Source organism: Bradyrhizobium retamae (assembly GCF_001440415.1).
In the GTDB taxonomy this organism is placed as follows: domain Bacteria; phylum Pseudomonadota; class Alphaproteobacteria; order Rhizobiales; family Xanthobacteraceae; genus Bradyrhizobium; species Bradyrhizobium retamae.
In genome coordinates this window covers 1-55,341 of the sequence record NZ_LLYA01000167.1, presented here as the reverse complement: position 1 = coordinate 55,341, position 55,341 = coordinate 1, and the positions used below count along the sequence as shown (strand labels likewise).

Sequence of the window (55,341 nt, the reverse complement as noted above, 5' to 3'; positions counted from 1 at the left end):
AGACCACGTTTACCGTCGGCACCGTGACCGGCGGCACCTCGGTCAACGCCATCGCCGCGGAAGCGCGGATGGCCGTCGACATGCGCTCGAATTCGACCGAGGAACTGCTCAAGCTCGAGGCCCGGCTGATCGAACTCGTGAAGGAAGCGGTGGCGGATGAGAACGCGCGCTGGAAGTCCGACAAGATGACGGTCGAGGTAAAACTGATCGGCGACCGGCCGGCGGGCATTGTCGCGATGGATTCGCCGATCGTGCAGGCGACCCAGCGCGCGGTCTCTGCCGTTACCAAGGGGCCGCGGCCGACCTTTGCCGGCTCATCCACCGATTCCAACATCGCGATGTCGCTCGGCATCCCTGCCGTCACCATTGGCGGCGGCGGCGAGGGCGGCAACTGGCACTCGCGCAACGAATGGTACAAGCCAACCAACGCCTGGTACGGACCGCAGAACGCCCTGTTGACGGTGCTGATCCTGACCGGGCTCGACGGCGTGACCAAACCGGCGCTTGCGGTGCGAAGCGCCGCGAAATAGGGGCTAAACTGTCCCCAGCGCCGTTAACCATGCCCCCGATTGGACAAATTGTCGGCCAATTGCGGCCAAAGCGGTAACGGAACATCGTTCCCCAGTAGTTCTACGTGCGTAGGGGATGTGGCATGGCGTACAGGATCGTGGCGGAACGCAAGGACGAGACCGTCAGGATGGACCGAAGCAGCATGCTGGTGGCGGTTGCCAAAGCGCGGGTCTGGGCCAGCGAGGGATGGAAGGTCACCATCATCGTCGGCGACGAAAACGAGGTCGCACCGGCCGACGCGCGCCGGCTTTCCTTCGTCTGATCGAAGATTCGTGCGCCGCCTTTTCGGCGGCCTCCAAATAGAGTGGAACCGGGAACCCGGGCCGACGTTACACTCGCGGGCAGGCTTTTTGGAGCAATGCCATGCAGTGGCGGTCTGCAACCACAGACGCCGACGAAATGCGCGGCGCCGGCGACGACGACACCTCCTATGCAACCGGATGGACCATCAGTGGCCTAGCGACGCTCGGCACCATCGTGGCGATCTGGGTGCTTGGGATCTGATGTAACCCTATCTTTGCGCGACCCGCTTGCCACCGGTCATGAGCAGCGTCGTTCGCCACGACAGCCACTGGACGTTCGCCGCTATGCGGCGGATTTTACAGGCTCGCACGCCGTGAGCCGAATTTTGCCGGGTCGCGTGAAGCGGAAATGCGTTCTCATGATCCTTCCGTCGTAACCACGATAATCCAGTGAAATGCCGTCCTCCTCCGGCGTCAATGCGTCGATGGCGAACGCGTCGTTTCCCGCCCTGGCGAGCCGTGGCCGCCAATATCGTTCCATCTCTGATCGACCGTTGAAGCTGCCGCTCTCGCAGCATTCCACGGTGGCCGCATCGTCATACAGATCCAATAATGCGTCGAGGCGCCGCTGCTTACAGGCATCGATCCAATCGACGACAACACCTACAGCATCGAAACGGTTGTTCGTGTTTGCCATGTCCGGTCCTCCCGCGGATTACTAACGGCAAAGCGAATGAACACGTTCTAAACCAAGCGTTCAGACGCTGTTAGCTGGGTTCCCACATATGGAACTGCCGGGCGCTCCAAACGCATTTTCGCCAAACTGTTATTGGCTTCTGACTGCGGGGCAGGACCGTTTAAATCGGAGTCCTGCATGCTCAAACAAATTTTTGTTGCGTCTGTCCTTGTTGTAACCGGGTCGATCGCTTCGGAAGCCCGTCCTTCCCGTACCGCTCAAATACCCGAATGCAATGTGACCATGCCCTGCGACTTCTCGTTTTCGCAGCCTCGTCGTGAGCGGATTAATTCTTACACACATCAAGCGACCGCACAGAGTTACCGGCGCGAACTGGCGGACGTGAGTGTCGATCGCGGTCAAACGGTCGGCGGTCGTCCAGCCGGTTGTCCCCGCTCGTTCTGCGGCTGCGGTGCGTCTATACGTGTTTTCGGCCGGATCGTGCCTGGTCTAAATCTCGCATCCAACTGGCTGCGCTTTCCACGGACATCGCCAGCACCCGGAATGGTCGCTGCGCGGCGTGGGCACGTTTTCGTTCTAGAGCGACATGTCGAAGGCGATACGTGGATAGCATACGATGCGAACTCGGGCGGCCGCGCAACGAGAATTCATGCGCGCTCGTTACGCGGATACACGGTTGTTAACCCGCATGCTGCTTGACCATTAGTTCAGCCGCCGATGTAAATTCGAAGGTTGTGCCAGAATTGGCGCAGCCGCGTTGGCTGAAAAGAAAAGGCCGCCATTGCGCAACCTCTTTTCCTGAAACAGGAGTAGATTCAATTTAGATGATAATCTCGATCGGCGAGCATTTAATTCATTAGGATTGGCATTTGGCCGAACTTGATATCGAGGCGATCGTCACCGCGCTAATGCGGCTGCACTTGATCCCGCGGCTGCCATCGCGCGATAGGAACGAAAATCTGCGACCGCATTGGACCGCGTGTCACATATCCCCGATGCGACATTGACTGAAAGGACCTTAGCGCCGCCGCTGGGGCCTTTCTGCTGATGGCCTGCAACAAGGGCCCCGCTGCGAGCGCGGGACGCGCCTTTAAAACGCCCGGCGCCGCGGCGGCGGATCGGCTTGTGGGTGGCGCGCACGGGTGAGTTCGAAAACAGCGATCAGCGCGGCGCCCGCGATGATGGTGATGGCCGCCATCACAAGAAGGGTTGTAAGCATTGTTCGCTCCCGGAAAGTGCCGCCACTACGACGCTCCGAGAATCGTGTTCCGGCAAGACGGGCAAACTACGGGCCGCGACTTATTGGCGAAAGGAAGCAGCCTGCCCCGATGAGTCTGGTGCCGGACAGACGGCGACCCGGCCCGGGATTTCAATGGCCCTCGTGAACGAGGATCACGGGCATGCCAACACGACGGCGCATCAAGCATGAGAAGACGTTCGAAGAGCGGCTGGCGGGAGAGGCCAAGCGCTTCAGAGAGGCGGCAAGAGAGGCACAGCCCGGCATGGCCCGGGAACTGCTCTTGCGGCGGGCGCGACAGATGGAAGCCGCATCTCGGCTAAACGAATGGCTCCGCTCGCCCGGCATGAGGGCGCCGGAGTGAGCCGCCTCGGCTTCGCCTCTCTCTTCCTGCGACGGCCGCAACGAACTTCTCAAGGGGAACACGACGTTCTTGACACGGTTGCCCCGTCAGAGGAGGTGCCCATGACCGAAAAACCCACGCATGAACAGCTTGAGGAATTGAAGAGGCTCAGCCGAGAGGCCCGCGTCCCCGACGCGTCCGAAATCGTGACCTCGAAAGAAGAGGCCGAAATTCGCATCCGCGACCTGAAGGAAAAAGCCCGCATGGAATAGGTAGGCCGATTTCGATGCGCCGTGCGCGATGCGCCGGAGCCGTGTTCCTATTCAAAAAATTTCGAGGCGCCGGTGAGCCATGCGGTCAGCGGCGCCAATCTCATGGCGCCGCGTGATTGGCAAACAGGATCGCAGGGGAGCCTAGGCTGGAAAGCAACTTTCCTTGCAGCCTCCAGGGAAATGTCCAGCCCGGCTTGACAAGCATCCACGCAAGTTCTCATTATGTTCTCATGAGGACTTCAGTCAGATCTCGCGGGTGAACGGTCGGGATGGCTACGACAGCCACGATCCTTCATGCAGACCTGGACGCCTTTTATGCCTCGGTTGAGCAGCTGCTCGACCCTTCGTTACGCGGTAGACCCATCGCGGTCGGTGGCGGGGTTGTGCTTGCCGCTTCTTACGAAGCCAAGGCCTTCGGGGTCCGTAGCGGCATGCCGGGACGGCAGGCACGTGAGCTATGTCCACAACTCATCTTTGTTAGCGGCCATTTCAAGCACTACCAACGGCTGGGCGACGCCGCCATCAGGGTGATCGGCGATTTCACACCTCTCGTCGAGCGGATTTCCATCGACGAGGCCTTTGCCGACGTTGCGGGCTGCACCCATCTTTTCGGTGCACCTGCTGAAATTGCGGCCGCAATCCGCCAGCGCGTACGCACCGAGCTTGGCCTGCCGATCTCAGTGGGTGTCGCGCGCACCAAGCATCTGGCGAAAATCGCTTCGCAGGTAGCCAAGCCAGACGGGCTTGTGGTTGTCGATCCCGACACCGAACTGGAATTCCTTCACGAACTAACCGTCGAGCTGATGTGGGGAGTGGGTCCGGTCACGAAGGCGCGGCTTGCCGAAATCGGCGTGTTGACCATCGGGCAGTTGGCCAAGACACCGGGATGGTCGCTCGAACGGTTGCTTGGTCCCGCGACAGGCGAGAAACTCGCGGCGCTGGCGTGGAATCGCGATCCGCGGCAACTCAAGCCTCATCGCCGGGCCCGGTCGGCCGGGGCGCAGTCAGCGATTGGCAGGAAGCCGGCCGACGAGCAGATTATTCGACCCGCCCTGCTTCACCTTGCGGACCGCATCGCCGCGCGGCTCCGGGCAAAGTCCAGGCCCGGCCGAACCGTGACGGTCCGCGTTCGCTTCGCTGACCTGAACTCGGTCACGCGCTCGGTAACGCTCGGTGCGCCGATCTCCGCGACCGTGATTCTCGCTGAACTTGCCGAGGAACTGGTGCGCGCGGTCCTCGCAGATCACCCGGACGAGAAGGTCATCTCGCTGTTGGCGATCTCCGTATCGCATCTCGAGGAGAACTGGGATTTGGAGCTGGAGCTCCCGCTCGGACTTGAAGATGAAGCGCGCCGTCCCGGCAGCAGGCTAGGCATGGCCCGTTGGACGGCAGACTGTGCTGTCGACAAGATCCGCGATCGCTTCGGATGGGATGCGATCGGATACGGCGCGGCGACGCTGGGTGTTTCGCGTTCGGTGCCTGACGAGTTTCGAAAACTCGCCGAAAAGGATTTGTAACCGCCGGTCACTAGCAATCGCACGACTGAAGAAGGTAGCGCAGGCTGCTCGTCGGGTGTGGTTTTATGGTGGACGCACAAGGGATCGAACCTTGGACCTCTCCCGTGTGAAGGGAACGCTCTCCCGCTGAGCTATGCGTCCGGTCTCAAGCAATAACAACGGCTTAGTAGGGTATCGGCGGCGATCACGCAAGCCCGAAAGCGGCACGGATCGGCAACGTTTGGCACCCAAATCCGTGCAAAATCCGTGCAGTGATTTCCCTCCCTATTAGGACATCAGAACGGTTCTAGGGGCGAACTGTCCACAACCATACAGACGCATAATCGACTCTGTATTAGAATCCGTACTAAGATGCGTTCCGTAGATCGTTGTATTCAACAATCTACAGAGCGTATGGCTCTCTGTGAGCAACCGCTCATAGACATCAGTTAGCTATGGGAGAATGTATCGGGTGGTGAAGAAGACTAAGCCTGCGGCGAAACCTGTGGCTAAGCCAAGGACTAAGGATAAGAGCAGAGTGAACAGTGACGACCCTTTGGCCGACTTGGGCCTCGATGATACTGCCGCTGTAACGAAGCCGGTGACGAAGCCGGGAACGAAGCCTGCCACCAAACCGGCAGTCGAAGCTCCCGTCGAAGCCGCCGTCGAAGCTACTAACGGTGATGCGACCGAAGACAACGGACGTGACGAGGTTGAAGTCGGGGAGATCGAGTTCGGTTTCTCCGAGTACATCCCGACCGCGAAGCGCAAGGCTGAAGGATCGAAGTACAAGTTCGATGCACTTCAGGCTCCGCAGAAGAAGGGCGACAAGACGCTGTATGCACACTTCCGAGTGAAGTTGCAGCCCGGCGTTGATCCCGACAAACTACGACGCTCGGTACAGAGCGCGACTACACAAGCGAACCGGCAGGGTGCTGAAGCTGGAAAATACTTCGTGTCACGTACTGAGACGAAGGACGGAGTGTTCGTCGGTATGATCGTGTATCGTACTGACGATAAGCCGACGAAGTAATTCTCACTGCCTACTAAAATTTTTTCCAGAGTGTACAGGGCGGTCCAGAACGGGCCGCCCTTTTTCATGACGTAGAGGCCAACAGTAACAGCGTGAGGACAGGAACCATGAACAAATCATCCCTCGGCACACTGACAGTGCTAACGAAAGTGCGGCTTTCAAATGCAAGCTCTCGATCAGAACTTCAATGCCTTCATCTCGTCCCTGTACGACAACGGTATAGTACCGCCTGTCATGGTCCTACAGGACTGTGACGACGACCGCGAGCACTACAAACGCACTGGCTGCGTAGCTGTTCTCTCGGCGGACGAGGACGCAGACTGCGCCGTGTTTGGTGACTGGGGCAACTACTACGCCTTCGAGGGCTGGCTGGCCTTCAGATCGTTATCAAGGGCTGGGGACGAATTTCAGTTGATGGTGTCTGACGTTGTGAACAACGTTGAATGGTCTCCTGAGACTGCGGAGTGGATCAGCATCATTAGTGGCCTTGTGAACGTACAGGAAGAGTACGCAGACAAGTTCGGCCATTACCCCGTTGATCTTAACAAGTTCATCAAATCGTACATCCGTTACGGCGTGAACACTGTTCTGCGCGCTGACGTGTACTGAAGGAAACAATGGCAAAATGGACATACGAGGCGACCAAGAAAGGGTACGCCAAACTATGGGATAGCATCGAGATCAAATCGACCGATGCTAAGAATGCGGATCGTTTCGCCAAGCTGATTATCAAAGGCGAGACGAAGTACAGAGAAGTCGAAGCTGTTACAGGCGTACCGTGGTTCTTCCTCGGTGCGCTGCACATGCGAGAGAGTAGCTGCAACTTCGCTGGCGTGCTTCACAACGGCGAACACATCATCGGTACGAGGAAGAAGACCAAGCTCGTACCGGCTGGACGTGGACCGTTCAAGACGTGGGCAGAAGCAGCAATCGATGCCTTGGACCTGAAGAACCTTCGGGGCATTGCATGGTGTCCCTCTCGCATGGGCTACGAGGGCGAACGATTCAACGGCCTCGGCTACACCGGCAAAGGCATCAACTCGCCCTACGTTTGGGCCGGTAGCAACCACGAGCAAACCGGCAAGTACGTTGCGGACCATGTGTGGGACAAGAACTTCGATGACCCGCAGATCGGTACGCTGACGGTACTCAAGGCTCTGTGTGCGCTTCGTCCCGACATAGACGAGGCGATGCACGAGAACCATGTATCGCCGCCGCCTCCAATGACCACCAAGAACAAGGTTGTTGTCGGCGGCACCATCGCCACTACGACGGGCGGTGCCGTGGCTGGCGGTGCCAGCTACTTCGATCAGATACAGCCGTTCCTCGAAGTGTTCTCCAAGTACGGTACGACTATAGCGACCACGCTTACCGTGGCTGCTGTCGTCGGCTGTGTCGGCTGGTGGCTCTACGAGAAGTACGAAGCGAAGCAGGCCAATGTTTCTGCTTAAACTCGGTTGGAGCTATCTAACTAGCGGTGGACTGAACGGTGTGCTCTCGACGCTGACCGGCGTGTACAACAAGTACAAGGACAGTGCGAACGAGAGCGAACGCACTCAAGCAGCTTGGGCGAAGAACCAACTCGACGCCATGTCGGAGAACCGGCGCAACACGGCGGGCTTTTGGGAAATGCGGTTGCTCACGTTCTTGATCGCACTCCCGTTCGTCATCCATGTGAACCTCGTCGGCCTCGATACCAACTTCAAGATGGGTATCGGCGTGCTGAAGTTTCCTCCCCCGTTCAACGACTGGGAAGGTCAGATACTGCTGTCGTTCTTCGGACTGACGGCAGGACTACTTGGCATTAAAGCCATCACCAACGCATTTAGGCGTTAACACAGGGGACTACTATGGGAATACAGAACAAGGGTCATCAGTACGATCCGTGCATCCATTGCCACATACCGCACGATGAAGTCCCGCCCGGTGAATGCAAAGGCCGTGCTGGCGAAGACGTGTTCGATCTTCCTGACGAGGATCGTGTGAGCCTCGACGAACTGCACGCACAGGAACGTCGCGCCAAAGGCTGGTAATGGCTGACGATCCTGTATGGCTCACCACTGCCAAGACACTAGCAGCCGGGCGGCGCATACGGATCGAATGCTGCGCACAAGATAAGTCTCTCATGGTGAGTAACGAGGAACGAGGATACCGCGCCTATTGTTTTAGGTGCGGGCCTCGCGGCTTCGTTGCTCACGGCGACTTCAGCATAGATCAGTTGCGTCGTCGTCGGGAAGAGTTCGCTTTGTTGCAAGAAGCGCACGTCCGACTACCGAAAGACTTCACACTCGACATCCCAACCAGTGAAGCCGTCTGGCTTTATAAGGCGGGAATCAACGCGACCATAGCTAGGCACTACGGCTTTGGTTACAGCGCATCACTGCGCCGCGTAGTGATACCCGTGTATAGAGATGGCGCACTGGTTGGCTTCACAGCACGGAGCACGATCAATGCTAAGCCTAAGTATATTGAGCGTATGGCATCGCCTGCCCACGCTGTATTCACTGCTGACCCTGCTATTGCATTGCCTGCCACGGAAGACTGGCCTGAAGGTAGTGGACCGGATTTGGTCATCACAGAGGACATTCTGTCGGCAGTACGTGTGGGCCGTATCGCGAAGCGATGCGTGGCCCTCTTGGGTACAAGCGCGAATGAATACCAACTGGCGTGCGCAGAGGGTGCCAGAACCATTGCCATTTGGCTTGATCCTGATCGAGCAGGAAAGAAGGCGGCGTTCAAGCGCGAACGTACCCTCGCATTGCAGGGATACACGACCAAGCGCATCCGAACCGAACAAGACCCGAAATACTACAGCAACCGGGAGATAAGGAGACTGCTATCATAGATGTTATCCTACTGCGGATAATGCGCAGGAGGTCAGACTTCTTTAAGCTGAAGGACATGATACCCGGAGCGAACCTCGATCCACAAGCTGTGGCTATCATCGAGGACTTCGGAAAATACTTCGAGAAGTTTCCTACGCATACTTCCGTGGACATGACTACGTTCCTGCCTCGCTTCAAAGCGTGGCATCCAAAGATGAGCGACGAGAAGTTCAACGGCTATAAGGCAATGCTGTTGAACACTGTGCCTGAACCTGACGAAGATCAGCGGCGCAACATCCTCGCAGAACTATCTGAACTCGAACTGATGACGAAGCTGGCGAACCTTGCGGAGCAATTCCAGCAGGGCGATCTAGCCGATGCCTACGACGCTGTGAACCGGACAATGGACGGCTTCAGAGATCGTACAGGCAGACGAGCGATTAGCTACATCGACACGCCAATCGGAGAACTGTTGCAAGACGAGTTCGACGACAGCGGCGTAGAGTGGCGGATCGATTGTCTGAACCGCTCAATGCGCAAGCTGCGACCCGGAGACTTCGGCATCATTGCCGGACGCCCGGACAAAGGGAAGACTTCGTTCATATCGAGCGAGGTCACATACTTCGCCCCGCAGCTACCGCCAGATCGTAACATCGTCTGGCTGAACAACGAAGGACCGGGCAAGCGCATCATTCCGCGCCTGTACCAATCTGCACTGAACCTGTCCATGAGCGACATGAAGGAGCAGCACTCGCAAGGCGTACTAGTCGAGCAATACAAACAGTCCATCGGTGGACGCCTCGACAAGATACGAATCGTTGACGTGCATGGCTTCGCTACAGGACAGATCGAAAGCATACTAGAAGAGAGCAACCCCGGTGTCATCGTGTACGACATGATCGACAACATCAGGGGCTTCGGCGATATGGCACGTACAGACCTCATGCTTGAGGAAATGTACAAGTGGGCGAGAGAGCGCAGCGTCAAGTACGACTGCATCGGCCTCGCTACCAGCCAGATCAGTAACGATGGCGACGGGATGCAATTCCCTACTCTCGGAATGCTCAAAGACAGCAAGACCGGCAAGCAAGGTGCTTGCGACTTCCAACTCATGATCGGCGCATCCAATGACATTGGCCTAGCCGGTTCACGCTTCATCGGCCTGCCCAAGAACAAGTTGAGACGACCGGACGGCGCTAGCGATCCGCGCGCTGAAGTCATCTTCGACGGTACAAGGGCGCGCTACAGAGACATACCAGTAGGATCATAGTGACGGCAAAGAAGACTGTCCGCCCGGTTAAGGTGGACGAAGCGAAGCGCATCCTCGCGCTACAAGACCAAGTGAACCGTTTGACTAAGGACTTACGTAAGGCACTGCGCGACGGTAACTCGAACGACATCGTTAGTGATGTCCTCGGAGGCATCGTCAACACTCCGAAGCAAATCCCTGCTTGGGTACGCAAGGCTGAGCCGCGTGAACGCTTCAAGGCCACTCCCGAAGTCCCTGTGACAATGTGGGCTGACTGGCATCTAGGCGAGCGCGTGACGAAGGCTGAAGTCAACGGCGTGAACGAATACAACATGACGGTAGCGCGAGAGCGCGTCGAGCGACTGTATTCAGTGACAGACAAGCTCTGCACTGAGAACCATACCGGCGTGTATCCCGGCATCGTCATCAACCTTACAGGAGATATGGTCAGTGGGGGTCTTCACCCTGAACTGGTGGCAACCGACGAACTCGAAGCAATCCCGGCTTCGATTAAAGCATTCGAGTGGATTGCGGGCGGCATTGCGCGATTTGCTGACAGGTTCGGCAGAGTGTACGTGCCCTGCGTGCCGGGCAACCACGGACGCACCACGCATCGTCCTGAGTTCAAGCGATACTACCGCAAGAACTACGACTGGCTTATCTACCAGATGCTCATTCGGCACTTCGCAGACGATCCGCGAGTACAGTTTGATGTCCGACCATCCAACGAAGTCCTCTACCGAGTGTTCAATATTCGGTATCTCTTGCTCCACGGCGACATGCTTGGCGTGGGTGGCGGTGATGGGATCATTGGCGCGATTGGTCCGATCAGGCGCGGCGAAGTAAAGAAGTCAGGAGCTTATAGCTCGCAGGGCACTCCCTTCGACATGATGCTGCACGGTCATTACCATCAGCGTCTCTGGCTACCCAATTCTACGGGAGCAGGTTCGATCAAGGGTTACTGCGAGTACGTCAAGAACGCACTGAATGCGAAACCGGATCGTCCGACGCAGCCTCTGTGGTTCGTGCACGAGAAGCACGGACAGACGGCGCACTGGGACATCTACGTAGACAAAGCACCGAAGAAGTCATCCGAGTGGATGTCTGTTCTCGGCGCAGACGCTGCGTGAAGCAATACATCTTTCCATCCATGATGATCGTTATGTCACTTGGCTCTGCTGCGGTCTACGCAGTGGAGGGTGACGTTCGGCGTGTCATCTATTGGATTGGCGCAGCGGTGCTAACCGCGAGCGTAACCTTCTAGGACACAATGGCACAAGCCATCATACGCATGTACGATGGTCGCATGGTTGACGTGCTGAACCTTCAGCCGGAAGACGTGCGGCCACACAACTTCATTCACAGCATCTGCAATCTGAACCGCTACACCGGACATCTTCCATTCCCCATCTCGGTAGGTCTGCACTCGCTACGCATGGCCGAACGAGTGCCGCCGCATCTTCGTCAGGCCGCTCTGATCCATGACTGGTCAGAGGCTTGTTTCAACGACATAGCGTCACCGATCAAGGCGACACTAGGTAATTACAAGAAGCACGAGAAGGCAGCAGGACGCGTCATCTTCGACGCAATGCACGTACCCTACGAGTTGCTTGCCGAGATCAAGCAGTACGATGTGAAAATCCGACAGGACGAACGCATTGCTACGTGGGGATATGAGAACTGGAAGTCCGATAAGTGGACGCACGATGGCGATGCACAGCCAATCGGGATCACGTTCGTAGAGCAGCACTGGCGCGACGTTCGCGCTGAGTACACTGACTACTTCGTTCGATACTTCCCTGAACAGGATTTGATTACGTGGCGAACCTAAGCACTATGAAACTGGATACTGGTAAGGCTCCTATCGCTAGGGGCTTCGCCAGATACTTTCCCCGCGCCATCGAAGGCGTCGCACTTATCTCTCAGTTCGGCTACGAGAAGTACAAAGAATGGGGCGGCTGGAAGAAAGTCGAGGATGCGTTCAATCGGTACGATGACGCGCACGGTCGTCATGACAATGCACTTCAGCGTGGCGAGACGCATTGCCCCGAGAGCCACAAACTGCATCTGGCGCACCGAGCATGGAATGCACTGGCTACGCTTGAACTCTATCTGATCGAGGAAGAGGCTAAGCGAGGCGAGGCTACTCTTACGCAGGAGCGTAAGGATCAGTCATGGGCTGATGCTGCTAACGCTGATCGTGTGCTCGATGAAATAGAGTGGCGACAGTCAAAGTTCAATCTTCTGCACAGGGACGCTCTGGCTCGTCAACGCGGCGAGAACATCGGCGGCTCGCCTCGGCGCGAGACCATAGAGTGCACTACAGACTGGGCCACATGGGCTACACCAAACGACGCTGGCGGTGATGCTCCGGTGGACGCTACGGTAGTGCCAGGTACTGAAGGCGTGTTCACGTCGTGCGGTCGATGTAAGAGCGACAGGGAATGTGAACTGCGAGGATACTGTCTCGCATGAGTATCCGCAGAGGCTACTGGTACAAGGCCGGTGAAGCTGTCGGTGGGCCGTACAAGTCCATCGGTGAAGCCAAGGAAGCCGCATCAGAAACGAAGGCTACCGACATCAACATACGCGCGGTCGTCGAGATCGAGAAGCGTGTCGATGGTGAATGGCATACCGTTCACTGAAGCCGCGTAGGCGCTCGAAGCGCATCACACGCACACGTCGTCGAGAACGTCCGCACGACATATGGAGCGAGAACGACCTCGACTTTGATAGCGAAACAGAACTTGAGGACTGGATGATTGGTCCTCACGAACAAGGAACATCATGAAGAAGAAGATTTATATCACGCTGGCTGTCATCGTGGCGCTGGTGTGGGCTACTGCATGGGCGTGCAGCAAGAAGGCTGCGCCGGTAGCCAAGGCTCCTGTAGCTGTCACACAGCCGGTTGCCAAGGTGGAAGCACCGTACACCGTCACCAAGACGGACCCGGCTGTACCCGCTGCGAAGCCTGTACCGAAGCCCAAGCCTAAGCCGGTTGCAAAGCCTGCTGCACAGCCTGTCGAGAAGGCGAAGCCATCAGCGAAGTATCACAGCGCATTCGGTAACGATGCGTTCCCGGTTCTGCTGCCGAACTAATGGATCAAGCGCGAGTTACATCCGCGCTAGCTCTGCTGAAGAAGATAAACCAAGAAGGCTACAAGTCGGTGATCTGCGGTGGCTACGTTCGCGATACTATTTGCGACAAGCCAATCCGCGACATCGACTTGTATGTCTCCGGTGGAGACTTCAGACGAGTACGCGAGTTCCTGACAGACGAGGACTGCAACGCGGTATCGTTCGACGACAGCACTCCTGAGTATCGGCATCAGTCGATCACTAGACAGGAAGAGTTCTGTATGCGTCCTGAATTGCAGGATGATCTTCCAACTGACATCGTGAACCTGATCGGTCTTCACGATCACGACGACCAAGACCTGAATGTCAAGTCGATCATCAGCCGCTTCAACCTCGGTATCTGCAAAGCCGGTATCGAGTTGAGTGCCGGGCGATGCGTTATCGAGTACGAGTTCAGGCGCGACTACAAAGACAAGCAGATCACGCTGTACCGAACAGACTGGGGCTACGAAGCTACGATGAAGCAGTTCATCAAGCTGCAAGCGAAGTATCCGTGGCCGCTCCGTATTCCACCCAAGACAGAAGAGGATGTGTTCTGATGCTGTTGCAAGACGAGATCATTGAGCCGCAAGTAGAGTGCATGCGCTGCACAGAGATTGTCGGCGAATGTGATACCGAGAACGGTATCTGCAACTGGTGCCACGAAGAAGATCATCAGGCGACTGAACGCTATCGCTGATGTACAAGGTCTTCGACTTAGAGACGGAGACGCACAGCAGCTTCAAACGCAAAGCGTCTCCGTTCGACGAGCGCAACTGGATCGTGGCGCGCGGTTGGAAGAACCAAGGCGACACGACGTGTCAGTGGGAATACTTCCCATCCCACAATCGGACCTCGACATTAAAGATCGAGAAATCCGTGACGCTATTAGTTGGGTTCAATATCAAGTTCGACTTGCTATGGGAAATGGCGCAGGGCAACGAAAGCCTACGCGAGTTCTATAAGCGAGGGGGTAAAGTATGGTGCTGCCAGTACGCAGAGTATCTGCTGCGAGCGCAGCACCCCGACGCACACATGGCGTCACTGAACGACACTGCACCGAAGTACGGTGGCACTACCAAGATCGACGAAGTGAAGGCGCTATGGGATGCAGGCGTGCTTACGTCTGCGATCCCCGAAGACTTGCTGATCGACTACTTAGTTGGCACGCCGGAAGAACAGCGCAACGGCGGTGACATCCGCAACACGGAGATCGTGTTCCTCGGTCAGATCAAGAAGGCGGTGGAGCAGGGTCAAGTCAAGATGATCCAAGACCGCATGGACGGTCTCTGCGCCACTACGGAGATGGAGTTCAATGGGCTCAAGGTTGACGTAGCCGAAGCCGGTAGACGGCTGAAGGTACTACAGGCTGACCTTGCTGCACAGGACGACGAGCTTAACAGCTACGTCCCGACTGACTGCCCGTTCGAGTTCAACTGGGCGAGCCGCATTCACACTAGCTGCCTGATATTCGGCGGCACCGTGAAGTACCAGATACAGACTACGTACATCGACGAAGCGACCGGCGAGCTAGCCCGTAAGAAGGCTACGGAAGCGCACTGGTTGTTAGATGACGGTACAACTACAGCATTATCGCCTGACGAGTTTGCAGCGGCGTATGGTGATGTTGAAGTGTACGTAAAGTACCTGTCCGGTAAGAAGAAGGGCGAGTACAAGACCAAGCAAGTTGAAGTGCCCGGCGAACTGAAGGTGAAGTATCAGGACTTCCTGTACAGCTTCCCGCAGATCACGGCACCGAACGAGAAGTGGGCGACCAAGAACGAAGACGGTCTCGGCGCTCCGATCTACAGCACGAGCGGCGACATCATCGTTGAACTCGCGCTGCGTAACATTCCGTTCCTGAAGGCGCTGCGCACTAAGCAGAAGCTGGATAAGGAGATCGGGACTTACTACGCACGCAAGGACAACAAGGGCGAGTGGTCGGGAATGCTGACGTGCGTGCAGACGCGCGATCACATGATCCACCACAAGCTGAACCACACGAGCACGGTAACGTCGCGTCTGTCGTCGTCTGATCCGAACGGTCAGAACTTCCCTCGCGGTGATAAGTCCGAAGTCAAGCAGATGTTCGTCAGTCGCTTCGGTGACGATGGCGAAATGATCGAGGCTGACTACAGCCAGCTTGAAGTCGTGGTGCAAGGCGTGCTCACGAAAGACGAGCAGCTTTGCCAAGACCTTCGAGACAGGATCGACTTCCACTGCAAGCGAGTGGAGGCGAAGTTCAAGTCTACTGCTTCGCACATAACATATGAGTACGCACTCGATTGGTGCAAGAACGAGAACCATCCCGACTACAAGGCCGGGAAGACAGAACGAACGAAGTGCAAAATCTTCTCGTTCCAACGAGCCTATGGCGCAGGCGCTGCGACCATCGCAGAAGAAACGGGGATGTCGCTTGAAGAAACGCAGGCACTTATGCAGGCAGAGGATGAACTATATCCCGGTGTCGTTACTTTCAACGCCGATGTCGAAACCGCTGTCATCAAATCAGCAGAACCTTTTCAGGCTCTTGGAGATGATGGGAAGTGGAAAACTTACAGACGAGGATATTGGCAAGCTCCAACAGGCACTCTGTATACGTGGCGCAGCTATGATGCACCTGAGTATGCAAGACGACGTGGTAAGACTGACACTTTCAATCCACCCGAGATGAAGAACTACCCGGTGCAAGGCACTGGCGGTGAGTTCGTTCAGGCAATGTGCGGACGATTGTGGAGACGCTTCGTCGAGACTGACAACTACGGAGGCTTAGCCTTCCTGTGCAACACGGTTCACGATTGTATCTGGACCGACGCACACAAGTCGGTGCGCGATCAAGTCGCCGCCGACAAGAAGATGATCATGGAAAGCATTCCTGAATACTACAACGAGCGATACGGCATGGACATCACTGTACCGTTCCCGGTGGAAGTGGAGTGCGGGCCGAACATGAATAAACTAACGCATTGGCACGCGGAGTGATTACACAAGAAGAACTAAAGATACGGTTCGAGTATCGAGACGGTGAACTGTATTGGAAGAAGCCTACAGTATGGGGCGTAAAGGTTGGAGATAAGGCGGGTACGCTTCGCAAGGACGGATACGTTCAAGTGTCAATCCACAAGCAACTGTACTTACTGCACACACTGGTTTGGTTGTGGTTTACAGGAGAATACGTTCTCGACTTGGATCACGCGGATACTAACAAGAGCAATAACCGCTACGAAAATCTGAGAGAGGCTGGCAAGAGCCGCAACATGTTCAACGTTGCGCGCACTAAACGAAACACAAGTGGATACAAAGGTGTCTCGTACTGCAAGCAGACAGGTAAGTGGTTAGCGGCCATCTGCGCATACAAGAAGCGAAAGAACCTAGGACGGTTCGATACGGCGCTGTTAGCGGCACAAGCCTATGCCGTAGCGGCTGCTGAACTGCATCTTGAATACGCTCGGACAATATGAAGCTGCATCACTGGCAGCAAGCAGCATAGGACAACATGACAAAGTTTGACGGGGTTACGTATGACGAAGCCGCTGACGGTGATCGTCTTACTAGCCAACTAGATCGCGTGCATCAGCACATGCTGGATGGCAATTATCACAGCCTCGAAGCAATCGTCGTCAAGTGCGGCGGTACAGTCGCATCGGTGTCGGCTCGCTTGCGTGATCTACGCAAAGATAAGTTCGGCAAGCACACTGTGGAGCGTCGTCGAGTTGCCGGTGGTCTGCACGAGTACCGCCTTGCATGACAACGATGTGGGGACTGATCGTGGCCGGTGTCTTCATAAGCATCGGTCTTCATCGCGTCGGTAACGCTATCGACGGGCTGACCCAAGTTCTGAAGGAGGACGCATGATCTTACTGACCATCTACGACATCAACGAGTGGCATGTGATCGGATTTCTATCCTTCCTCGCTGCACTCGGTATCTACGGTATCTACTACATCGGCCGCACACTGTGTGCGCTCTATCGGTGGATCACTTCCACTTAACCGGCATTAAGCCACAAGGAGACTACATGACCAAAGCATTGAGCATCGCAGAACTCGCAGCGATTGCCGCTGAGCAGGAAGATCAGACCGTCGAGCAGACGGTATCGTTCGACAATGAACCGCCGCCTGCTGGCGCTACCGTCGGCCGCTTCATCGAGTACATCGAGATCGGCAAGCAGAAGCAGCCCGACTACAACGGCAAGCCCAAGCCCGACGCAGAGTGCGTCCGACTGACGTTCGAGTTGCTACATCCGAAGAAGAACATTCACGAGTACGAGGTCGAAGGTGAGAAGCGCGTCCGCGCCGACCGCGTGTCGATCCGTATCTCGAAGAAGATGTCGGACAAGGCCAAGTTCAAGAAGCTGTTCAACGCTATGACCTACGGTCGCGACAGCATCAAGCACATGGCTCAGATGTTGGGCGAGGCTTTCATCATCACGATCTATCACAACGTCGTCGAGGCTGAAGGCAAGAAGCGGACCTATGTGAACCTCGATCAGGATGGTCAGTACGGTATCCGCGCTCCGTTCATCATCGACCCGTTGGAAGAGACGAAGAAGGACGTGCCGGTTGGCGATCCGATCAGCCCGCTCCGTCTGTTCCTGTTCAACAATCCGACCAAGGAAACTTGGGACAGCCTGTTCATCGACGGCACCCGCGAAGTCAAGAAGGACGGCGGCGCAGTCGAGCACGTCAGCAAGAACTGGTTGCAGGAACTGATCCTCGACGCATCGAACTATTCCGGCTCGGCGCTGGAAGCGTTGCTCGGTGGTGTCGCTGAGTTGCCGACCTCCGAAGAGGAAGTCGCGGAGCAGCCGGAAGAGAAGCCGGTCGAGAAGAAGACCGTCGCCACGGTCGCCAAGGCCGCAGCGAAGCCTGCTGGTAAGCCTGCCGCTGCGAAGCCATCAGCGCCCGCCGCTAAGAAGGCAGCGCCTGCTGACGACGCGCTGGCCGCGCTGGGCCTCGTCTAAGTGAAGGTCAACGGCATCGAGCTAGGAGACCTCGACGGTCTAGCGCACGACGCTGAGACTGTAGAGTTCCCACCGCAAGTACACGGACGTACGGTACATATCGACGCAGACTTTCTCGCGTACCAAGTCACGGCAGAGAAGGTCGATGGTACGGACGACAAGACCTACGAAGACATGCAGCACAATGCTGAAGTCGCAGTGGAGACCCTACGGGGTCTCGCTGCTGCACAGCATGTGCATCTTCATGTCACTCCGTCAACCTCGAACAAGGGCGGTCGCTATGACCTCGCCTTGCTCAAAGAGTACCAAGGGAACCGCATTGAAAAACCCAAACCGCGCTACCTCGGGATCATGCGGGAATGGCTCGTCAAGCGATACCCCGGCACCCTTCATCAGTTCTGTGAAGCAGACGATGGCATGGCGTCGGCTCAGTATGCAGCAATTGATCGCGGAGATCGCAACCTCAGTGTCATCGCGTCCAAGGACAAAGACCTTCGTATGGTTCCCGGTTTGCAGCTCGACTGGGACACTGGACAACTTCGAGATACTAGCGATGACTTTGGATACGTCGAACTCGTAGAGCGTACAACGACAAGCGGCACTGTGAAGCAATTGAAGGGATTTGGTCACAAATTCTTTTGGGCACAAATGCTAATCGGGGATACGGCAGACAACATCAGTGGACTACCGGCGATCCCCGGTTACGTCATGAACTTCATCAAGCCGACACAGGCCGTTACAAAAGCGAAGGCTGTGCTGGAAGATGAACACGCGACGGATGCCAAGAAGGAGAAGGCGCAGAAGGTAATCGACGAACGCAAGGACGGTTTGTGCGGACCTGCTACGGCAATCTTGATACTTGACTTGATCGAGAACGCGGCGGTTGCGTTCGCTACGATCAAAGGACTGTACAAGAGGTACGGTGAAACTACGGGGTTCGTTCATCACAAGACTGGTGATCCTGTACCGTGGGGCAAAGCCTTTGCATCAGAAGGTCAACTACTGTGGATGCGAAAGCACAGCACTGATCCAAACTGCGTCTTAAACTATTGGCGACGGTGCGCAACGCAATGAGGTATAGACACGGCATAGTTGTGTTGATACCGTGGTTGGACAGTGACAACAACAGAAACCATTCAAGGTTCTCGTTCAGGGGCAACGTAGACAGAAGGCGCGTGCGGCGACAGATACGCCGCGCACTGAATAGTATTGGTATCAGTGCGCCTAAGTGGTGGCTCAACCACTATCTAAAACATCGATCCTATGTCGGAACCCCGTCGTAGGATCAAGACTGCGGAAATACCTATAGTCAAACAGGCTCTGTTGCAGAGACAGCATCACAAGTGCTGTCTCTGCCCGGAACCCTTAACTATGGCCTCTGCATGTCTGGATCATAACCACAAGACCGGATTAATCCGGGGGATTCTTTGTCGTAACTGCAATGGTATCGAGGGGAAAATATACAACCTAGCGAACAGAGCGAAGAGAACACTCACGCCTAAAGATTTCTTGGGGCAAGTCATCCTGTATTGGATCAAACACGAGACCGATCAGACTGGTCTCTATCATCCGCTACATAAGACAGCAGATGAGAAGCGCGAGCGCACTAACCGGAAGGCAAGACAGCGGCGCGCTAAAGCAAAAGAAACGGTTCAATAGGAAATGCAGACGATTGATGCTCAGTTAGAGCTTGAACGCACGATGGTATTCAAGGGCGCGGAGACGTTCGAGAGGACCACCAAGGAAGCAGAAGAAGCTGGGCGCGGTGCAGAGACTGCCTACGCACAGAGACTACTACAGGAGTTCATGCTGCCTCTGATCGAGGCGCTGACTTCTTTCGTCGAGACCAATAGGCCGGGTAAGCACGGCAAGATCAGAACGCTGTTGCAGCGTTGCTCGCCAGACAAGGCGATGTATCTTGCAATGCAGGCTGTGTTCAATTCGTTCACTCACGAGGCACCGCTGGCGGGCCTCGCTACTCGCATCGGAAGAATGGTCGAGGACGAAGTTCGTTTCTCCCGCTTCCAAGAACTGCACGGCGACTACTACGCTGCGATCAAGAAAGACTTTAAGCGTAAGGGCACGAAGGACTACCGCTTCATGCACCGGGTTCTGACGCACAAGGCGAACGAGCTAGCAGACGAGTGGATCGAGTGGACGGTAGCAGAGCGTGCTGAAGTCGGCATGAAGCTGGTGGACGTGATCCTGACGAACACAGACCTCATAGAGAAGCGACAGTTCAATCAGCACGGTAAGACACGGACGCTGATCGTGCCGACCGAGAGTGCTAAGAAGTGGATCGACGAGCACAAGGAGTTCAGCAAGTTTCTGTTCCCCGACAAGATGCCTTGCATCATCCCACCGGACGATTGGACAGGGCTGAACCAAGGTGGCTACTACAGTCCTGAACTTCGTCACGCAACGCCGATGATTAAGACGAGCGGTAAGAAACACAGGCTGCACGTACAGGGCGGTGACTTGACGGCGACGATGGAGGCGCTGAACGCGCTTCAGGAAGTGCCGTGGGAAGTGAACACGGAAGTCCTTGCTGTCGTCGTGGCGTGCTGGAATGCGAACCTCCGCATAGGCATGCCGCAGAAAGACCCGCTAGAAATTCCACCAAGCCCGGTGGCGAAAGGCACTGAGCTTACGGAGGCTCAGCAGGAAGCACTGACGGACTGGAAACATGAAGCCGCAGAGATACACACACAGGAGAAGGAGCGGCGAAGTAAGTCGTTCCAAATTTCTCGCATCATCCGCCTTGCCAGCGAGTACACCAAGTACGACAAGTTCTGGTACGTCTGGTACGCGGATAGTCGTGGGAGGTTCTATCCAACGACATCGGGCTTCAATCCCCAAGGTGCCGACATTTCTAAGGGACTTCTACGACCTAATCAGTCGAAGCCATTAGGTAAGAGCGGATGGTACTGGCTACGTGTCAACGGAGCGAACCGCTTCGGACACGACAAGGTTAGCTACGACGACCGAGTGAAGTGGGTGGACGAGCAGCAGGAGTTCTTCCTGCGGGCGGCTAACGATCCGATGTCTCATACGGAAGTGTGGGGCAACGCAGATAAGCCGTGGCAATTCCTAGCGTGGCTGTTCGAGTACAGAGACGCACTAGCATTGGAAGCACTGGGACATGATATCGGAAGCTACAGATCACGCATTCCTGTTGGCCGCGATGGCACATGCAACGGACTGCAACACTTCAGCGCCATGCTGCGAGACGAAACGGGTGGTACTTACACCAACCTTGTACCGATGGCTGTACCAGCAGACATCTACTCCGCAGTGGCAAGAGTATGTACGAAAGCACTTCGTAATGAACAGGCCGATCCCTTTGGATGGTTGCCGTACATCGACGCGCACGGCGAAGGCACTGTACCGCGTAAGCTAGCCAAGCGTCCGGTGATGACGCTGCCCTATGGATCGACGCGGCAGTCCTGCACGAAGTACATCTTCGAGTACGTGATGGCGACTGACCGCGAGCACTTCGAGGGCAACTTCAAAGCCGCGTGTTGGCTCACTCCGTATATGTGGACCTCTATTGGAGAGGTTGTCGTAGCCGCTAGGGACGCCATGCGCTGGCTTCAGAAAGCAGCCGGTGTACTGAGCAAGGCGAACGAACCGATCACATGGACGGCTTACGATGGCTTCCCGGTGTACATGGGCACTCGCGTAATCAACTCGACGAAGATCGAGACGCAACTAGGCGGACGCTTCCAACTCCGCGTCGGTACATTCACGGAAGACATCGACCGCAATCGGCAACGCAACGGCGTGGCCCCTAACTTCGTTCACTCACAAGACGCAGCGCACATGCGCGCGGTAGTACGACAATGCAAGGCGGAAGGTATCGCACCGTTAGCGTTCATTCATGATGACTTCGGCACACACGCCGCAGACACTGAACGACTGGGCGAGATCATCCGAGAGACCTTCGTGGCGCTGTACGCGGACCATGATCCACTGCAAGCATTAGCTGCGCAGTACCAAGACACAGAGTACGAGCTTGAGCCGATCCCGCCATACGGCACGCTCGATATTCAGGATGTAAGGAAGTCGCTGTACTTCTTCGGATAGTTCCCTCCCTATTAGGTAAAAGACTAATAGGAAAGAAATTGAGCTACCAAGAATTGTCCGACGAGGACAAACTAGAGGAAGCGATCAAGTTCGTCGCTGTAGGCCAGCCTCTGCCGGAAACACTGGATACGTTTCTGCGCGAGGCTGGTCTACACGAGGCGATCACGCTTCCGGTGCGGTCCTAATGGCCGCTTACATCAGTGCAGTATCCGTTCCTCCTGTATCACAGGAGTTCATCAAGGCACTCTGTAACGCCTTCCGACCTTTCGAGGTTAAACCGGGCTTCGACCGCGACGAGCTTATGCAAGCGGCGGGCGAACAGAAGGTCATTGAGTGGATCAAGCATCACGCTGCGCAAGGACGCACCGTAACAGGTGAGCCTTCAGCGTTGCGCGACACTCAAACCAACACCGGAGCCATCGTTAAACTAGGAGAGTGATGCTTCGACCGATCAGGGCCGATGATGTCGGGCTGATTATTGAAATGCTTCTCGCGTTGCATGTCGAAAGCCCGCACTACTCTCAAGTAAGGCCCGACCCCGACTACGTTCGTACTACACTCACGTCCATGATCGAGCAGCCCGCATTCATCGGGTTCATCGACGTTGATCTTCGAGGCTTCATGTTCGGCATTGCGAACCGAACTTGGTTCGACAGTGAACTGAACGCCTACGAACTCTTGCTCTACATCCTCCCCGAATACAGAGGCGGTCTACTGGCCGCACGACTAATCAAACAGTTCGAGTTCGACGCTAAGCGTCTGAATTGTATTCATGTACGCGCGGGAACAAGCACGCGCATCAACACAGAGGAAGTTCTGAGACTGTACGAGCGGCTTGGCTACACGCGCGAGGCCAACACCGTATCTAAAAGGATAAACTAATTTGTGCGATCCAATCACCGCCATTATTGGCGCTGTGACTGCTGCTACCTCGCTATTCGGTGGCAGTAACGACGCTCCCGCGCCGCCTCCACCCGTTATCCCGCCCGCTCGTGAGCCGACAACTGCTCGCGCTCCTGGCGCAGAAGTCCGTGTAGGCGACGGAGCTACAAAGAACACGAACTCCGCAACGCCGCTGTACGAAGGCTTCACTGAGAAGCGCGTCACCGGCAAGCCGCTCGGCGGTCTCGGTCGCGGTGGTCTAGGTCTGTAATGACTGCATCCACTGCGCCGAAGGGCACACTGCAAAACAGGTGGGACCACCTAGACGGCAAGAAGAGTTCGTTCAAAACTCGTAGTGAGCAGTACGCGAAGTGGACACTGCCGTACCTATTCCCTGAGAACACAGGGACTGCTGACACTAGCGAAAGACAACTGAGCAACGACAGCATCGGCGCACGCGCTGTGAACCATCTGTCGAACAAGATTGTCACCACACTGTTCAGACCGCAGGGTCCATTCTTCCGTCTCTCGCTTAGTGCGAAGCAGATGAAGCAGATCAAGACGCTAGCGCAGGGTTCCGATCCGGCAGAACTGGCTACGTTGACTACCAAGATCGAAGAAGAGCTTAACGGCACTGAACGTGAGTCTATGGAGTACCTCGATATGGTCGCGTATCGACCGTCAGCTACTTACGCTGCACAGTTGATCGTCGTTACCGGCAACGCGCTCGTGTATCATCCAAAGGACAAGCCTGCACAAGTCTTCAATCTTCGCGACTACTGCGTGGTGCGTGACTTGAGCGGCGCTGTCATCGAGATCATGACGCGCGAGTGCAAAGCATTCGAGACGTTCCATCCTGACGTACAAGAGAAGCTACGCGCCAAGAAGCAGACGAACACTCCCGAGTACGAAGATAACTCGGACGTAATTGTCTTCACGCGCATCCGGCTGATGGAAGACGGTAAGTTTCATGCAACGCAGGAAGCTGGCTTCGTTGCACTCGACACGGCAGGCGCAAGCTGGCCGAAGGAAGTTCTGCCGTGGATACCTCTGACGTGGACACTCGTTCGCGGCGAGGACTACGGACGAGGGCTCGTCGAAGACTACTCCGGTGCGTTCCACGCTACTGAAGTTCTCACGCAGTCACTTATTAATCTCGCCGGTATCATGGGAGATATCAAGTTCCTCGTGAACCCGGCGTCACTCGTTGACGTACAGGCGCTGAACAACAGCGAAGCTGGCTCTTACCATAGCGGTAAGGAAGGCGATGTTGTCGCGGTGAAGACCGACAAGAACAACGACGCTAACTTCATCGTTACGATGATCCAGCGATACGAGAAGCAGATCGCGCAAGCGTTCCTACTGAACTCGTCCGTCACTCGTGATGCTGAGCGCGTCACCGCTGAAGAAATCCGCATCCAAGCGAACGAGCTTGAGATGTCGGTGGGCGGTATCTACTCGCGTATGGCTTTGCAGTGGCAGGGGCCGACAGCGTACATCACGCTCGATCATATCGGGTTCACTGGCGTACAGAACGGCATCCGGCCGCAGATCATCACAGGCATGGACAGTCTCTCTCGTCAGGGAGAACTGGACAACGTGCGCATGTGGGTAGGTGACATGGCTATTCTCGATGCTGTGCCCGAAGAAATCCGTGCCGCGATCAACCCACTGAAGTTCGCGGCGTACCTCGGTACACAGCGACAGGTTGACCACAACAAGTTCTTATACACGCAGGCTGAAATGCAGGCTAACCAGCAGCGTGCTCTACAGCAGCAAGCTCAACTCGAACAACAGAAAGCTGCCGGGACCGTTGCCGCAGAGGCCGGTAAAGCAGCCGTACAAGGATCACAGACTGCATGACCACTGAACCTACCGTAGCAGAGAAGGCGTTGGCCGCACAGGGCGCTACGGTTGAGAACCTCGACGAAGGTGCTCTCGACAACAAGGGCGCTCCCAAGGCTCCCGCTGCCCCGGCAAACGCGCCTCCTGAGAAGAAGGGTGACGACGAAGAGAACTCCGTTGTCATCGTTGATCCGGCTAAGGCTGCTGAAGAGAAAGCCGCTGCCGAAAAGGCGGCTGCGGAGAAGGCTGCTGCCGATAAGGAAGCCGCTGGTCCGCTCAAGGACTACACGAGCTTCCCCGAAAGCCCGGCTGCTAACGCTGCCATCGAACTGCTTAAGGAAGCGGGCGTTGGACCGAACGCGGCGAACGAGTTCTTCGCCAAGGCTCTGAAGTCTGGCGACCTGAACGACGTTGACGTTGCAGGACTTGAAGCCAAGCTCGGTAAGGCCAAGGCCACGCTGGTCATGGCTGGCGTCACTGCACACTACGAAGGGTTGGCTGCTAAGGTTACGGAGACCGTCACTCAGGTTCACGGCATCTTCGGCGGTAAGGAGAACTGGGACACGGTTAAGACGTGGGCTCAGAAGACCGAGAAGGCTGATCCTGCATTCAAAGCTAAGGTGGATGAAATCCGCTCCATGCTTAACGAAGGTGGTATCCGTGCTGACCTCGGCGCTAAGGAGCTTCTCCGTCTGTACAACTCTGCGCCAGATCAAAAGGGTCTCGGTACGAACAAGCTGGCTGTCGGTGATAGCACTGGTACGGTCATCGGTACGGCTCTAAGCCGCGCGCAGTACCTCGCTGAACTCAAGACTGCGCATGCACGCAATGCAAAGCCTGCGGAAATCAAAGCGTTAGACGCTCGGCGTCTGGCTGGCAAGAAAGCAGGCATCTGACTACGGACCCGCTGTACCTCCCTATTAGGAGATACAGCGGACTAGTCCGCATACATTCCCTATAGGAGAAACTTTGTCTTACGAAATTCCCGGTCCCGACCTCTCAGATGTGAGTGTGGACCTTCTGCTCGAACAGTACGGTGGCGAAGTCGAAAGCCAGTTCGCGAAGTCCGCTATCATGCGGCAGTACGCGAAAATCCGTCCGGTTCGTGGCACTGATACTATCTCGAATAACCGCGTTGGTCGTACCACGCTGAAGGCGCTGGTTCCCGGCGTCCGCCCCGCTGGCGAAGTCACCCCGTTCGGTAAGGTCTCGCTGACCGTCGATACCGTCGTGCTCGCTCGCGACAACCGTTCTATGCTGAACGATCTTCAGACGCACTTCGACGCGCGTATGGAGCTTGCACAGGATCACGGTAAGGAGCTTGGCAAGTTCTTCGATCAGGCGTTCATCATCATGGGCATCAAGGGCTCGGTGGCTACGGCTCCCGTCCTCGGTGACGGTACTGCTGCGAAGCAGTCGATTGGCGCTGGCAAGAATACCGTGCTGGCCTTGGCTGGTGACGAACTCGATCCCGACAAGCTGGCTACTGCGATCAGCGGCATCATCGTCGAAATGGAAGAGGAAGAGATTGATTCGACTGAACTCGTGATCTTCGTCCGTCCTACCCAGTTCGACGTTCTGCTCGATCACGACAAGCTTATCTCGCGTGACTTCGCGGCCGGTAACGGCGACTACGCGAAGGGTATCATCTACGAGATCAAGGGCGTTCGCATCGTCAAGACTGCGCGCATCCCGACTGCTGCTATCACTGGTCACTTCCTGTCGAACGCTGGCAACAGCAACGCTTACGACGTGTCGGCTGCGCAGGCGAAGGCCGTTGCGGTCATCCTGCATCCGAAGTCGTTCCTCGCTGGTGAAACCATTCCGCTTCAGAGCGACATCTGGTTCAACCGCGAAGAGAAGCAGTGGTTCATCGACAGCTTCCTCGCATTCGGCGTCTCGATCAACCGTCCCGACGTTTGCGGCGCGGTGTTCAAAGCCTAATCTATACTACACGCAAAGCCCGGTCCCGTATGGGACCGGGCATTTTGCATTGGAGAATACAAAGTGGACCGCGCTACCATTATCAATTCTATGCTCTCCGTAGTCGGAGAGAGCGGTGTGAGTTCTACCACGTCCACGCACCCATCTGTACAGACTGCTTCGCGCATTCTCGACACAGAGGACATTGACTTTCAGCAGACTGGCTGGTGGTTCAATCGCGAATACAGAAGTAAGCTGGTCCCGAATAGTGAGGGACGCGTGGCCGTCCCGGCTGCGGCGCTCGACATGCAAGTATCGGACGTGGAGTACCAAACTCCTGCTGAGAAATTGCGCTACGCTCGACGTGGCAATTTCATTTACGACGCCTATAAGCACACCGATGTTATCAACACGAGCGTCACTGTTGACCTTGTTACTAGATTGGACATCGGCAGTCTTCCGTCCGTAGCCGCTAGCTACGTATTGCACAAAGCCCGCGAGGCTATGTACATCGACGATGACGGCGACAGCTTCAAGACGAACGAACTGAAGCAGCAGACAGCTATCGCATGGGCGAAGCTGAAGGCTAAAGAGCTTACGATGCTGGCTGTTAATGCACTCGACAATCCGACTGCTATTCGGTTGCAGTCCGGTATCACCGGCACGACCGGCTCTCGCAATCCTAATCTGGTCGGTGGACGTATCCGATGAAGGTAGATGGATCGCTCGGCTCTCTGCTACAGGGAGTGTCGCAGCAAGCACCGAGAGATCGGTTCGACGGACAGTCTACACTACAAGAGAACATGACTTCGGATGCCGTGAACGGATTGGGACGCAGGCCGCCTACCGATCTAGTCGGCTATCTCGGCTCTGTCTCCAATGTGCTTGGCTGGTACAATTTCGAGACGCGGGACGGAAACAAGTTCTTGGCGATGTTCAAGAACGGTGACGTTGACGTGTTCGACCTGAACGCAAATGCACAGACGGTCACTGTAGCCGCAGACGCGGTTGCGTACCTCGCAGGTACTGACAACATGAAGTGCAGTACGGATGACGAAGACAATACAATCGTCGTTAATCCTAGCGTGACTGTCGCGATTACAACATCGAAAACCGTTTACTTCAACACATCGGGCAACAGTGCAGCCGTTATGCAGGTTCTCGGTGGAGCATATGGAAGAACATACGCCATATACATCGACGGTGTGCTGGCAGCCAGTTACAGAACACCGGATGGTAGCGTTGCCTCTGACTCGTCCTATGTCGCTACTCAGTTCATAGCCGCCGTACTGCTAGGCTGCTTGACCGACGCTAGCTATACAACACCGGCTGGTAATGGGTCTATCATCGTTCCAAGTGGTCTTTGTGCTGGATGGAGTGTCGGAATACAGGAGGACATATTCTGGATTAAGAAGCCTTCTGGCGCGTTCACTTTAACGTCGTCTGACGGCACCGGCGGTGTAAACCTAAAGACATGCACAGACACGGTAACTACAATTGCCGATCTTCCTCGATTAGCCCCGCACTACTACGCGGTACGTATCGCAGAGAACTCCGATACGGCTAAAGACCTGTGGTTCAAGTTCATCGTATCTTCGCTTGATGGTAGCGTGACGCCCGGTGGCGGGTTCGGTCTATCGGGATACTGGAAGGAAGCTGCATCGCCCTATACGAACACGGCGTTCGATCAGGCAACAATGCCGCACAAGCTAACGTACAACTCGCCGGGATTTGCATTCTCTCGTGAGGCATACGAGCCTCGTGCAGTAGGTACAGATGTTTCTAATCCTGATCCATCTTTCGTCGGAAATACGATCAATGACGTATCAGCCTTTCAGGGCAGGACAGTGTTCCTCTCTGGATCGAACGCCATCATGTCACGTACCCATCGGTATACGAATTTCTGGCAAGGGTCGGCTTCTGCGTTAGCCGATACTGATCCTATCGACATCAACTCGACTGTCGAAAGCTCTCAGATGCTGGCTGCTGTGCCATTCAACAAAGACCTCGCGGTGTTCTCACCCAAGGGTCAGTTCGTTGTGTTCGGTCGCACTGCGCTTACTCCCGCGAATGCTAAGCTGGTCTTGACCACGAGCTTTGAGAGCGAGTTGGCTGCGAAGCCTGCGGCTGCGGGTAAGAACGTTTTCTTCGCTTCGAACTTCGGGCGCTTCACTGGCCTCCGAGAGTTCTTCACGGAGAGCACAGGCGACAACAACGACAGCCGACCGATCACGCAGCACGTTAACAAGTACATCGTGGGTAAGTCTAAGCTGCTTACAGCCTCAGCGAACTACGAGACGCTGCTCGTACATACAAACAACACACAGACCGACGTTTATATCTACCAATACATATGGGCGGACGATAAGAAAATCCAGTCTGCTCTGCATACGTGGAAGTTCGAACATGAGATCGTGTACAGCTTCTTCGACGAAGACGTTGTGTACTTCGTGCAGCGCATCGGTACTGACCATTACCTTCTACGTATGCCGTTCGACGTAGAAGACAGTAGCGAAGTTGGATACCCGGTGTTCCTCGATCAGAGGTTCGACGTGTTAGATTGCTACCACAGCTTCGTGCTGCCGTTCGCCTATCTGGCGGATGAAGAACTCGTATGCGTACAGAGCGACAATTGCCCGACGCCGGGTTTGATCGTGTCCATAGACAGCATCGTGGATGTTCCCGGCACTGGTAAGGTCGTTACGCTTAAGAAGAGTATGCTTGGTGGTGACTTGATTGTCGGCACACGGTTCATGTCTCGGTACATACCAACCATGCCGTCTGTTAAGGACGAGAATGGAGTTGTCATCGGTTCAGCTAAGGTCCGTGCGAAATCGTTCAGCGTGGTGTTGGACGAGACCGGCGAAATCATTGGACGAGTTCGATCCAAGTACGGCGATGGTCCTGAAGTCAGGTTCAATGCTCGTATCGTAGGTAGCGTGGATAACCTTGTCGGCGTGCAGTCGCTCAGCAGTGAGACGTTTACGCTTCCGTTCCGGTACAACGTGAACGATGCTGAGATCGAACTGTATTCGAACAGCCACCTTCCTATGCGGATCGCGGACATCGAGTACGTAGGACAGTACAATAAGCGCGGTCGAAGGATCGCTAACTCAGGAGGTAAACAGTAATGTGGGCAGACCTCGCCCTAAGCGGCGGGCTGGCTGCATTGCGTACCGGCCTGTCGTACAGTCAAGCCAAGAAAGACGCGGAAGCGAAACAGGTTTGGCAGGCGTACAAGAATACGATGACGCAACTGTCGAACGCGAACAATCAAAACATTCTCACCACGAATGAAAACATTGCAAGTGCCGCCAGTAGGGAACAGGCTTTCCAGATCGAACGTAGCGAGTACCTCACTTCGGCGCAGGCTGAAGTGGCGGCTGCTGCTGAAGGTGTAGGCGGTCGCTCGGTCAACGCTGTGATGTTCGACGTAGAGCGTAACGCCACTATGGCGCAGTCTCGACGCAAGCAAGACCTACAAGCACAGTACTTGCAGATCGACAATCAGCGACTACAGAGCGACTTCCAAGCCTCGATGCAGATCGACTACAGCCCGATCCCTGAACCCAATCCCGCAACTTACGCGCTGAACTTCGCAACAGATATGACGAAGCTCTGGCAGAGCAGCAAACCAAAATAGGAATACTATGGCGAATAACGATGGGACGCGAGCGGTCATTACTGATCCTCTCGCGCCGAATGCGCGCGAACAACGTCCTAACCGTTCGCTACAGTTGGGCGGAGTGATGACCCCGACGACCCCTAGCGCCGCGAGCCTGACCACTAACGACGGTCTGACGCAGGCGCTACAGGGTGTCGAGGGGCTCTTGGCGCAGGAGTTCGAGAAGAAGAAAGACGGTTGGATAACTGAAGGCAAGATCGCCTATCAGAGCGGTGTCACTGAAGCACAGATGCTTGAGAGTGGTAACGCGTTCACCGCACAGGGCTACCGTACTCTACAGGCACGCGATCAGGTGAACAACTGGTTCACAGAACAGTCCGTTGCTATGGATGAGACCGGTAAGCAGATGGACCCGAAGCAGTACGCAGCGCAGCTTAAACAGCAGCGCGAGAGCGTACTGTCGGGCATCACTGATCCTCATGCACGCAAGGTTGCTAGTGCAGCGTTCGAGGATATGTCTCCACGTCTGGCGCAGGCGCAAGCTCTGAAGAACAACGAGTACAATCGTGTTGAACGCGTTAAGTCGTTCTCGTCGATGCTGTACTCTACCGGACCAACCAGTGCTACCGCTTCCAAGCGTGAGCCCGGACAGCCGCTAGCTTTATCGCCTGTGCCCGTTGGGCCGGTGATGCAGCCTAGCGCGAGGGACCGAGACATCGGCATCCGTACCATGCTTGGCGAGGCCGCCAATGAAGGCGCTGAAGGACTTGCCGCCGTTGCGCACGTCATGCGTAACCGAACCACGGACGCGCGCTGGCCCGACAGCATAGCAGGCGTGGCGCTTCAACCGAAGCAATTCTCGGCTTGGAATGCTGGCGCTGGCGGGAACAACCTCGTCCGTAACTACGGACCCGGTAGCCCGATGTACGAGCGCGCGGGAGAAGTGTTCGATGCCGTCATGGCAGGCAAGCACGTTGATCCGACAGGCGGCGCTACGCACTATTACAGCCCGGCCGGTATGACCGCTCTGGTCGCGCAAGGCTCCCAATCGAACACCATTCCTAAATGGCTCGATGACGAGACAGCGCGCAGCGGTGGTCGCATCAAAATCGGCGGGCATATCTTCGTAGGTAAGGCTGGCGACGCTGCTGTGCGTCCGGCTGTGGCCCCGCAGGTGACGGCTACCACGATCGCAACCGGCACGCCGGGCGACATCAACGCTATTCCTTCACAGGAAGGCGTAGGCGTCACTGGCGTTGCGCAAGCAGCCGGTGTGAATGAAGTGCAGCAGCTTATCCGTGGCTATACCGGCTTGAACGGTAAGGACAAGGCAGCGGCTGTCGCTGACGCTATGCGTCGCGGTCTCGATGCCGGTAACGATGCGCTGTTCCGTGACGCGGGCGGCGTGGCGATCCTGCATCAGCTAGGCGCACAGCCGAATGACATCGACGAAGTTCTCAAGGCGCAGAAGCGTTTCGATGACAAGAAGCTGACGGAGTTCAGCATCGAGAACGTGAAGTTCGAGGACGACATCAAGTCTCGGGCTGAGAGGGGCGAGAGCCGTGACAGCCTTCTGGCTGACATCGACAAGCGGCATAAGAGTGGTCTCCTAAACGATGCACAGGCCCGCGCAATCGCTACTAATGCTGCGGACAAAATCCGTGCAGAGAGCGGAGCGAAGTCTAAGCTGGCCGACACTGACATGCTCAATGAGTTAGGTGGACTGTACCAGCAGATCGCAACAGGCGGTGACTTCAAGACGCTGGCGGAAGAAGGCAAGAAGATCGCGAACAAGTACGGCGCGACTGAGAAGGACGTACAGCAGATCGTCGGCAAGATGTTCTCTGATAGTCAGCAGTATCAGAACCACTTACGTACTGTAGCTACCACTGCTGCGAAGGACAAGGCTGCGCAGGACGGTATCAAGGCTGAAGTGGCTCGCGCACAGGCGCAGGGTTACGGTATCAAGGGCCTCACTGGTCAAGTCAAGATCACGAACGATGCCGGGCAACCGGAGACGGTGAGTGCGGAAGAGTACGGTATCCGTCAGATCAAGGACAGGTGGGGTAAGCAATACGCTGACGCTGTTAGCAAGGGTCAGATGACTGCGGCGCAAGCCAAGCCTGAAATGGAGCGCAAGGTATTCCTTGAGCTACAGAACCACGGCGTGATCGACAAGCAGACGCAGGCGCAGTTCGTCGGCGCACTGAGCGGCAACATCATCAGCAAGGACGGTACTGTCAAGACTGCCGCTGTGCAGGCATACGACACGTATCTCACGCTGAGCACGACGCCCGGTCTCAATCCCGGCTATCTTTCGAAGGTGGTTGGTGACGAGCCTACACGCAACTTGCTTGAACACGCGGTGCTGCTCGATCAGGGCACGCTGTCTAAAGAGCAGGCGCTGCTGAAGGCGCACGAGATACTGAACGATCCGAACCGCGATCCTAACGACAAGATACAGAAGGATGTGGTGTGGCGTCAGAAGCTCGACGTGGACTTGGACAAGGTTCTGCTTGAACGCACGCATCCCGGTTTCTTGAATAGCTTGTTCGCTACGGGAGATCAGAACGAGCGCGAACGCATCCTAACGAACAACGCGACCGCTAAGAACTACGTCATCAACCGTGCAGAGGCGTACCACTTCCAAGAGCCTCGCGAGAATGGCGAAGTGTCCTTGAAGAAAGCACTCGACGATTTGCAGGCGAACTCTACGCCTGTGATGGGCAACCTTATCATCACCAAGCCCGGTAAAGAACTGGACAAGGCGATGGGCGTAGCAGGCTTCGGCCCTAACGCTGCGGAGGATGCTATCTCTTCGTACATCAGAAAGAACGGCGAGAAGATTTGGGGCAAGTCCTATACTGATCGCGAGAACAGCAGCGTGGCAAACGCTGTCCGTGCTGTCGGCACGTTCGACCGTCAATTCAGCCCGCAAGGTATTGCCAAGGCAATCTCTCCCGGCACGTTCGATAGCGTGGACAACTACAAGGGCTCTCGTGCAGATGGGCCGCCTGTGAGCATCACGTACAATGCTGAACTCGGTATCATGACCGTCGATCTATACAAGGATCGCGACATGAAGCAGACCATCGGCTCACCAAGGCACTTCAACGTGAAGGCTATCGGTGCTGAGTACGCGAAGGAACAGACGACGCCCGGTTCATGGGCAACTACTTGGAACAGTATGTTCAAGGGTACGGCTAAGGCAATCAAAGATGCTGCTGCCGATTACAACAACATTGTTGGCGAACTGAAGTAACTTAACCGGCTGGCCTGTGCATTCGCATGGGCCAGCACAAGGAGTATTATGGCAGAATTTATTGATCCGGTGGACGACCCTACGGGTCTTCTGCCATCGGCGGGGACGCCTCCGCTAATCACGGTATCAGAACAAGATACACTCGGCCGCGAACCGACATCGAAGACCAACCGACTTGAAGACGAAGCGAATACGGTAGTCGATGGCAGTTCATTTGTACCGGATAGCGTAGAGCTATTCGCAGACAGCGTGAGCAAGTCCTTCACGAGCGGCGGCAACTGGGCTTATGAATTATACAAACGGGCTGAGCGCGAAGCATTGTCGCCGCCGCCCGACCCGACTTTCAAGGCGCAAGACTTCATCACGCGCAACCGGGACCGTATCCCGCAAGAACTCGAAATGCAGTATCATCTGGCTACGTCCGAGAATGAAGCCAACCTGATACTCAGCGACATGAACGACGAACTACGCAAGCAAGAGATACTTGCTCGGCGCGGTGGCTTCAGCACGTTCGTTGCTGCTGGCCTCGCAGGCATCGTTGACCTTGATACGCCGCTCGCGGTGCTGTCCGGTGGCGCGTCGTCTGCATTCAAGGGCGGCATCTTGGCTACCCGTTGGGGCAAGCTCGCTAGCTCCGCTGCGACTGGCGCGCTTACACAAGCCGCTGCACAGACCGTAGCGTTCGAGGCTGGCACCACTGGCGACTGGACGAGCATTCCCGCTGCTGGTCTCGGTGGATTGGTGTTCGGCGCTGCCGGTGGCGGGTTCAGGAAGAACCGCACTGAGCACGTTACGAACGATACCGTTCACGCTGTTACCCGAGACTTCGACGAGTACGTTGCTGACGGCGCACCGCTTGCACAGCACGACATACGCAAGGAAGCACATCCGCACGAAGACCCGTATGGTAGTCAAGCCGCTGCTGCAAAGCAGACGGAGCTACGCGACCAACCGAAGGACATGCGTGGCGACTTCGACGACGAAGAGATAATCCACATTCCTGCTGATACTGAAGTTGGCGTCGGCAAGACGATCAGTCTCGACGAACTGAACCCGCGTGCTGTGCCGACAGGTACAACGATGCGCGACATTCAGGGCGAAGAGGGCGGATCAATCGGCGCACGACAGATGCAATCGCAAGGCTCCGTCGCGACCATTCAAAGCCCGCGTATCACGCAGATGATTACCGCTGCACGCAACTGGGCGAACCGTACAGGCATCGTCAACGAGTACAATGACAAGTACGTGGGCGTGGCTGCGAACGGTGCAGCCGGCGATGCTGTAGCTAAGTGGGCATCTCGTATGCACGACATGATCGCAGCGTCACCGATGGCTACAGACTTCGACAGGCTGTGGCGCTCTGGCTCGATTGTCGCGCAGCGTCTGAGTTACGATCTATTAGAGAGCGCAAGCGGTATCGTGCGTAACAACCGATCCGCTGCGAACCTGATGGAAATGTACAAGAACCAGTTGGGCATCGTTTCTCAGCACTACGACGTTACGCGCAAGCTATGGGACAAAGAGAACGGCATCAGCACATTCGACAGCTTCAAGCCTGAGCACCGGCAACGTTTCAATCGGGAAGTACAGGCTGAAATGGCTGGCCGTGCTTACGATCCTCCGGGCACTGATCGCGGCACCCCGCCGTCAATCAAGCTGGCTGCTGATGCTATTGATGACTTCCACAAGAAGGATGTCGAGATCGGTAAGGGCAGACCGGGCGAGGGTTCGATCAAGGGCTACGAGTTCTTCGATCACTACTCTGGTTACATGCCTCAGAAGTGGAACGGCGCGAGCATGGAGAAGATGATCCATGCGGGCAAATCCGTTGACGACATCATTGCAGCCGTCGCTGAAGCCTACGTTCGACAGCACAACATGAAGTACGACGACGCGAAGGTGTATGCGTCGGCTGTTGTGAACCGCGCGCGTCGTAACGAGCAGGGTATGGATACGAACCTTATCGGCATCCTTCAGGGAGACGGTAAAGAGTTCCTGTCCGATACGCTACGCGCGAATGGCGTTAGCGCATCCGAGACCGCGCGACTGATAGACAAGCTGACTGGCGAAGCCGCAGTACGCGGGCAGCAAGGGCACACGAAGCAGCGTATCGACATCGACATGCGCTTCACTGCCTCGAACGGCGTCAGCATGCTTGACCTCGTGGACAATGATGTCGGCGGTATGCTGGCGCAACGTGTGCGAAACACCGCAGGCGCAGCGGCGCTCGCTCGTAAGGGCATCGCGTCACGCTCGGATATCGCCGCCATCAAGGAAGCGATCCTCGCAGAGCAGGCTGCACGCGGACCTAGCGTCATGAGCAACGGATCGAAGCTCGATAAGTTCAACGATCTAGTAGACCGCGACAAGCATCTTACCGGAGACGACATCGACGCGCTGTTCAGTAACTTCCTCGGTGGAGCAATCGCAGGCGGCCTTAGTCCGTTCTACGCATCCATGAAGAAGCTCACGAACCTCGTGCTGCTACCGCAACTCGGTCTCACGCAGATGTCGGAGCTTGGTGCGCAGATGTCTTCGGTCGGTTTGAAGCGTTGGTTTGAACACGCAGGCGGCGCTATGCGCGGCAATGCGATCAACCCGCAATCCGAACTGTCCAAGGAATTGCGACACATGGGCGTGATGGTTCCTGAGAACAGATACTTCAGGAACGATTTGAACCTCGACATGGATAGGCAAGGGCCAGGTTCTTCATGGTTCGCACAGAAGATGCAGAGCACGCTGAATAGCGCGCAGCATCTACAGGGCTACACGTCACTGTACTTTCAGGTGCGTAACTTCCAGCAGCGCGTTGCTGTTACGTCGGCTGCTGACAAGATCATGCGTAACATGGCCGGTCTCGCTAATGACTTGAGCGCGGCACGCGCTGCGGATATCGGGCTTGATCCTGCATTGTATGCACGCATCCAACGCCTGTACGTGAACCCGTCAGTCGGCGGGAGACGCGCAGCCGCAGTCGAGTTCAGAGACGGTTCGCTCTACAAGGCGAACTTCCATAAGTGGAATCCCAAGGATGCAGAAGACTTCACGCTCGCACTGAACCGGCACGTCAACCAAGTTGTGCAGAAGGCGATGGCAGGCGAGAGCAGCATCCTGTTTCACAAGGACGGTATCGCTTCTCTGTTCTTCCACATGAAGACGTTCTCGTTATTGGCTGTTGAGAAGCAGGCACTGCGTAACGTGCGCCTACAGGATGGTCAAGCCGTCGGCACGTTCTTCGCAGGGCTTACTACTGCTGCTGCTGCCTACGCTGTGAAGCAGGGCATCAACGGTAACACGCAGAACATGACACTCGACAAGATCGCGCGAGGCGCTATCGGTTACAGCAACATGACCGGCTGGATGCCCATGTGGTCCGATCCAGTCGCAGAGATGCTCGGGCTCGAAGCACTGAAGCTGAACACGTTCGGTGGCACTCGCGGTCAGCCGGGTACGATCCTCAGTACACCAGCATCGCTGAGCGCGCTGAACAGTATGCTGAACATACCTGCTATCGCTGGTCATGCTGTAACAGGTAACTGGTCTAACAACGATGTACGTGCGCTACAGGCTACGCCTATTATCGGCAAGGCATACGGCATCACGTACTTCCTGAACTCATTGAAAGACTAAGACTTATCGCCACTAGTGACCCTTGTACCTCCCTATTAGGAGATACAAGGAGTTACTAGATGGCCTATTCAAGGGTCGTAGCTACAGGCAACGGCTCCACCAACCAGTTCGCTGTGAACTTCGCACTAGACTATCTGCTTGAGAGCGATGTTACGTGCCGTGTTGGTACAGAAGTTGATGGTGGTGGCAATCCTATTTATAGGACGCTGACATTCCTTTCTACGAACTTAGTTCAAGTCGGCGGGTCAATCCCCGGCAACGGTGTTCAGATAGTATTTGAGCGCACCGTAGACAAAGACACGCTACGCGTAGACTACAATAACGGCGATCAGTTTGACGAAGACAATCTAATGATTGCTCAGAAGCAAGCTATGATGGCTGTGCATGAAGTTCTCGACGGACGTTTCTCTGTTCTTACTCAAGATTTAGATGCAGGCGGGTTCGGCGTTGTTAATGTACGTGCGCCTGTTGCTGCGAATGATGTTGCCACTAAGGTATACGTCGATACGGTTACTGATGTAGCTATTGACGCAGGCGAGACCGCAGTCGTACAGGCTGCTATTGCTACTACCGCCGCAGCAGCGGCGCAGGCAGATGCGTCTGAGGCAAGCGACACGCTTGCGCTGACTGTGGCTGCTCAAGCAGGCGCGGTGACTGCACAGACTGGTGCGCAGACCGCGCAGAGCGCGGCTGAAGACGCTCGCGACACTACTCTGGCTGCGCTCAGTACCAAGGCTGACAAAGCCTCGCCAGTACTCACGGGCGTACCGACTGCACCGACTGCCGCACCCGGTACTGACACGGTGCAACTTGCTACTACTGAATTCGTGCAGGATGCGGTTGCAAGTGCTGGTGCCGGTCCTGCGCCAGCTAACACATTCAAGGCGAATAACACAGGCGCAACCGCGCCGCCTACAGACATAACCCCTGCGGAAGCAGCGGCTATGCTACCAGTGTTTTCTTCAGGCACTAAGGGACTTGTACCGGCACCTACAGCCGGTGACATCACAGATGGTGATTACCTTAATGCAGCGGGTATATGGGTTCCTAAGAAGATCATACGCACACAAAGCTGGCTGACTATCATCAGACACAGCGCCACGTCTGCAAACGGAACGTCGTCAGGTGCATGGGCGTTTCCGGGTAGTGCTTTGTCTGCCAGCGCGGTTCAATTCAACGGATCAACTATAACCGGATGTAGGTTGTATAGTGCGCGTTGGGTGGTGGCGTGGAATCCTAATGCTACTACAGCCTCGCCAAATGGTGTTGCTTTAGCGAAGGCAGATAGTGGACCTACTAATGTCGTACATCTGACGAGCTTTACTCGGGCGAGCACTACAACCCCTGTCGTAGATGCAGTGGATGTTACTGCTGCGCTACAGTTGCTTCTCGACACAGCTACAACTAAGTTTATCTGTCATCAAGTAGTCGGAAACGGCACTACCGGGCCTATGATCTATTCCTCTGAGGTAGAACTCATCTGGGAATTTACCGGCACGTAATTACAATAATTGTACTAACGGAGACTGCGGTTGCAGGACTTTCAAGAATACATCGCCGCAGTCTCTTCGTACTCTGCGGCGGCGCTGGCGTTATGCGTAGACAATCAGAGCACGATCATACAGGTTCTCGGCTTCATCCTTCTCGTCGCACGACTGATTAAGGAAGTACCGGCTGCTGTGCGCGTCATCAAAGGATGGTTCGGACGTGTCTAGTGGTCCCGCTAAGGAAAGCAAGCTCGGTGATCTTCATAGCAAGGTTGCTGACGTGATGATTAGCGCACTCGATCATATCGAGAAGGCGCAAGAAGCATACTCACTCATGGATACTGAAGTCATCGCGGACAAGGGCATCAAAGAGCCGGAATTAAACCCGGCTCTGCTCTCTGTGATGGTGCGCTTCCTCGACGCTAACAAGATTACTTGTGCGCCGGAAGCAGGCAACACCATGAGCGACCTCGAACAGAGGCTCGCTGACAAGAGCAAGAAGCGACGTGCCGTTGGGAACGTCGTGCATTTGACTGACGAATGAATTTACAGGGCGCACGCTTGTCGTGCGTCCCAATAAGTACATTACGTAAGGAGGCCAACACTGGCCATACGAGAGACCACTGAACAGGCTCTCGAACGTTGGCACCAGCTTGAGCTTCTGCAAAAGCACTATGCGAACTTCGAGGACTTCCTAGTTGATGTCATCGAAGACCTCATGGGCTTCATCTGTACAGACGTGCAGATCGACATCGGACACTACATCGCGCACGGCCCGAAGTACCGAATGGTACAGGCGCAGCGCGGACAGGCGAAGACGACGATCACTGCGGCGTATGCAGTGTGGCGCTTCATCCACGATCCAACCACCCGCGTTCTGATCCTCTCGGCTGGCGACACTCAGGCAACTGAGATCGCGAACTGGGTCATTCAGATCATCAACGGAATGCCTGAGCTTGAATGTCTCAGGCCGGATAGATCGAACGGCGACCGTGCATCGGTCGAAGCGTTCGACGTTCACTACACTCTCAAGGGGCCTGAAAAGTCTCCCTCTCTCGCGTGCGTCGGCATCACATCGAACATGCAGGGCAAGCGCGCAGACCTTCTCATTGCCGACGACATCGAGAGCCAAAAGAACAGTCAGACGCAACATCAGCGCGCACGTCTCGTGCATCTTACGCTCGACTTCGCGTCCATCTGTTCTAACGGCGACATCGTGTATCTAGGTACACCGCAGAGCATCGACAGTCTATACAACGGATTGCCGGGACGCGGTTACGACATTCGCATCTGGCCTGGACGTTATCCGACAGACGAAGAGTTACCGGGCTACGGCCCGTACCTCGCGCCGTGGGTTCGATCGCGCATCACCAAGGCACTGCAAACTGGCGGTGGTCCTACCGGCGACCGTGGGCAAGTCATTGACCCGGTGTTGCTCGGTGAAGACATCCTAATCAAGAAAGAGATCGATCAAGGCCCGGCGTACTTCCAGCTTCAGCATATGCTGAGCACTACGCTGTCCGACGCGATGCGCTTTCCGCTGAAGCTGAACAACATCCGCTTCCTCGCGTTTGATCGCGAAGAGAAGAAGGCACCGATGACGGTGAACTTCGCGCGCACCGATGATGCCGCGATCCTGTTGCCCTCGGGCATCCCGATCAAGGATCGTCTATACCGCGTTAAGTCCGCAGAGGACTTCGGAGAGATCAGCGGCTACCATATGTACGTTGACCCCGCTGGCGGCGGTCAGAATGGCGACGAGCTTGCTTACGCGATCACCGGCCTCTGTGCCGGGCGTGTGTGCCTTGTCGCCGTTGGCGGCATCCACGGTGGCTACGGAGACGAGCAGCTAGACTGGCTCACGGCTGCGGCTGTGAAATGGAAGCCGACGACCATCGACATCGAGAAGAACTTCGGCAACGGGGCTCTCTCGCACGCATGGCAACCTCGGCTGCTCAAGGCGCACAAGTGCGGCATTGAGGACGTGTGGGAGAGCGGACAGAAGGAGCTACGCATCATCGACGTGCTTGAGCCTATGATCGGCTCTGGCAAGTTCATCGTGCACGAAGACCTGATCCGAGAGGACTGGGATACATGCCAGAAGTACGCAGCCGATCTACGGAGCACGTACAGTTGGCTGTGGCAGATGAGCCGGATCACACGAGACCCCAAGGCACTGATACATGACGATAGGCTCGACGCGATTGCTGGTTCGGCCCGACACTGGGTAGAGCTACTAGCTATCGACGACGAGAAGTCTAAGGCTGCTGCCAAGGACGCCGCGTACCGTAAGCTCATGTCCAACCCACTAGGGGACGGACGAAGACTACCGGGCTCATTCGGCAAATCATTCCGTGCGCCTAATGCACTAGATAAATTCAATCGCGGTATACGATAAACCGCACAGGAGATAACTTGTCTGAAGAAAAGAAGGAGGCCGCAGAGGTCTCTACGAACCCTGCACTGGTCGAGTTTCCGTTGGACCCTTGGGGTATGACTTCGGAGCTTCGCAAGGCCGGTCTACGGGCTTCAAGCTCGGTTCGTGGTAACAAGGAGAAGCACAAGCTGCTGTTGCAGACCTTGCGCATCATCGCCGCGCACTCCGCTGCGCGTCTGAAGTCCGATGCCGATGCTGTGACAGCCCGCGTGGCGAAGATCGCTGCTCGCTCGGAAGACCCGCGCCAGCGCATCAACGCTGTGGCCTCTCCGCTCCCGGCTGAGAAGGTCTAATAAAAGTGGCGGGGAGCATCCGGTTAGGGCCTGATGCTCCCCGCCTACGCGCCCCAGTAAGACCTCGCGGTCAGTACAGGCGCTGTATCTCGGTTGCTGTAAAGCAACGCATATGTATCACATAAGTTCCTAAAGGACAAATTACCTAAAATGGCTGATATTTTCACTGCTGCTGCCACCCCGATCCACGGTGTGAAGCGCGGCCTCGCTATCGCGGCGGCTGGCTCCGTGGTCATCCCGCAGGGTGCCGTGGTCGAGCGCATCTACATCCGCAACAACACGGCGAACGCCGTTACTGGCGGCATCAAGATCGGTACGACCCTCGGCGGCACCGATGTTCTGGCGGCTGGTGCCGTCGCTGCGTCCGCTCTCGTTGCGTACTCGCCTTTGATTGGCGGCGCGAACACCGCTGCCGACCGTACTCTGTACATCGACGCAGTGACTGCGTGGAACAGCGCGTCTGTTGACGTGGCGGTCTCGTACACCGACTTGGTGTAACGTGGTCTTCACCGTACTGCTTACGCTACTACTGTTATCTGCTACGTACGTTATAGTCGTAGCCGGTACCTTAGCGTTGCTTCGGTGGATGTATAGAACCTAGTTGGTTGGCCGGGGCGTAATAACCCCGGCCTCCCATTAGTGTTTTCGTTCAGCGAAGAAGCCCTAAACGGTAGAGCAGAGACCTGAGGCGAATTGAGGCCGTACGGGACGCGTCGATAATCCGCAAGCGGACCAATTGTCGAGTTGTGAAGCGTGATGGCGGGAAAGGTCGGCGGTGAGGTTCCAGCCGGTCCAGCGGTGATGAAATCCTCCCACTCGACGAACCAGTGTGCTTCATCGTCAGTAACCCCATTGTTGGCGTCCCGGCAATTCGGTGGCGCACCGGAGTAGAATCACACTTCGGCCGGGAAGGCAAATAGAGGGCTATGGAGAGGCGTTCTCGGCGTGGCTACTTGGGTAGCTCCCGGTCAGGAATAACGCACAGGCGAGTCTGGCTGCTAAGCCTCGGCGGTCCTCAGATCGAACCGGGCTATGCGGGGATTACCCCAGCTATTCTCCGCAGATTTTTCGGAGAGCGGGATCGCGAAAACGAGGGGGAAATTCGTGGGGGTATCTAACACAAGTCGCGCGCTCAGTTTCCCCCATGCCTAGCCATGTTTATAGCCAAGCATTTCCATTATAGTGCAATCCGGTTTGTATCTGAGTTATCATCTGTAGTCAATAGCCGGGCAGGGTATGCACTATGCCTATCAGGATAATCATAGGATAAGCCAAGCTAGCCTTATGGGCGGCTAGGGCATACAAGCTCGGGCATCTGTTTCTGTCATCCTAGCTTATCCCTTGGCTCTAAGCCGGACTGCTAGGCCATTCCCTCCCTATTAGGAATATAGAACGGTACATCGTTAGGTGTATCGGTCTAACAGAATTATAATAAGCTAATCAGATACTTAGCTCATATATAGCTATCTGAATACATATCTAGGCCGAATAGAGCCTACTAGTATGTATAACCAATCCAGCATGGAATTACACATAGCTGATAGCATAGGCTATAGCCTTGCTATGCCTCTAAGCTATTGATCTAGATATACTATCCATGATCGATCTAGTACTGTACAGATACTAAATACGTATCAAAACACTAGATCATGCTGATACAATTACAGATACCGCATAAGATTATTATACTCGTATAATCAATTACATAAGCCGGTATCTGTGCCTTTCGATAGCTACGGATCAAAACAATAGCTATTCCACAGAACGAAACATGCTATTGTTTGGTTGTCGCAACGAAGCGACGGTTTGAACCTCTTAGCTAACTGCTCCGGCGACTTGCTTGGTTCTTACTGTCTCTCTCGTCAGCGTATCTACTGAATAAGCCTACTGATCGGACTAGGGTTGATAGTCTGAATGGGTTAGCAGCATATACTGCTACTGCGGCGTGACATGGTAAGACACGCAATAATGATCCCTTATTGGGCGCATACTTAGGTTAAGAACCTCAGTCCCTGCACGATACTTAGGGTTGGCAGTATATGCGGATTTATGGAACCACGCATTATGCCGTGCGTTCCGACCGTGACTAGTGCGCGCTAAGTGTCCTTTGTGACCGGCCAATGCGGCGGCGCTTAATGCTAGTTGATATACGGGCGGAATGTGCATCGCACTTGTGGGAGGCCGACTGTCCGCATGGAATAAGCACGCGCTATAACTATGCCAATGCCAAGGTTGTTATAGGCTTATTCCAGTACAGGAACTAACAGCGCGCGAACTGTAAGAGTAGCACTAGGGAATGGCCCGATTGCACCAATGGTTATATTGGGTGGCTCTAGTGTGAATACAGGAAACAAGCGGGTGAAATACTGCACTTCATAAATACGCAAATCAATACATAGCAGCCAGCTAGACGCACGTTCACTGTAGGGATACGGGGAACGCTACAACTGCGCCTAGTTGGTTATGTGAGCATACAAGGCTAGCAAGCTGTCTGTACCACGCACGGATGTACCGCGTGGCTATTGGCACGCCTACTGTATGCTCGCATAACCAACTAAGGGCTACGGCTATGAACATGACTGTAAGAGAAGCGCATCAGCGCATGAGCGTGAACCGCATGACGCTGCGCAATACCGGCCACGGTGACTATCGCGTGAACTTCCTCGAAGCTCGCGACGATAAGGCCGCGTACTACACGGATTGCCTTGAGGACGCGGTATTGACCGGCGCAGCTATGCGCCGTCGCCGCGATGCCAAGCTGCGCGACGCGATCTAAGCGACCGCGCCTAGCCGGTAGCTAGGCTAACCAGACGACGCCATCAGTGCGTTCATTCCAGAAGAGGCTACTCGCATGACCAAGACTGCCAAGGCTACCACTGCGCCCGCTACGCCCGTTGTGGCTACCGTCAAGCTGCTCGTTGGCGAGAAGGCCATCAAGGCCGCGCTCGTGAGCATCCATCGTCGCGGCCAAACGCTGCAACAGGATATCCATCAGGCCGCGTGCTCCGTGCTCGACCATGTGGCGAAGCACAGCGACATTCGGCTCGTGACTGAGTTGCTTGTGGCGTGCCCCGACATGACGCGGAAGAACGCGCTGAAGGATTGGTTCGTCGCGTTCGGCCCGGTCATGATCGACGGCGACGAAGTTACGTTCGTCAAGGGCAAGGCGTGCGACGTGAAGGGCGCTATGCTTGAGCCTTTCTGGATGTTCTCTCCTGAGCCGGTGTATGTGCCGGTGGACGTGGCCGCGCTGCTTGACAAAATTATCAAGAAGCTCGCGAAGGATGAGAAGGAAACCGGCGCGACCGGCAAGCATACCGCGCTGATGCATTCGCTTGCGAAGCTCAAGCCCGCGACCGTCTAAGCTACAGCTACCATTCAACCGGGCGCAGATTGTTAATTCAGTCTGCGCCCTTTTTGCGTTCGGAGGGACACATGCGTTTCCGCTCGGATCGTCACGACGCGCAAACTGACGGCGCGAAACTTTGGTACGCCGATTGGATGGGCGGACCTACGCTCGCCCGCATTGAGAACTGCCGCATCGAAAGCATGGCAGGCGATATGCGCCGCACGGTGACTATCACCGGACATGCGGACACGTTCTTTTCAATTCCCGCGCTCTGTTCAATCGGTGGCGTCAAGGTCTGTGGCTACGTCACAGGCGATGACAACGGCTGTCTCGTATTCCGTCACACACTGGGAGGCTGACATGGATATTTTCTGGCTTCTGTTCGTCGTGTTCTTCGTGCCGCTCTCGTGCCTCGTGCTGTGTCTGATCCAGATCGGACGCGGCATGTACTACGGGTACTGCAATCGCCGCGTTCGTCGTAGCTATGAGCGGAGGGCGTTCCGATGAAGCATCATCGATATCACGTCCTGTTCTTACCGGACGCTGACTACATCGTCTTCGAGAGCTTCGAGGATGGCTACTGGCGCGAGCACATGCGCTTCATGATACCCGGCTCACAGATTGAGGGCTGACATGGCTCTCATAACAGTTACCGGCACAGCGCCCTCGTACTGGGCCTGTTACTTCATCAATGGCGATGCGTCAGGGCTGGATGAAGAAGAGATACAGCAAGCCGACAAGTTCATTGAGTGGTTAGGCGCAACTCCATGCTCATGTGAAGACGACGTTGGCTTCCTCAATTGGCACGACGCACGCCGAGTCTGCGGCACGCTCGCTGCTGATTGCTACACGTACACTGCACTGGTGGAGGAATAGTCATGACCGCTGCTGAACTCGCTGCGCCTGACAATGGCGCGGATCGCACTATCACGCTTGCTATCTCGGGCAACCGGCTCGTTAGCGTGCTGAATGCGCTCGACGCTGCTCTGTTTGAACAGGGCCGGTATCGCTTCGAGGGCAACACGCTTGTCGCTAACAGCGACTGGTACACGAAGCTTCACGAGACCACTGAAGCAATCCGCGATGAACTCTCACGCCAGAGGATGACATGAGCACGCCACGTCTCTACGTCGGCACATACGCCAAATACAACAGCGGCTCGATCAAGGGCGCATGGCTCGACCTCGACGACTACAGCGACAAGGATGCGTTCCTTGAAGCGTGCAAAGAACTGCACAAAGACGAGGCTGATCCTGAACTTATGTTTCAGGACTTCGAGGGCTTCCCTCGTTCGTACTACAGCGAGAGCAGCGTGAGCGAGGAGTTGTTCGCATGGATTGCGCTCGACGAAGACGACCGGCAGTTGCTCGAAGTGTACCGAGAGAACGTCGATAGCGATGCTGACATTGATCGTGCTCGTGATGCGTTTATGGGCAAGGCTGATACCAAAGCTGAGTTCGCTGCACAGTACCTCGACGATACCTGTGCGTTCGACGGTGTACCGGACTGGGTGAAGAACTACTTCGATTACGAAGCGTATGCTCGTGACATGGAGCACGACGGCATTACGTTCGCTCGTCATGACGGCGACTTGTGGGTGTTCAGCAATGACTGAGCAGAACACCTACAAATGCTACTGGGCGCATGACCCGGATAAGTGGCAGATCATCCACGCCGCCACGGCATGGGATGCGCGCAAGGCGCATCGCGACGACTACAACATCCGCAACAAAGCTGACGTTCCGGTGCATGAGTGCATCGCTATTCGGCAATGGGGGTAACAATGGCTGTAGGCAATCCGCACAACTACAAGGGCAAGGTGACGCTTCAGCGCGTTCGCTTGAACAGCGGAGGCTATGACGACATGGGGCGCTACTTCGGTACTGGTCAGCGCCTCTACTACTTCTTCTGCGAAGACGATCCCGGCCACGCCTTCAGGCGTGACGACTTCTTTCGAGCTGCTGATCGTGCATCGGCCAAGGCTTACGTTCGAGCACTGCCGCTCATGTGCGAGTGCCGCTTCTACAACTGAACAACATACGAGGGATCAATGCTCTTTAGTGCAATCGAAGACAAGCAGACCGTGATCCGCAACACCAAGAGCGGCGTGTACAAGCAAGCAAAGCTGTTCGAGCGCAAGGGTGAGATTTATGCGGGCGCTAACGGCGGCTTCATCCGGCTATTGGTCGGGGGCCGTACCTCGCATCCGTACATGCTGTGGGATGACATCGAAGTCGAGTTCGAGATCAGCAAGATCAGTATCGGAGGCGGCCTCGTCTACGTCGAGAAGCGCGTCAGCAACTAATCACCAGATCACACAAGGGGAAGACCAATGAACATGAACGTACAGCCATCCAGCATCGTCACTTCGTTCCGCTCGCTGCAACAGAAGGCGCACGGTAAGCGCGTTGAAGAACGCCAGCGCGTGAACGGTCAGCCTAATGGCTACGTCGCCACGCCTGAGAGCGAGCTTGTCACGGCGAAAGCCTACAAGCCGACGCACGGCGGCTACTGCGCATAACCACAATCCATTCACGGAGAACCACGACTATGGCTAAGCCGAAGAACAATCGCCGCTCGCATTTCAGCCGCTCGGCTGCAATCGCTCTGCACGCAGAGGCCAACAAGAGCGACCCGTTCGCTGCGAAGCGCATCGCTATGACTATCGCTCGTGATGGTCACAAGGAAGCGCAGGAGACCGCCAAGGAGAGCAAGCGTCTTCTCGATGCAGGCAACGCTCGACTTGCTCGCCGTACCGTGGCCGACTGGCTGTCCAACGAGCAGGTTCTCGCTCTGGTCAATCTTCGCGACGGTTTGCTCGACGCTCAAGCGCAGCGGCGTAAGCCGAAGAAGCATCTGACAATGAGCATGTTCGTCAGCAAGGCTGACCTTGAAGCGGCGAGGGCGGCATGATCGGTAACGTCTTCAACTATCTTGCGCGTAACTTCCTGAGTGACGCGCAGATCATCGGGCACTTCACCACGAAGCGTCCTCCTGCGCGTGTCTCGAAGCATCGCAATCAGCGCAACCTGAAGCTAGGTCGGTGCTACATTGCCGACAACTCTGGCATAAAGAAGCGCATGCGTGCTGAGCGTCGTGATGAAGCTACGGGCTTCGCAGATGTCATCATAACGCCGAAGCGTCGTCGCGAGTTCTGGAACGCTACGAAGCGTTGGGCATGGGCCGACATCAGCAAGCTCGCTATCGATCTTGAGAAGGATCGTGAGCGGCGCAGGCTCATGCGGCTCGCCGCATTACGGGCCCTCAACCAATGACTGACATCGTGAGAGACATCGCTTCAGTTGAAGTCGATCCGGGTGACGGGACTGCGCTCCCGAACCTCGAATACGTCCTCATTCGGGGCTTTTCGGCGATGGGGTGGGCACACCCATCACTAGCGGCGCATGAAATGATAGAAGCAATTGCGGCACTATCCCAAGTTCCGCCAGAGACCGGTTTGCCATACTCAACCGACCAAGCGCGGGTAGCCAACTGGTGGTGCGACAAGGGCATTGGGGGCGGCGATGATCCTATCGGATCGTTGATCTCCTCGCACGAGACGCTGGCCCATGAACTCAACCGAGTGCGCGGGCAGGTTTCAACTGGAAGGGTTATTTCGCTTCCTGTCTCAAACAGCACACGCTGTGAGCGTGCGGATTTCTGGATACCGGATGTGCCCAGTAATGGATGAAGAATATCTAGGCTTTTCCGGTTGGCAACCGCTTACATCCCCGGCGTCATCGACAGAGCGTGAGACCTAGTTGCCTGCACTGACATTCACTGAAGCTGCGCAAGAGCTACGAGTTAGCGAGCGCAGCTTCAGGGACATCATCAAGCGGCATCCGTTCTATTACCCGAACGGGTGTCGCAAGCTATTCACTCACGAGCATATCGCTCAGATACAGGATGGATTAACACAGGAGAGCAGATGCTCAAGCTCAAGGAGCGCGACGGTTCGCCGTACTGGTACTTGCGCGGCACCGTCAGGGGCATCAGCGTATTCGAGAGCACTAGCATTGCTCTCAGCGACAAGAAAGCCGCGAACGAGTTCAAGGCAAAGCGCGAAGCAGAGTTGCTCGAAGAGAGCATCCACGGCAAGCGTGCAGTAGCCACGTTCAGTCAGGCCGCACTGAGCTACATCGAAGCCGGTGGCGAACAGAAATATCTTGAGCCTATCATCAAGCACTTCGGTACTATGAAGCTAGCTGCGATAGGTCAGCACGAGATAGACGTGGCGGCTCGGAAGATTTATCCGACGCAGGCAACGTCAACACTGAACCGACAAGCGTACACGCCTATCTCGGCGATACTGAAGCACGCTGCGAAGCGGGGATGGTGCATCGGCTTCAAGATAGAGCGTCCCGACGATCCGCCTCCGCGTGTACGTTGGATCACTACAGAAGAAGCGAACAGGTTGATCGACGAGTGTTCTAGTACATTGCGTCCACTCGTCATCTTCCTGCTCTACACTGGCGCACGGTGCGGTGAAGCACTGTGGCTCGATTGGAAGAACGTGGACCTAGATCGTAGGCACGTTGACTTAATCAACACTAAGAACGGAGAGAGTCGCGGTGTTCCTTTACATGCACGTGTTGTTGAAGCTCTACGAGGACGCAATCTTCGGGAAGGGTATGTATTCACCAAGCCAAACGGAGAACCATACCGACCGCTCGATGAAGACGACCCGAACGATGTCTCCGCAGGAGATCGCATCAAGAAGGGATTTGCAGGAGCAGTTCGCAGAGCAGGGCTGACGGACTTCCATCCACACGACTGCCGACACACATGGGCAACGTGGCACTATCAAGCTAACCGTGACCTTGGCGCGCTACAGAAGCTCGGTGGTTGGAAGACGCTGAGCATGGTGCTACGCTACGCTCATACAAACGTGGCTGAGTTGGATCAAACCATAGATAGGATCAAATGATGACAGACGAACCTACGCAGGAAGAGATTGACGGAGTTGCTGAAGTGTTCAAATCGGTAGAGCACGATCCTATCGCGGCTACCTCGGGCTACATCATGGCGAAGAAGCTAAAGCGGGTGTTCGTACAAGTTGGTGGTCTCGTCGTTCCGAAGGAGATAGCAGACGATGCTCGGCTACGATCACTGCGTGAAAACTACAGCGTGTCCACCGCAGGAGATCGACACGAGAACTGCGGCGGCATCTGGATCAGCAAGGGTCTATGGGATCGCTGCGATAAGTGCGGAGAGGAACGGGCATGACCTCAGAATACTGGCGTCACGCAGTCGAGGAACGGGCTCGATTGTTCGAGGCGGTTATCGAACGCTTCCGAGAGTGCGGCGTGGAGTTAAGCCGCTTCACTATACATGAGCACGACGATACCACGTATCTTTTCGTCGATGATGTCGCACGGTTCAGCGTCCGCTTCGACTGGCAAACAGGACCACGCAATGACGACTGACGAACAGCTTGAGAAAATGTGCCGGGCGCATCACAAGGTTCGCACGGCGCAGGGCTTCACCACTGCACCTTGGGATGCGCTCGAAGAACGAAACCGCGAGCAGTACCGGGAGGCCATGCGTGCAGCGGTCGGTATCAGTGCAGTATCCGTGCAGTGGCCGCAGCCTAAGTTCTATTTACCAAAATAATCAGCAGCTTAGCGGGTGGCACTCTTCCCCGTGTGAAGGGAACGCTCTCCCGCTGAGCTATGCGTCCGGGAAGTGTGGGCGAACAATGAGCCCCGTCAGAGCCCGCGATTTACGAAGGACGAGCCCATAGTGTCAAGCGATCAGTCGGGCCGTGACCTCGCGTTTTCGCGCGGGGACGGGGAATTACGCCCCATGCTGGCGGGCCCGCGAAGCGTGCGACTGTAGGGCGCGGATGCGCTCGGCCAGCGTCCCGCCGCCTTCCGACATGGCGGGGGCGGCACCGGCGACGTCGTTGGCGGGTTTGGCCGGCACTTTCGGCACGGCCGGTTCCGCCGCCAGCATGGCCTCGATCGCCGAATTCGGTCCCTCGAGCTGCATCGCGAGTTTTGCAACTTCGGCCGCGATATCGTTGATGCGCTCGCGGAGCAGTGCGTTTTCCATCCGCTCGGTCGCCCAGGAGCTTTCGGCTTGCTGCTGGATCGCGTTGATGTCGCGCTGCAGTTTGGCGCGCTCGTCGCGGGCGATGCGAAGCTGTTCCTCCAGCGCTGCCTTCTCAGCCCGCAGTTTTTCAACGGTCGGCGACTTGCCGCCGCTCATGCCTGCGATCTCCTCGCGCAGTTCGCGCGCGGCGCGTTCGGCGTTCTCGTTCGCCTGCCGGAGCTGATTGTTCTCGTATTCGCGCTCAGCCAGGATCTTGCCTTGCGTCGCCAGCCGCGCTTCGAGGTCGTTGACGCGGTTGCCGAGCATCTCGGCTTCCTTGACCTGCACGATCAATTGCCGGTCGAGATCGGTGACGCGCTGGCTCAAATTTTCGACCCGGCTCCGCGCGTCCGTCAATTCGCGCGTCGCGTGCTCGGACTCGGCGCGCTCCTGCGCTAGGCGGGTCTGGGTTGCCGAAAATTCCTTCTCGGCGTCGCCGACGCGGCCCTTCAGTTCCTCGATCTGCGTGCGCACGGTGACCAGCTCGACCTGACGGCTGTCCGCCATCATCGAACGATCGTTCAATTCGTGATTGATCCTGGCGAGTTCGGCCTGCTTGTCGGTCAGCGCCTGCTCGGCCTTGCGCAACAGTTCGGTCTTGGCCGCGAATTCCTCTTCGGTAGCGCGTAGCTGCTCTTTCATCGCCTTCTCGCGCGCTTCGAGCGCAAAGATCGTGGCGTTCTTTTCGCCGAGCTCGATCTTCATGCGATTGATCGCATCGCTCTTCTTGCCGAGTTCGGCGAGCTGGCTCGTGGTCTTGTTCTTGAGCTGCTCGACGCTCATTTCGAGCCGCCGTGCCGACATGGCGAATTCCGCGCGCAACTGATCCTTGTCGGCCTGGATTTCGGCCATCGACAGCGGCGTCGCCGCCTCCAGCCGCCGGGTCGTCAGCCGCACCGCGCGGTTATGCACCAGCGGCACGATCATCAGGCCGAACAACATCGAGACCAGAAAACCGATCGCCAGATACATGATCGGCTCGATCATGGATGGTTACTCCACACAGACAAGGAATCGTTAATCACATTGCCACGCCAGCCCGACCCTGCGCCAGCCTGATGCCGCGTTAACCTGAATCCATCCGGGGAGACTTAGCGTCTATGCTTGAAGCTGGGCTTAGAATGGGTTCCAGGTCGCCCGTGGGGTATATTTGAGATACCCGACATTGGCGCCGAGCCTCAAGCCGATGCCGGAACGGATCGGCACCAGCACGATGTTGTTGGCGGTCAGCGCGGTCATGCCGAAGCCACCGACGATATAGGCGGAGCCGTCGATGCCGACGAAGCGCTGATAGATCGCGTTGGTGGCGGGCAGGTTGTAGACCAGCGTCATGGTGCGCGCGCCGTCGCCGCCCCAGTCGAAGCCGACCGATGGCCCCTGCCAGTAGACACGCAAGTCGCCGGCATTCTTGGTGTAGAGCGTGCCTTCGCCGTACCGCAGGCCCGCCACAAAAGCGCCGCTGCCCTCTTCGCCCAGCACGTATCCATTGGGCAGGCCCCATTGGCTGACCGCGCGCTCGATGACGGAAGCGAGGCCGCGCGAGACGTTGCCGAAGAACTTGTGTCCGGCCGACACCAACTCCTCGGGCCCAAATGTCTCGGGCCCCGGCTGGCGCTGCGGTGGCGGGTAAGGCCCAGGCGGCGGCTGCTGCGCAGAGTACGCCGGTGGCGGCTGCTGCGCAGAAGCTGGCACGGTCCAGCACATCAGCGCGGCGAACGTCACCGCGGCAAGGCGTGAAGCAAACGTCATGAAAGAACCCCTGGCATCGAATTCTGGCCGCCGCCTTAACCTGACGCCAACAAGCATGGCTCTAGGTTGCGCCCAGTGTCCCCTCGACTCGCATGTTATCGGCACCAACTATGACGGCACAACGGCAGGAAAGATACGGTTTGCGCCCCCAAAGGGCCGCTTTTGCCTTATTGGCAAGTTTTTTTTGCGTAGCCAGCCTTGATTTTGCCGCGCGCGCCGCGACCACCGAACGCGTGGTGGTGAACCGCTATTCCGGCCTCGCCATCGGAGGCTTCGATCCCGTCGCCTATTTTACGGAATCCATGGCCGTCGAGGGTTTACCCGATTTCGAGGCTCGCGAAGCCGGCGCCGTCTGGCGTTTCCGCAACGAGGGCAATCGCGCTTCTTTCGTCGCGCATCCGGATATCTACGGGCCTCAGTTCGGCGGCTATGATCCGGTCGATCTGGGGCGAGGGGTTACCTATGCAGGCAACCCGCGCTTTTGGGTGGTTGCGGGCCAGCGGCTCTATTTGTTCGGCCGCGAGGACAACCGCGATGCGTTCGCCGCCGAGCCGGCGCGTTTCCTCAAGGAAGCCGCCGCACGTTGGCCGACGCTCGAGCAAGGGCTGGCGCAGTAGATTACAGACGCCGTAGCCCGGGCGAGCGAAGCGACCCCGGGAACAGCGCCAGCCAGATGGAACACAGATTGTTCTTGTAACCACCGGCCCCGGGGTCGCTTCACTCGCACGGGCTACGATTCCATTGCCTTCGGATCGCCCCAGGCGATGAATTCCGGAACGATGAAGCCCGTCCGTCCCGTGCCAAATTGCAGGGCGGCGCCGGTTGAATCCGTGATTTTGCCGCCGGCGGCCGCGACGACGGCATGGCCTGCAGCTATGTCCCATTCCGAGGTCGGCGACAGCCGGGGATAGATATCGACGGAGCCTTCGGCCACCCGGCCCAATTTGACCGCCGAGCCAAGCTCGCACCGTACGGCCCTCGGTCTTGCGGCAATAAAGGCTTCGGTCCTGGCGTCGCCATGCGAGCGGCTGACCGCCACGGTCCATGGCTGGCCGCGCGGCGGGCAAGGGCGGGTACGTATCGGCTCGACGAGCGGCTTGCCGTTGCCGAGCGTCAGCCGCTCCGCGCCGCGCCCGACAATGCCGCGCCAGATCAGCCCGAGCGCAGGTGCGCTGATAATGCCAAGCAGCGGCGTCCCCTGGGTCACCAGCGCCAGGTTGACGGTGAATTCGTTGCGGCCGGCGACGAATTCCTTGGTGCCGTCGAGCGGGTCGATCAGGAAGAAGCTTTCCATATAGGGCAGCGCGAGCGTTTGGACACGCTCCTCCGAGAGCGTAGGTATTTCGGGCACTACCCGGGCAAGGCCCTCGGCGATGATTCGGTCAGCCGCCAGATCGGCCTCCGTTACCGGCGAGCCGTCGGTCTTGCCGTCGACCTTCATGGCGGACCGGTTGACGGCAAGGATGGCGGCGCCGGCCCGGATCACGATCTCGGTCAGCGGTTCGATCAGCACTGCTGCGGCCTCGCGATCGAGCGCGGGTGGACGTGCCTCATTCATGAGCTCGGCCCATTTGCTGTTCGTCCTGCCTTACCATTGCCGCCCCCTGCTGGCAGCACGGGGCTGCGCAGTGTATCAAACCGATAAGCACGCGTGATTCGTAACGGTCCGCCAGCAATTTGCGACCCGGCGGCTTTCCAGGAACCCATGATGTCTGGCACTTCATCTCCCGGTCCGGCTCCCGATACCCTCGAACTTGCGGCGCTGTTGTGTTCGCGAGTCTGTCACGATCTCATCAGCCCGGTTGGCGCGATCGTCAATGGGCTTGAGGTGCTTGACGACAACCCGAAGCCCGAAGACCGCGATTTCGCGCTCGATCTGATCCGCAAGAGCGCCAAGACCGCCTCCGCACGGTTGCAGTTCTGCCGCCTGGCGTTTGGCGCTGCGGGATCGGCGGGCGCGCAGATCGATCTCGGCGATGCACAGACCATGGCACGCGGCCACATTGAGGACGGCAAGATCACCATCACCTGGAATCTGCCGCGGCTGTTGCTGCCGAAGAACCGCGTCAAGCTGCTGTTGAACATGCTAATCATCGCGCAGCAGACGATCCCGCGCGGCGGCACGCTGACGATCGATCCGATCGGCGACGGCGAGACGATGGGTTTTTGCGTCACGTCTTCGGGCCTCAACGCGCGCGTGCCGCAGAACATCGCCAATCTCGTGAGCGCGAGTTCGACGGCGACCGTCGACGCGCATGCGGTGCAGCCTTACTATACGCGGCTGTTGGCGCAGGCCTGCGGGCTGAGCGTGACGCTTACACCCGACGGGGAAAAGGTGCTCGTTACTGCTTCCTGAGCGCGCCGCAGCGCCGACATGGTTAACCAACGGTTGAAAACAGGCGGCAGAATTCATTTCTGCCGTCTTATCTCTTTGTTGATCCCGTTCTTTTCCATTTGCTCAACCAATATTAAACGCTTTGCATAGAAGCTGGCCCTGTTCCGTAAGGCGCGTCGATGTCGCGTGCCGGTGCGTACGAAGGCCAGTTTCATGGATGATCTGTTGCGGGAGTTCCTCACCGAAACCAGCGAGAGCCTGGATACGGTCGACAATCAGTTGGTGCGGTTCGAGCAGGACC

The 55,341-nt window shown here is 56.5% G+C and carries 70 protein-coding genes and 2 tRNA genes (1 of these 72 only partly in view); 65 read left to right on the top strand and 7 right to left on the bottom strand.

The genetic code is table 11. The features are described 5' to 3' along the window. From CQ13_RS24600 to CQ13_RS44575, 3 genes are all read left to right on the top strand, one after another. Positions 1-530, top strand: the end of a protein-coding gene (locus CQ13_RS24600; RefSeq protein WP_057845425.1) for a M20/M25/M40 family metallo-hydrolase. The gene continues 790 nt to the left of window position 1, outside the view; only the last 530 of its 1,320 coding nucleotides appear in the window; its start codon lies off the left edge, out of view; its stop codon occupies positions 528-530. 122 nt (positions 531-652) lie between these two features. Beyond that, entirely contained in the window at positions 653-832 is a 180-nt protein-coding gene (locus CQ13_RS24595; protein WP_156433882.1) for a hypothetical protein, read from the top strand. Positions 833-933: 101 nt separating this feature from the next. After that, positions 934-1,074 carry a hypothetical protein gene (locus CQ13_RS44575; protein WP_197427426.1) on the top strand — a complete coding sequence of 47 codons (141 nt, stop codon included), beginning with the start codon at positions 934-936 and terminating at the stop codon, positions 1,072-1,074. 81 nt (positions 1,075-1,155) lie between these two features. On the opposite strand, the gene CQ13_RS24590 is transcribed toward CQ13_RS44575, so the two are convergent. Further along, positions 1,156-1,509, bottom strand: a complete 354-nt coding sequence (locus tag CQ13_RS24590) for a nuclear transport factor 2 family protein (RefSeq protein ID WP_057845423.1) — start codon at positions 1,507-1,509, stop codon at positions 1,156-1,158. A 1,090-nt stretch (positions 1,510-2,599) separates the two neighbouring features. Further along, on the bottom strand, positions 2,600-2,728 hold the full coding sequence (locus tag CQ13_RS46500; protein WP_283807522.1) for a hypothetical protein: 129 nt from the start codon (positions 2,726-2,728) through the stop codon (positions 2,600-2,602). A 181-nt stretch (positions 2,729-2,909) separates the two neighbouring features. Between CQ13_RS46500 and CQ13_RS24585 the strand changes: the two genes are divergently transcribed. The 3 genes from CQ13_RS24585 (at position 2,910) to dinB (ending at position 4,878) form a co-directional block, all read left to right on the top strand. After that, complete coding sequence (locus CQ13_RS24585; RefSeq protein WP_057845422.1) at positions 2,910-3,110, top strand: hypothetical protein; 201 nt, start codon at positions 2,910-2,912, stop codon at positions 3,108-3,110. A gap of 101 nt (positions 3,111-3,211) precedes the next feature. Next, positions 3,212-3,361: a hypothetical protein gene (locus CQ13_RS43410; RefSeq protein ID WP_156433881.1), complete on the top strand. Its 150-nt coding sequence runs from the start codon at positions 3,212-3,214 to the stop codon at positions 3,359-3,361. Positions 3,362-3,630: 269 nt separating this feature from the next. Beyond that, positions 3,631-4,878 (top strand): DNA polymerase IV, encoded by a 1,248-nt coding sequence (gene dinB / locus CQ13_RS24580; RefSeq protein WP_057845421.1) that lies wholly within the window; start codon positions 3,631-3,633, stop codon positions 4,876-4,878. A gap of 66 nt (positions 4,879-4,944) precedes the next feature. Here the strand turns inward: dinB and CQ13_RS24575 are convergent. Continuing rightward, positions 4,945-5,019: transfer RNA gene (locus tag CQ13_RS24575), tRNA-Val, on the bottom strand. Positions 5,020-5,395: 376 nt separating this feature from the next. Between CQ13_RS24575 and CQ13_RS24570 the strand changes: the two genes are divergently transcribed. The 57 genes from CQ13_RS24570 to CQ13_RS43340 all read left to right on the top strand — a co-directional run bounded on the left by CQ13_RS24570 (position 5,396) and on the right by CQ13_RS43340 (position 50,476). Then, positions 5,396-5,890: a hypothetical protein gene (locus tag CQ13_RS24570; protein ID WP_156433880.1), complete on the top strand. Its 495-nt coding sequence runs from the start codon at positions 5,396-5,398 to the stop codon at positions 5,888-5,890. A 162-nt stretch (positions 5,891-6,052) separates the two neighbouring features. Then, on the top strand, positions 6,053-6,499 hold the full coding sequence (locus CQ13_RS24565) for a hypothetical protein (RefSeq protein ID WP_057845419.1): 447 nt from the start codon (positions 6,053-6,055) through the stop codon (positions 6,497-6,499). 8 nt (positions 6,500-6,507) lie between these two features. After that, complete coding sequence (locus tag CQ13_RS24560) at positions 6,508-7,341, top strand: hypothetical protein (RefSeq protein ID WP_057845418.1); 834 nt, start codon at positions 6,508-6,510, stop codon at positions 7,339-7,341. Then, positions 7,328-7,726: a hypothetical protein gene (locus CQ13_RS24555; protein WP_245309291.1), complete on the top strand. Its 399-nt coding sequence runs from the start codon at positions 7,328-7,330 to the stop codon at positions 7,724-7,726. Before CQ13_RS24560 ends, CQ13_RS24555 begins: the two co-directional genes overlap by 14 nt. A 196-nt stretch (positions 7,727-7,922) precedes the next feature. Further along, entirely contained in the window at positions 7,923-8,735 is an 813-nt protein-coding gene (locus CQ13_RS24550) for a toprim domain-containing protein (RefSeq protein ID WP_156433878.1), read from the top strand. 89 nt (positions 8,736-8,824) lie between these two features. Then, positions 8,825-9,985 (top strand): AAA family ATPase, encoded by a 1,161-nt coding sequence (locus CQ13_RS24545; protein WP_210183079.1) that lies wholly within the window; start codon positions 8,825-8,827, stop codon positions 9,983-9,985. Continuing rightward, positions 9,985-11,094: a hypothetical protein gene (locus CQ13_RS24540; RefSeq protein WP_057845414.1), complete on the top strand. Its 1,110-nt coding sequence runs from the start codon at positions 9,985-9,987 to the stop codon at positions 11,092-11,094. The genes CQ13_RS24545 and CQ13_RS24540 overlap by 1 nt, the downstream gene beginning before the upstream one ends. 176 nt (positions 11,095-11,270) lie before the next feature. Continuing rightward, entirely contained in the window at positions 11,271-11,795 is a 525-nt protein-coding gene (locus tag CQ13_RS24535) for a hypothetical protein (protein WP_197427424.1), read from the top strand. 5 nt (positions 11,796-11,800) lie between these two features. Further along, on the top strand, positions 11,801-12,439 hold the full coding sequence (locus tag CQ13_RS24530; protein ID WP_057845412.1) for a dATP/dGTP diphosphohydrolase domain-containing protein: 639 nt from the start codon (positions 11,801-11,803) through the stop codon (positions 12,437-12,439). Further along, positions 12,436-12,609: a hypothetical protein gene (locus CQ13_RS43400; protein ID WP_156433877.1), complete on the top strand. Its 174-nt coding sequence runs from the start codon at positions 12,436-12,438 to the stop codon at positions 12,607-12,609. The genes CQ13_RS24530 and CQ13_RS43400 overlap by 4 nt, the downstream gene beginning before the upstream one ends. A 142-nt stretch (positions 12,610-12,751) precedes the next feature. Further along, a complete protein-coding gene (locus tag CQ13_RS45855) occupies positions 12,752-13,063 on the top strand; it encodes a hypothetical protein (protein ID WP_057845411.1) in 312 nt (103 codons plus the stop codon). Next, a complete protein-coding gene (locus CQ13_RS24520) occupies positions 13,063-13,641 on the top strand; it encodes a hypothetical protein (RefSeq protein WP_057845410.1) in 579 nt (192 codons plus the stop codon). Before CQ13_RS45855 ends, CQ13_RS24520 begins: the two co-directional genes overlap by 1 nt. Continuing rightward, a complete protein-coding gene (locus CQ13_RS43390; protein WP_156433876.1) occupies positions 13,641-13,781 on the top strand; it encodes a hypothetical protein in 141 nt (46 codons plus the stop codon). Before CQ13_RS24520 ends, CQ13_RS43390 begins: the two co-directional genes overlap by 1 nt. After that, positions 13,781-16,063, top strand: a complete 2,283-nt coding sequence (locus tag CQ13_RS24515; RefSeq protein ID WP_057845409.1) for a DNA polymerase — start codon at positions 13,781-13,783, stop codon at positions 16,061-16,063. The genes CQ13_RS43390 and CQ13_RS24515 overlap by 1 nt, the downstream gene beginning before the upstream one ends. A gap of 128 nt (positions 16,064-16,191) precedes the next feature. Beyond that, positions 16,192-16,542 carry an HNH endonuclease gene (locus CQ13_RS24510; RefSeq protein ID WP_197427423.1) on the top strand — a complete coding sequence of 117 codons (351 nt, stop codon included), beginning with the start codon at positions 16,192-16,194 and terminating at the stop codon, positions 16,540-16,542. 35 nt (positions 16,543-16,577) lie between these two features. Beyond that, positions 16,578-16,829, top strand: a complete 252-nt coding sequence (locus tag CQ13_RS43385) for a hypothetical protein (RefSeq protein WP_156433875.1) — start codon at positions 16,578-16,580, stop codon at positions 16,827-16,829. A gap of 103 nt (positions 16,830-16,932) precedes the next feature. Next, the gene (locus CQ13_RS43380; RefSeq protein WP_156433874.1) at positions 16,933-17,073 is read left to right on the top strand and encodes a hypothetical protein; all 141 of its coding nucleotides are present in this window, start codon (positions 16,933-16,935) and stop codon (positions 17,071-17,073) included. Positions 17,074-17,099: 26 nt separating this feature from the next. Continuing rightward, a complete protein-coding gene (locus CQ13_RS43375) occupies positions 17,100-18,044 on the top strand; it encodes a hypothetical protein (protein WP_057845407.1) in 945 nt (314 codons plus the stop codon). Further along, entirely contained in the window at positions 18,045-19,118 is a 1,074-nt protein-coding gene (locus CQ13_RS24500; RefSeq protein ID WP_057845406.1) for a hypothetical protein, read from the top strand. Between the two features lie 189 nt (positions 19,119-19,307). Further along, positions 19,308-19,703, top strand: coding sequence for an endonuclease domain-containing protein (locus CQ13_RS47230; protein ID WP_082637620.1), 396 nt, complete (start codon positions 19,308-19,310; stop codon positions 19,701-19,703). Positions 19,704-19,706: 3 nt separating this feature from the next. After that, positions 19,707-22,130 (top strand): DNA-directed RNA polymerase, encoded by a 2,424-nt coding sequence (locus CQ13_RS24495; protein WP_057845405.1) that lies wholly within the window; start codon positions 19,707-19,709, stop codon positions 22,128-22,130. Between the two features lie 38 nt (positions 22,131-22,168). Beyond that, on the top strand, positions 22,169-22,315 hold the full coding sequence (locus CQ13_RS43370) for a hypothetical protein (protein WP_156433873.1): 147 nt from the start codon (positions 22,169-22,171) through the stop codon (positions 22,313-22,315). Beyond that, positions 22,315-22,569, top strand: coding sequence for a hypothetical protein (locus CQ13_RS24490; RefSeq protein ID WP_057845404.1), 255 nt, complete (start codon positions 22,315-22,317; stop codon positions 22,567-22,569). Before CQ13_RS43370 ends, CQ13_RS24490 begins: the two co-directional genes overlap by 1 nt. Then, positions 22,569-23,012: a GNAT family N-acetyltransferase gene (locus tag CQ13_RS24485; RefSeq protein ID WP_057845403.1), complete on the top strand. Its 444-nt coding sequence runs from the start codon at positions 22,569-22,571 to the stop codon at positions 23,010-23,012. The genes CQ13_RS24490 and CQ13_RS24485 overlap by 1 nt, the downstream gene beginning before the upstream one ends. Positions 23,013-23,282: 270 nt before the next feature. After that, on the top strand, positions 23,283-24,875 hold the full coding sequence (locus CQ13_RS24480; protein ID WP_057845402.1) for a portal protein: 1,593 nt from the start codon (positions 23,283-23,285) through the stop codon (positions 24,873-24,875). Then, on the top strand, positions 24,872-25,753 hold the full coding sequence (locus CQ13_RS24475) for a hypothetical protein (RefSeq protein ID WP_057845401.1): 882 nt from the start codon (positions 24,872-24,874) through the stop codon (positions 25,751-25,753). Before CQ13_RS24480 ends, CQ13_RS24475 begins: the two co-directional genes overlap by 4 nt. 73 nt (positions 25,754-25,826) lie before the next feature. Next, the gene (locus CQ13_RS24470; protein WP_156433872.1) at positions 25,827-26,801 is read left to right on the top strand and encodes a major capsid protein; all 975 of its coding nucleotides are present in this window, start codon (positions 25,827-25,829) and stop codon (positions 26,799-26,801) included. Positions 26,802-26,864: 63 nt separating this feature from the next. After that, positions 26,865-27,491, top strand: a complete 627-nt coding sequence (locus CQ13_RS24465; protein ID WP_156433871.1) for a hypothetical protein — start codon at positions 26,865-26,867, stop codon at positions 27,489-27,491. Beyond that, positions 27,488-29,911 carry a phage nozzle protein gene (locus CQ13_RS24460; RefSeq protein WP_057845398.1) on the top strand — a complete coding sequence of 808 codons (2,424 nt, stop codon included), beginning with the start codon at positions 27,488-27,490 and terminating at the stop codon, positions 29,909-29,911. Before CQ13_RS24465 ends, CQ13_RS24460 begins: the two co-directional genes overlap by 4 nt. Beyond that, the gene (locus tag CQ13_RS24455; RefSeq protein WP_057845397.1) at positions 29,911-30,423 is read left to right on the top strand and encodes a virion core protein, T7 gp14 family; all 513 of its coding nucleotides are present in this window, start codon (positions 29,911-29,913) and stop codon (positions 30,421-30,423) included. Before CQ13_RS24460 ends, CQ13_RS24455 begins: the two co-directional genes overlap by 1 nt. A gap of 106 nt (positions 30,424-30,529) precedes the next feature. Next, positions 30,530-33,667 (top strand): cell wall hydrolase, encoded by a 3,138-nt coding sequence (locus CQ13_RS24450; protein WP_057845396.1) that lies wholly within the window; start codon positions 30,530-30,532, stop codon positions 33,665-33,667. Positions 33,668-33,715: 48 nt separating this feature from the next. Further along, positions 33,716-37,297 carry a hypothetical protein gene (locus CQ13_RS24445; protein WP_057845395.1) on the top strand — a complete coding sequence of 1,194 codons (3,582 nt, stop codon included), beginning with the start codon at positions 33,716-33,718 and terminating at the stop codon, positions 37,295-37,297. Positions 37,298-37,356: 59 nt separating this feature from the next. Continuing rightward, positions 37,357-38,799 (top strand): phage tail fiber domain-containing protein, encoded by a 1,443-nt coding sequence (locus tag CQ13_RS44570; protein WP_197427421.1) that lies wholly within the window; start codon positions 37,357-37,359, stop codon positions 38,797-38,799. Positions 38,800-38,829: 30 nt separating this feature from the next. Next, the gene (locus tag CQ13_RS24440) at positions 38,830-39,012 is read left to right on the top strand and encodes a hypothetical protein (protein ID WP_057845394.1); all 183 of its coding nucleotides are present in this window, start codon (positions 38,830-38,832) and stop codon (positions 39,010-39,012) included. Then, positions 39,005-39,328, top strand: coding sequence for a hypothetical protein (locus CQ13_RS24435; RefSeq protein ID WP_156433870.1), 324 nt, complete (start codon positions 39,005-39,007; stop codon positions 39,326-39,328). The genes CQ13_RS24440 and CQ13_RS24435 overlap by 8 nt, the downstream gene beginning before the upstream one ends. 60 nt (positions 39,329-39,388) lie before the next feature. After that, positions 39,389-41,182 carry a phage terminase large subunit gene (gene terL / locus CQ13_RS24430; RefSeq protein ID WP_057845392.1) on the top strand — a complete coding sequence of 598 codons (1,794 nt, stop codon included), beginning with the start codon at positions 39,389-39,391 and terminating at the stop codon, positions 41,180-41,182. Between the two features lie 17 nt (positions 41,183-41,199). After that, complete coding sequence (locus CQ13_RS24425) at positions 41,200-41,514, top strand: hypothetical protein (RefSeq protein WP_156433868.1); 315 nt, start codon at positions 41,200-41,202, stop codon at positions 41,512-41,514. A 150-nt stretch (positions 41,515-41,664) separates the two neighbouring features. Beyond that, on the top strand, positions 41,665-42,012 hold the full coding sequence (locus CQ13_RS24420; RefSeq protein ID WP_057845390.1) for a hypothetical protein: 348 nt from the start codon (positions 41,665-41,667) through the stop codon (positions 42,010-42,012). 2,104 nt (positions 42,013-44,116) lie between these two features. Next, positions 44,117-44,290, top strand: coding sequence for a hypothetical protein (locus tag CQ13_RS43360; RefSeq protein WP_197427420.1), 174 nt, complete (start codon positions 44,117-44,119; stop codon positions 44,288-44,290). A 75-nt stretch (positions 44,291-44,365) separates the two neighbouring features. After that, positions 44,366-44,878: a hypothetical protein gene (locus tag CQ13_RS24415; protein ID WP_057845389.1), complete on the top strand. Its 513-nt coding sequence runs from the start codon at positions 44,366-44,368 to the stop codon at positions 44,876-44,878. A 71-nt stretch (positions 44,879-44,949) separates the two neighbouring features. Next, entirely contained in the window at positions 44,950-45,222 is a 273-nt protein-coding gene (locus tag CQ13_RS24410; RefSeq protein ID WP_057845388.1) for a hypothetical protein, read from the top strand. 1 nt (position 45,223) lies between these two features. Further along, positions 45,224-45,370: a hypothetical protein gene (locus CQ13_RS43355; RefSeq protein ID WP_156433866.1), complete on the top strand. Its 147-nt coding sequence runs from the start codon at positions 45,224-45,226 to the stop codon at positions 45,368-45,370. Beyond that, complete coding sequence (locus CQ13_RS46495) at positions 45,367-45,495, top strand: hypothetical protein (RefSeq protein WP_283807521.1); 129 nt, start codon at positions 45,367-45,369, stop codon at positions 45,493-45,495. Before CQ13_RS43355 ends, CQ13_RS46495 begins: the two co-directional genes overlap by 4 nt. A gap of 1 nt (position 45,496) precedes the next feature. Next, complete coding sequence (locus CQ13_RS47225; RefSeq protein WP_057845387.1) at positions 45,497-45,739, top strand: DUF6926 domain-containing protein; 243 nt, start codon at positions 45,497-45,499, stop codon at positions 45,737-45,739. Positions 45,740-45,741: 2 nt separating this feature from the next. Continuing rightward, a complete protein-coding gene (locus tag CQ13_RS24400; protein WP_057845386.1) occupies positions 45,742-45,975 on the top strand; it encodes a hypothetical protein in 234 nt (77 codons plus the stop codon). Beyond that, complete coding sequence (locus CQ13_RS24395; protein WP_057845385.1) at positions 45,972-46,478, top strand: antirestriction protein ArdA; 507 nt, start codon at positions 45,972-45,974, stop codon at positions 46,476-46,478. Before CQ13_RS24400 ends, CQ13_RS24395 begins: the two co-directional genes overlap by 4 nt. After that, entirely contained in the window at positions 46,471-46,644 is a 174-nt protein-coding gene (locus tag CQ13_RS43350; protein WP_156433865.1) for a hypothetical protein, read from the top strand. The genes CQ13_RS24395 and CQ13_RS43350 overlap by 8 nt, the downstream gene beginning before the upstream one ends. A 2-nt stretch (positions 46,645-46,646) precedes the next feature. Further along, positions 46,647-46,895: a hypothetical protein gene (locus CQ13_RS24390; protein ID WP_057845384.1), complete on the top strand. Its 249-nt coding sequence runs from the start codon at positions 46,647-46,649 to the stop codon at positions 46,893-46,895. 18 nt (positions 46,896-46,913) lie between these two features. After that, entirely contained in the window at positions 46,914-47,168 is a 255-nt protein-coding gene (locus tag CQ13_RS24385; RefSeq protein ID WP_057845383.1) for a hypothetical protein, read from the top strand. A gap of 27 nt (positions 47,169-47,195) precedes the next feature. Beyond that, a complete protein-coding gene (locus CQ13_RS24380) occupies positions 47,196-47,384 on the top strand; it encodes a hypothetical protein (protein ID WP_057845382.1) in 189 nt (62 codons plus the stop codon). Positions 47,385-47,413: 29 nt separating this feature from the next. Continuing rightward, positions 47,414-47,776 (top strand): hypothetical protein, encoded by a 363-nt coding sequence (locus CQ13_RS24375; protein ID WP_057845381.1) that lies wholly within the window; start codon positions 47,414-47,416, stop codon positions 47,774-47,776. Then, a complete protein-coding gene (locus CQ13_RS24370) occupies positions 47,773-48,138 on the top strand; it encodes a hypothetical protein (protein ID WP_057845380.1) in 366 nt (121 codons plus the stop codon). Before CQ13_RS24375 ends, CQ13_RS24370 begins: the two co-directional genes overlap by 4 nt. Beyond that, a complete protein-coding gene (locus CQ13_RS43345; RefSeq protein WP_156433864.1) occupies positions 48,135-48,554 on the top strand; it encodes a hypothetical protein in 420 nt (139 codons plus the stop codon). The genes CQ13_RS24370 and CQ13_RS43345 overlap by 4 nt, the downstream gene beginning before the upstream one ends. A gap of 237 nt (positions 48,555-48,791) precedes the next feature. Next, positions 48,792-49,790 carry a tyrosine-type recombinase/integrase gene (locus CQ13_RS24365; protein ID WP_057845379.1) on the top strand — a complete coding sequence of 333 codons (999 nt, stop codon included), beginning with the start codon at positions 48,792-48,794 and terminating at the stop codon, positions 49,788-49,790. Next, on the top strand, positions 49,790-50,089 hold the full coding sequence (locus tag CQ13_RS24360) for a hypothetical protein (protein ID WP_057845378.1): 300 nt from the start codon (positions 49,790-49,792) through the stop codon (positions 50,087-50,089). Before CQ13_RS24365 ends, CQ13_RS24360 begins: the two co-directional genes overlap by 1 nt. Then, a complete protein-coding gene (locus CQ13_RS24355) occupies positions 50,086-50,289 on the top strand; it encodes a hypothetical protein (RefSeq protein WP_057845377.1) in 204 nt (67 codons plus the stop codon). The genes CQ13_RS24360 and CQ13_RS24355 overlap by 4 nt, the downstream gene beginning before the upstream one ends. After that, the gene (locus CQ13_RS43340; protein WP_156433863.1) at positions 50,279-50,476 is read left to right on the top strand and encodes a hypothetical protein; all 198 of its coding nucleotides are present in this window, start codon (positions 50,279-50,281) and stop codon (positions 50,474-50,476) included. Before CQ13_RS24355 ends, CQ13_RS43340 begins: the two co-directional genes overlap by 11 nt. On the opposite strand, the gene CQ13_RS43335 is transcribed toward CQ13_RS43340, so the two are convergent. The 3 genes from CQ13_RS43335 to CQ13_RS24345 form a co-directional block, all read right to left on the bottom strand. Beyond that, a tRNA-Val gene (locus CQ13_RS43335) sits at positions 50,444-50,543 on the bottom strand. The two genes, CQ13_RS43340 and CQ13_RS43335, sit on opposite strands and share 33 nt — an antisense overlap. 116 nt (positions 50,544-50,659) lie before the next feature. Further along, entirely contained in the window at positions 50,660-51,943 is a 1,284-nt protein-coding gene (locus CQ13_RS24350; RefSeq protein WP_057845376.1) for a coiled-coil domain-containing protein, read from the bottom strand. 129 nt (positions 51,944-52,072) lie between these two features. Next, positions 52,073-52,705 (bottom strand): DUF1134 domain-containing protein, encoded by a 633-nt coding sequence (locus CQ13_RS24345; RefSeq protein WP_057845375.1) that lies wholly within the window; start codon positions 52,703-52,705, stop codon positions 52,073-52,075. 110 nt (positions 52,706-52,815) lie between these two features. On the opposite strand from CQ13_RS24345, the gene CQ13_RS24340 reads away from it, so the two are divergent. Beyond that, positions 52,816-53,322, top strand: a complete 507-nt coding sequence (locus CQ13_RS24340) for a YHS domain-containing (seleno)protein (RefSeq protein WP_245309290.1) — start codon at positions 52,816-52,818, stop codon at positions 53,320-53,322. Between the two features lie 113 nt (positions 53,323-53,435). On the opposite strand, the gene cysQ is transcribed toward CQ13_RS24340, so the two are convergent. After that, on the bottom strand, positions 53,436-54,263 hold the full coding sequence (gene cysQ, locus CQ13_RS24335; RefSeq protein ID WP_057845373.1) for a 3'(2'),5'-bisphosphate nucleotidase CysQ: 828 nt from the start codon (positions 54,261-54,263) through the stop codon (positions 53,436-53,438). Between the two features lie 150 nt (positions 54,264-54,413). On the opposite strand from cysQ, the gene chpT reads away from it, so the two are divergent. After that, the gene (chpT, locus tag CQ13_RS24330; protein ID WP_057845430.1) at positions 54,414-55,061 is read left to right on the top strand and encodes a histidine phosphotransferase ChpT; all 648 of its coding nucleotides are present in this window, start codon (positions 54,414-54,416) and stop codon (positions 55,059-55,061) included. Positions 55,062-55,341: the final 280 nt, after the last annotated feature.

Bases quoted from the DNA above. Each gene is read 5' to 3' on its own strand.
- CQ13_RS24595 (WP_156433882.1), top strand. From the start codon at position 653: ATGGCGTACAGGATCGTGGCGGAACGCAAGGACGAGACCGTCAGGATG.
- CQ13_RS44575 (WP_197427426.1), top strand. From the start codon at position 934: ATGCAGTGGCGGTCTGCAACCACAGACGCCGACGAAATGCGCGGCGCC.
- CQ13_RS24590 (WP_057845423.1), bottom strand. From the start codon at position 1,509: ATGGCAAACACGAACAACCGTTTCGATGCTGTAGGTGTTGTCGTCGAT.
- CQ13_RS46500 (WP_283807522.1), bottom strand. From the start codon at position 2,728: ATGCTTACAACCCTTCTTGTGATGGCGGCCATCACCATCATCGCGGGC.
- CQ13_RS24585 (WP_057845422.1), top strand. From the start codon at position 2,910: ATGCCAACACGACGGCGCATCAAGCATGAGAAGACGTTCGAAGAGCGG.
- CQ13_RS43410 (WP_156433881.1), top strand. From the start codon at position 3,212: ATGACCGAAAAACCCACGCATGAACAGCTTGAGGAATTGAAGAGGCTC.
- dinB (WP_057845421.1), top strand. From the start codon at position 3,631: ATGGCTACGACAGCCACGATCCTTCATGCAGACCTGGACGCCTTTTAT.
- CQ13_RS24565 (WP_057845419.1), top strand. From the start codon at position 6,053: ATGCAAGCTCTCGATCAGAACTTCAATGCCTTCATCTCGTCCCTGTAC.
- CQ13_RS24560 (WP_057845418.1), top strand. From the start codon at position 6,508: ATGGCAAAATGGACATACGAGGCGACCAAGAAAGGGTACGCCAAACTA.
- CQ13_RS24555 (WP_245309291.1), top strand. From the start codon at position 7,328: ATGTTTCTGCTTAAACTCGGTTGGAGCTATCTAACTAGCGGTGGACTG.
- CQ13_RS24550 (WP_156433878.1), top strand. From the start codon at position 7,923: ATGGCTGACGATCCTGTATGGCTCACCACTGCCAAGACACTAGCAGCC.
- CQ13_RS24535 (WP_197427424.1), top strand. From the start codon at position 11,271: ATGGTTGACGTGCTGAACCTTCAGCCGGAAGACGTGCGGCCACACAAC.
- CQ13_RS24530 (WP_057845412.1), top strand. From the start codon at position 11,801: ATGAAACTGGATACTGGTAAGGCTCCTATCGCTAGGGGCTTCGCCAGA.
- CQ13_RS43400 (WP_156433877.1), top strand. From the start codon at position 12,436: ATGAGTATCCGCAGAGGCTACTGGTACAAGGCCGGTGAAGCTGTCGGT.
- CQ13_RS45855 (WP_057845411.1), top strand. From the start codon at position 12,752: ATGAAGAAGAAGATTTATATCACGCTGGCTGTCATCGTGGCGCTGGTG.
- CQ13_RS24520 (WP_057845410.1), top strand. From the start codon at position 13,063: ATGGATCAAGCGCGAGTTACATCCGCGCTAGCTCTGCTGAAGAAGATA.
- CQ13_RS43390 (WP_156433876.1), top strand. From the start codon at position 13,641: ATGCTGTTGCAAGACGAGATCATTGAGCCGCAAGTAGAGTGCATGCGC.
- CQ13_RS24515 (WP_057845409.1), top strand. From the start codon at position 13,781: ATGTACAAGGTCTTCGACTTAGAGACGGAGACGCACAGCAGCTTCAAA.
- CQ13_RS43385 (WP_156433875.1), top strand. From the start codon at position 16,578: ATGACAAAGTTTGACGGGGTTACGTATGACGAAGCCGCTGACGGTGAT.
- CQ13_RS43380 (WP_156433874.1), top strand. From the start codon at position 16,933: ATGATCTTACTGACCATCTACGACATCAACGAGTGGCATGTGATCGGA.
- CQ13_RS43375 (WP_057845407.1), top strand. From the start codon at position 17,100: ATGACCAAAGCATTGAGCATCGCAGAACTCGCAGCGATTGCCGCTGAG.
- CQ13_RS47230 (WP_082637620.1), top strand. From the start codon at position 19,308: ATGTCGGAACCCCGTCGTAGGATCAAGACTGCGGAAATACCTATAGTC.
- CQ13_RS24495 (WP_057845405.1), top strand. From the start codon at position 19,707: ATGCAGACGATTGATGCTCAGTTAGAGCTTGAACGCACGATGGTATTC.
- CQ13_RS24490 (WP_057845404.1), top strand. From the start codon at position 22,315: ATGGCCGCTTACATCAGTGCAGTATCCGTTCCTCCTGTATCACAGGAG.
- CQ13_RS24485 (WP_057845403.1), top strand. From the start codon at position 22,569: ATGCTTCGACCGATCAGGGCCGATGATGTCGGGCTGATTATTGAAATG.
- CQ13_RS24480 (WP_057845402.1), top strand. From the start codon at position 23,283: ATGACTGCATCCACTGCGCCGAAGGGCACACTGCAAAACAGGTGGGAC.
- CQ13_RS24475 (WP_057845401.1), top strand. From the start codon at position 24,872: ATGACCACTGAACCTACCGTAGCAGAGAAGGCGTTGGCCGCACAGGGC.
- CQ13_RS24460 (WP_057845398.1), top strand. From the start codon at position 27,488: ATGAAGGTAGATGGATCGCTCGGCTCTCTGCTACAGGGAGTGTCGCAG.
- CQ13_RS24455 (WP_057845397.1), top strand. From the start codon at position 29,911: ATGTGGGCAGACCTCGCCCTAAGCGGCGGGCTGGCTGCATTGCGTACC.
- CQ13_RS24450 (WP_057845396.1), top strand. From the start codon at position 30,530: ATGACCCCGACGACCCCTAGCGCCGCGAGCCTGACCACTAACGACGGT.
- CQ13_RS24445 (WP_057845395.1), top strand. From the start codon at position 33,716: ATGGCAGAATTTATTGATCCGGTGGACGACCCTACGGGTCTTCTGCCA.
- CQ13_RS44570 (WP_197427421.1), top strand. From the start codon at position 37,357: ATGGCCTATTCAAGGGTCGTAGCTACAGGCAACGGCTCCACCAACCAG.
- CQ13_RS24420 (WP_057845390.1), top strand. From the start codon at position 41,665: ATGGCTGATATTTTCACTGCTGCTGCCACCCCGATCCACGGTGTGAAG.
- CQ13_RS43360 (WP_197427420.1), top strand. From the start codon at position 44,117: ATGAGCGTGAACCGCATGACGCTGCGCAATACCGGCCACGGTGACTAT.
- CQ13_RS24415 (WP_057845389.1), top strand. From the start codon at position 44,366: ATGACCAAGACTGCCAAGGCTACCACTGCGCCCGCTACGCCCGTTGTG.
- CQ13_RS24410 (WP_057845388.1), top strand. From the start codon at position 44,950: ATGCGTTTCCGCTCGGATCGTCACGACGCGCAAACTGACGGCGCGAAA.
- CQ13_RS43355 (WP_156433866.1), top strand. From the start codon at position 45,224: ATGGATATTTTCTGGCTTCTGTTCGTCGTGTTCTTCGTGCCGCTCTCG.
- CQ13_RS46495 (WP_283807521.1), top strand. From the start codon at position 45,367: ATGAAGCATCATCGATATCACGTCCTGTTCTTACCGGACGCTGACTAC.
- CQ13_RS47225 (WP_057845387.1), top strand. From the start codon at position 45,497: ATGGCTCTCATAACAGTTACCGGCACAGCGCCCTCGTACTGGGCCTGT.
- CQ13_RS24400 (WP_057845386.1), top strand. From the start codon at position 45,742: ATGACCGCTGCTGAACTCGCTGCGCCTGACAATGGCGCGGATCGCACT.
- CQ13_RS24395 (WP_057845385.1), top strand. From the start codon at position 45,972: ATGAGCACGCCACGTCTCTACGTCGGCACATACGCCAAATACAACAGC.
- CQ13_RS43350 (WP_156433865.1), top strand. From the start codon at position 46,471: ATGACTGAGCAGAACACCTACAAATGCTACTGGGCGCATGACCCGGAT.
- CQ13_RS24390 (WP_057845384.1), top strand. From the start codon at position 46,647: ATGGCTGTAGGCAATCCGCACAACTACAAGGGCAAGGTGACGCTTCAG.
- CQ13_RS24385 (WP_057845383.1), top strand. From the start codon at position 46,914: ATGCTCTTTAGTGCAATCGAAGACAAGCAGACCGTGATCCGCAACACC.
- CQ13_RS24380 (WP_057845382.1), top strand. From the start codon at position 47,196: ATGAACATGAACGTACAGCCATCCAGCATCGTCACTTCGTTCCGCTCG.
- CQ13_RS24375 (WP_057845381.1), top strand. From the start codon at position 47,414: ATGGCTAAGCCGAAGAACAATCGCCGCTCGCATTTCAGCCGCTCGGCT.
- CQ13_RS24370 (WP_057845380.1), top strand. From the start codon at position 47,773: ATGATCGGTAACGTCTTCAACTATCTTGCGCGTAACTTCCTGAGTGAC.
- CQ13_RS43345 (WP_156433864.1), top strand. From the start codon at position 48,135: ATGACTGACATCGTGAGAGACATCGCTTCAGTTGAAGTCGATCCGGGT.
- CQ13_RS24365 (WP_057845379.1), top strand. From the start codon at position 48,792: ATGCTCAAGCTCAAGGAGCGCGACGGTTCGCCGTACTGGTACTTGCGC.
- CQ13_RS24360 (WP_057845378.1), top strand. From the start codon at position 49,790: ATGACAGACGAACCTACGCAGGAAGAGATTGACGGAGTTGCTGAAGTG.
- CQ13_RS24355 (WP_057845377.1), top strand. From the start codon at position 50,086: ATGACCTCAGAATACTGGCGTCACGCAGTCGAGGAACGGGCTCGATTG.
- CQ13_RS43340 (WP_156433863.1), top strand. From the start codon at position 50,279: ATGACGACTGACGAACAGCTTGAGAAAATGTGCCGGGCGCATCACAAG.
- CQ13_RS24350 (WP_057845376.1), bottom strand. From the start codon at position 51,943: ATGATCGAGCCGATCATGTATCTGGCGATCGGTTTTCTGGTCTCGATG.
- CQ13_RS24345 (WP_057845375.1), bottom strand. From the start codon at position 52,705: ATGACGTTTGCTTCACGCCTTGCCGCGGTGACGTTCGCCGCGCTGATG.
- CQ13_RS24340 (WP_245309290.1), top strand. From the start codon at position 52,816: ATGACGGCACAACGGCAGGAAAGATACGGTTTGCGCCCCCAAAGGGCC.
- cysQ (WP_057845373.1), bottom strand. From the start codon at position 54,263: ATGAATGAGGCACGTCCACCCGCGCTCGATCGCGAGGCCGCAGCAGTG.
- chpT (WP_057845430.1), top strand. From the start codon at position 54,414: ATGTCTGGCACTTCATCTCCCGGTCCGGCTCCCGATACCCTCGAACTT.